The organism is Motiliproteus sp. SC1-56, assembly GCF_017309075.1.
Classification (GTDB): Bacteria; Pseudomonadota; Gammaproteobacteria; order Pseudomonadales; family Balneatricaceae; genus Motiliproteus.
Genome location: NZ_JAEMGS010000010.1, coordinates 57,672 through 114,256 on the forward strand (window position 1 = coordinate 57,672; position 56,585 = coordinate 114,256).

52 protein-coding genes and 2 riboswitches (1 of these 54 only partly in view) are annotated in these 56,585 nt (G+C 63.6%); of the genes, 25 read left to right on the forward strand and 27 right to left on the reverse strand.

Features of this window, described 5'->3' with window-relative positions; all coding sequences use genetic code 11:
* Positions 1 to 79: 79 nt before the first annotated feature.
* Positions 80 to 1,438, reverse strand: a complete 1,359-nt coding sequence (locus JGZ97_RS12295; protein WP_207062928.1) for a DUF1329 domain-containing protein — start codon at positions 1,436 to 1,438, stop codon at positions 80 to 82.
* Between the two features lie 29 nt (positions 1,439 to 1,467).
* Positions 1,468 to 3,408, reverse strand: coding sequence for a DUF1302 domain-containing protein (locus tag JGZ97_RS12300; RefSeq protein ID WP_207062929.1), 1,941 nt, complete (start codon positions 3,406 to 3,408; stop codon positions 1,468 to 1,470).
* 410 nt (positions 3,409 to 3,818) lie between these two features.
* Here JGZ97_RS12300 and JGZ97_RS12305 point away from each other — a divergent pair, with 410 nt between their 5' ends.
* The 6 genes from JGZ97_RS12305 (at position 3,819) to JGZ97_RS12330 (ending at position 11,793) form a co-directional block, all read left to right on the forward strand.
* Positions 3,819 to 5,639 (forward strand): SLC13 family permease, encoded by a 1,821-nt coding sequence (locus JGZ97_RS12305; protein WP_207062930.1) that lies wholly within the window; start codon positions 3,819 to 3,821, stop codon positions 5,637 to 5,639.
* A 151-nt stretch (positions 5,640 to 5,790) separates the two neighbouring features.
* A complete protein-coding gene (locus JGZ97_RS12310) occupies positions 5,791 to 6,675 on the forward strand; it encodes a cobalamin-binding protein (protein WP_207062931.1) in 885 nt (294 codons plus the stop codon).
* Positions 6,672 to 7,661, forward strand: coding sequence for an iron ABC transporter permease (locus tag JGZ97_RS12315; protein WP_207062932.1), 990 nt, complete (start codon positions 6,672 to 6,674; stop codon positions 7,659 to 7,661). The genes JGZ97_RS12310 and JGZ97_RS12315 overlap by 4 nt, the downstream gene beginning before the upstream one ends.
* Positions 7,658 to 8,425, forward strand: a complete 768-nt coding sequence (locus tag JGZ97_RS12320; RefSeq protein WP_207062933.1) for an ABC transporter ATP-binding protein — start codon at positions 7,658 to 7,660, stop codon at positions 8,423 to 8,425. The genes JGZ97_RS12315 and JGZ97_RS12320 overlap by 4 nt, the downstream gene beginning before the upstream one ends.
* Positions 8,426 to 8,487: 62 nt before the next feature.
* Positions 8,488 to 8,698: riboswitch (cobalamin riboswitch) on the forward strand.
* 108 nt (positions 8,699 to 8,806) lie between these two features.
* Positions 8,807 to 9,012: riboswitch (cobalamin riboswitch) on the forward strand.
* A gap of 94 nt (positions 9,013 to 9,106) precedes the next feature.
* On the forward strand, positions 9,107 to 10,936 hold the full coding sequence (locus JGZ97_RS12325) for a TonB-dependent receptor domain-containing protein (protein WP_207062934.1): 1,830 nt from the start codon (positions 9,107 to 9,109) through the stop codon (positions 10,934 to 10,936).
* Between the two features lie 2 nt (positions 10,937 to 10,938).
* On the forward strand, positions 10,939 to 11,793 hold the full coding sequence (locus tag JGZ97_RS12330) for an energy transducer TonB (RefSeq protein WP_207062935.1): 855 nt from the start codon (positions 10,939 to 10,941) through the stop codon (positions 11,791 to 11,793).
* Positions 11,794 to 11,875: 82 nt separating this feature from the next.
* Here JGZ97_RS12330 and JGZ97_RS12335 read toward each other — a convergent pair whose 3' ends face one another.
* Both JGZ97_RS12335 and JGZ97_RS12340 read right to left on the reverse strand, forming a co-directional pair.
* Positions 11,876 to 12,802, reverse strand: a complete 927-nt coding sequence (locus JGZ97_RS12335; RefSeq protein WP_207062936.1) for a GGDEF domain-containing protein — start codon at positions 12,800 to 12,802, stop codon at positions 11,876 to 11,878.
* Positions 12,803 to 13,016: 214 nt separating this feature from the next.
* A complete protein-coding gene (locus JGZ97_RS12340; protein ID WP_370584052.1) occupies positions 13,017 to 13,718 on the reverse strand; it encodes a dienelactone hydrolase family protein in 702 nt (233 codons plus the stop codon).
* Positions 13,719 to 13,905: 187 nt separating this feature from the next.
* On the opposite strand from JGZ97_RS12340, the gene JGZ97_RS12345 reads away from it, so the two are divergent.
* Entirely contained in the window at positions 13,906 to 15,162 is a 1,257-nt protein-coding gene (locus JGZ97_RS12345; protein ID WP_207062938.1) for an MFS transporter, read from the forward strand.
* Between the two features lie 93 nt (positions 15,163 to 15,255).
* Here JGZ97_RS12345 and JGZ97_RS12350 read toward each other — a convergent pair whose 3' ends face one another.
* Both JGZ97_RS12350 and JGZ97_RS12355 read right to left on the reverse strand, forming a co-directional pair.
* The gene (locus JGZ97_RS12350) at positions 15,256 to 15,714 is read right to left on the reverse strand and encodes a DUF2750 domain-containing protein (RefSeq protein WP_207062939.1); all 459 of its coding nucleotides are present in this window, start codon (positions 15,712 to 15,714) and stop codon (positions 15,256 to 15,258) included.
* Positions 15,715 to 15,867: 153 nt separating this feature from the next.
* Positions 15,868 to 16,320, reverse strand: coding sequence for a MaoC family dehydratase (locus tag JGZ97_RS12355; protein ID WP_207062940.1), 453 nt, complete (start codon positions 16,318 to 16,320; stop codon positions 15,868 to 15,870).
* A gap of 173 nt (positions 16,321 to 16,493) precedes the next feature.
* On the opposite strand from JGZ97_RS12355, the gene JGZ97_RS12360 reads away from it, so the two are divergent.
* From JGZ97_RS12360 to JGZ97_RS12370, 3 genes are read left to right on the forward strand one after another with little or no spacing between them, the layout of a single operon-like run.
* Entirely contained in the window at positions 16,494 to 19,790 is a 3,297-nt protein-coding gene (locus JGZ97_RS12360; protein ID WP_207062941.1) for a mechanosensitive ion channel domain-containing protein, read from the forward strand.
* 25 nt (positions 19,791 to 19,815) lie between these two features.
* On the forward strand, positions 19,816 to 20,295 hold the full coding sequence (locus JGZ97_RS12365) for a hypothetical protein (RefSeq protein ID WP_207062942.1): 480 nt from the start codon (positions 19,816 to 19,818) through the stop codon (positions 20,293 to 20,295).
* Positions 20,295 to 20,693 carry a 3D domain-containing protein gene (locus tag JGZ97_RS12370; protein ID WP_207063026.1) on the forward strand — a complete coding sequence of 133 codons (399 nt, stop codon included), beginning with the start codon at positions 20,295 to 20,297 and terminating at the stop codon, positions 20,691 to 20,693. The genes JGZ97_RS12365 and JGZ97_RS12370 overlap by 1 nt, the downstream gene beginning before the upstream one ends.
* Before the next feature lie 19 nt (positions 20,694 to 20,712).
* Here the strand turns inward: JGZ97_RS12370 and JGZ97_RS12375 are convergent, their stop codons facing one another.
* The 4 genes from JGZ97_RS12375 to JGZ97_RS12390 form a co-directional block, all read right to left on the reverse strand.
* Entirely contained in the window at positions 20,713 to 21,177 is a 465-nt protein-coding gene (locus JGZ97_RS12375) for a hypothetical protein (protein ID WP_207062943.1), read from the reverse strand.
* Positions 21,178 to 21,272: 95 nt separating this feature from the next.
* Positions 21,273 to 22,067: a cytochrome c3 family protein gene (locus JGZ97_RS12380; protein ID WP_207062944.1), complete on the reverse strand. Its 795-nt coding sequence runs from the start codon at positions 22,065 to 22,067 to the stop codon at positions 21,273 to 21,275.
* On the reverse strand, positions 22,048 to 22,587 hold the full coding sequence (locus JGZ97_RS12385; RefSeq protein WP_207062945.1) for a hypothetical protein: 540 nt from the start codon (positions 22,585 to 22,587) through the stop codon (positions 22,048 to 22,050). The genes JGZ97_RS12380 and JGZ97_RS12385 overlap by 20 nt, the downstream gene beginning before the upstream one ends.
* A 70-nt stretch (positions 22,588 to 22,657) precedes the next feature.
* Entirely contained in the window at positions 22,658 to 23,473 is an 816-nt protein-coding gene (locus JGZ97_RS12390) for a helix-turn-helix domain-containing protein (RefSeq protein ID WP_207062946.1), read from the reverse strand.
* A gap of 191 nt (positions 23,474 to 23,664) precedes the next feature.
* On the opposite strand from JGZ97_RS12390, the gene ansA reads away from it, so the two are divergent.
* Positions 23,665 to 24,681: an asparaginase gene (gene ansA, locus JGZ97_RS12395; RefSeq protein WP_207062947.1), complete on the forward strand. Its 1,017-nt coding sequence runs from the start codon at positions 23,665 to 23,667 to the stop codon at positions 24,679 to 24,681.
* 29 nt (positions 24,682 to 24,710) lie between these two features.
* Here the strand turns inward: ansA and JGZ97_RS12400 are convergent, their stop codons facing one another.
* A complete protein-coding gene (locus JGZ97_RS12400) occupies positions 24,711 to 25,742 on the reverse strand; it encodes a ChaN family lipoprotein (protein WP_207062948.1) in 1,032 nt (343 codons plus the stop codon).
* A gap of 65 nt (positions 25,743 to 25,807) precedes the next feature.
* Here JGZ97_RS12400 and JGZ97_RS12405 point away from each other — a divergent pair, with 65 nt between their 5' ends.
* The 3 genes from JGZ97_RS12405 (at position 25,808) to JGZ97_RS12415 (ending at position 28,400) form a co-directional block, all read left to right on the forward strand.
* Positions 25,808 to 26,320 (forward strand): DUF523 domain-containing protein, encoded by a 513-nt coding sequence (locus JGZ97_RS12405; protein WP_207062949.1) that lies wholly within the window; start codon positions 25,808 to 25,810, stop codon positions 26,318 to 26,320.
* A gap of 60 nt (positions 26,321 to 26,380) precedes the next feature.
* Complete coding sequence (locus JGZ97_RS12410) at positions 26,381 to 28,099, forward strand: proline--tRNA ligase (RefSeq protein WP_207062950.1); 1,719 nt, start codon at positions 26,381 to 26,383, stop codon at positions 28,097 to 28,099.
* 73 nt (positions 28,100 to 28,172) lie between these two features.
* The gene (locus JGZ97_RS12415; protein WP_207062951.1) at positions 28,173 to 28,400 is read left to right on the forward strand and encodes a hypothetical protein; all 228 of its coding nucleotides are present in this window, start codon (positions 28,173 to 28,175) and stop codon (positions 28,398 to 28,400) included.
* A 6-nt stretch (positions 28,401 to 28,406) separates the two neighbouring features.
* On the opposite strand, the gene rlmB is transcribed toward JGZ97_RS12415, so the two are convergent.
* The 3 genes from rlmB to adk all read right to left on the reverse strand — a co-directional run bounded on the left by rlmB (position 28,407) and on the right by adk (position 31,036).
* Positions 28,407 to 29,147: a 23S rRNA (guanosine(2251)-2'-O)-methyltransferase RlmB gene (gene rlmB / locus JGZ97_RS12420; RefSeq protein ID WP_207062952.1), complete on the reverse strand. Its 741-nt coding sequence runs from the start codon at positions 29,145 to 29,147 to the stop codon at positions 28,407 to 28,409.
* Positions 29,140 to 30,168: a ferrochelatase gene (gene hemH / locus JGZ97_RS12425; RefSeq protein WP_207062953.1), complete on the reverse strand. Its 1,029-nt coding sequence runs from the start codon at positions 30,166 to 30,168 to the stop codon at positions 29,140 to 29,142. Before hemH ends, rlmB begins: the two co-directional genes overlap by 8 nt.
* A 214-nt stretch (positions 30,169 to 30,382) precedes the next feature.
* Positions 30,383 to 31,036, reverse strand: a complete 654-nt coding sequence (gene adk, locus JGZ97_RS12430; RefSeq protein WP_207062954.1) for an adenylate kinase — start codon at positions 31,034 to 31,036, stop codon at positions 30,383 to 30,385.
* Positions 31,037 to 31,319: 283 nt separating this feature from the next.
* On the opposite strand from adk, the gene JGZ97_RS12435 reads away from it, so the two are divergent.
* From JGZ97_RS12435 to JGZ97_RS12450, 4 genes are all read left to right on the forward strand, one after another.
* Positions 31,320 to 32,651 carry an MFS transporter gene (locus JGZ97_RS12435; protein ID WP_207062955.1) on the forward strand — a complete coding sequence of 444 codons (1,332 nt, stop codon included), beginning with the start codon at positions 31,320 to 31,322 and terminating at the stop codon, positions 32,649 to 32,651.
* A 2-nt stretch (positions 32,652 to 32,653) separates the two neighbouring features.
* Positions 32,654 to 33,247: a tRNA-uridine aminocarboxypropyltransferase gene (locus tag JGZ97_RS12440; RefSeq protein ID WP_207062956.1), complete on the forward strand. Its 594-nt coding sequence runs from the start codon at positions 32,654 to 32,656 to the stop codon at positions 33,245 to 33,247.
* A 143-nt stretch (positions 33,248 to 33,390) separates the two neighbouring features.
* Complete coding sequence (locus JGZ97_RS12445; RefSeq protein ID WP_207062957.1) at positions 33,391 to 36,396, forward strand: EAL domain-containing protein; 3,006 nt, start codon at positions 33,391 to 33,393, stop codon at positions 36,394 to 36,396.
* Positions 36,397 to 36,482: 86 nt separating this feature from the next.
* Complete coding sequence (locus tag JGZ97_RS12450; RefSeq protein WP_207062958.1) at positions 36,483 to 36,896, forward strand: globin; 414 nt, start codon at positions 36,483 to 36,485, stop codon at positions 36,894 to 36,896.
* Between the two features lie 6 nt (positions 36,897 to 36,902).
* Here JGZ97_RS12450 and JGZ97_RS12455 read toward each other — a convergent pair whose 3' ends face one another.
* On the reverse strand, positions 36,903 to 37,085 hold the full coding sequence (locus JGZ97_RS12455; protein WP_207062959.1) for a hypothetical protein: 183 nt from the start codon (positions 37,083 to 37,085) through the stop codon (positions 36,903 to 36,905).
* Between the two features lie 222 nt (positions 37,086 to 37,307).
* Between JGZ97_RS12455 and hrpB the strand changes: the two genes are divergently transcribed.
* The gene (hrpB, locus tag JGZ97_RS12460; RefSeq protein WP_207062960.1) at positions 37,308 to 39,782 is read left to right on the forward strand and encodes an ATP-dependent helicase HrpB; all 2,475 of its coding nucleotides are present in this window, start codon (positions 37,308 to 37,310) and stop codon (positions 39,780 to 39,782) included.
* A 358-nt stretch (positions 39,783 to 40,140) separates the two neighbouring features.
* Positions 40,141 to 41,067 carry a sensor domain-containing diguanylate cyclase gene (locus JGZ97_RS12465; RefSeq protein ID WP_207062961.1) on the forward strand — a complete coding sequence of 309 codons (927 nt, stop codon included), beginning with the start codon at positions 40,141 to 40,143 and terminating at the stop codon, positions 41,065 to 41,067.
* Positions 41,068 to 41,151: 84 nt separating this feature from the next.
* Here JGZ97_RS12465 and JGZ97_RS12470 read toward each other — a convergent pair whose 3' ends face one another.
* From JGZ97_RS12470 to JGZ97_RS12520, 11 genes are read right to left on the reverse strand one after another with little or no spacing between them, the layout of a single operon-like run.
* The gene (locus JGZ97_RS12470) at positions 41,152 to 42,846 is read right to left on the reverse strand and encodes a Na(+)/H(+) antiporter subunit D (protein ID WP_207062962.1); all 1,695 of its coding nucleotides are present in this window, start codon (positions 42,844 to 42,846) and stop codon (positions 41,152 to 41,154) included.
* The gene (locus tag JGZ97_RS12475) at positions 42,839 to 43,138 is read right to left on the reverse strand and encodes a hypothetical protein (protein WP_207062963.1); all 300 of its coding nucleotides are present in this window, start codon (positions 43,136 to 43,138) and stop codon (positions 42,839 to 42,841) included. Before JGZ97_RS12475 ends, JGZ97_RS12470 begins: the two co-directional genes overlap by 8 nt.
* Complete coding sequence (locus tag JGZ97_RS12480; RefSeq protein WP_207062964.1) at positions 43,139 to 44,584, reverse strand: proton-conducting transporter membrane subunit; 1,446 nt, start codon at positions 44,582 to 44,584, stop codon at positions 43,139 to 43,141. It abuts the gene before it with no gap.
* On the reverse strand, positions 44,581 to 46,065 hold the full coding sequence (locus tag JGZ97_RS12485) for a monovalent cation/H+ antiporter subunit D family protein (RefSeq protein WP_207062965.1): 1,485 nt from the start codon (positions 46,063 to 46,065) through the stop codon (positions 44,581 to 44,583). Before JGZ97_RS12485 ends, JGZ97_RS12480 begins: the two co-directional genes overlap by 4 nt.
* Positions 46,066 to 46,089: 24 nt before the next feature.
* On the reverse strand, positions 46,090 to 46,455 hold the full coding sequence (locus JGZ97_RS12490; protein ID WP_207062966.1) for a cation:proton antiporter subunit C: 366 nt from the start codon (positions 46,453 to 46,455) through the stop codon (positions 46,090 to 46,092).
* On the reverse strand, positions 46,452 to 47,381 hold the full coding sequence (locus JGZ97_RS12495) for a DUF4040 domain-containing protein (protein ID WP_242521736.1): 930 nt from the start codon (positions 47,379 to 47,381) through the stop codon (positions 46,452 to 46,454). The genes JGZ97_RS12490 and JGZ97_RS12495 overlap by 4 nt, the downstream gene beginning before the upstream one ends.
* 29 nt (positions 47,382 to 47,410) lie before the next feature.
* Positions 47,411 to 47,821 (reverse strand): monovalent cation/H(+) antiporter subunit G, encoded by a 411-nt coding sequence (mnhG, locus tag JGZ97_RS12500; RefSeq protein ID WP_370584053.1) that lies wholly within the window; start codon positions 47,819 to 47,821, stop codon positions 47,411 to 47,413.
* The gene (locus JGZ97_RS12505) at positions 47,818 to 48,120 is read right to left on the reverse strand and encodes a monovalent cation/H+ antiporter complex subunit F (protein WP_207062967.1); all 303 of its coding nucleotides are present in this window, start codon (positions 48,118 to 48,120) and stop codon (positions 47,818 to 47,820) included. The genes mnhG and JGZ97_RS12505 overlap by 4 nt, the downstream gene beginning before the upstream one ends.
* A 3-nt stretch (positions 48,121 to 48,123) precedes the next feature.
* A complete protein-coding gene (locus JGZ97_RS12510) occupies positions 48,124 to 48,591 on the reverse strand; it encodes a Na+/H+ antiporter subunit E (RefSeq protein WP_207062968.1) in 468 nt (155 codons plus the stop codon).
* A 58-nt stretch (positions 48,592 to 48,649) separates the two neighbouring features.
* Positions 48,650 to 49,510, reverse strand: coding sequence for a sulfurtransferase (locus JGZ97_RS12515; RefSeq protein ID WP_207062969.1), 861 nt, complete (start codon positions 49,508 to 49,510; stop codon positions 48,650 to 48,652).
* 26 nt (positions 49,511 to 49,536) lie between these two features.
* Complete coding sequence (locus tag JGZ97_RS12520; protein WP_207062970.1) at positions 49,537 to 50,820, reverse strand: tryptophan--tRNA ligase; 1,284 nt, start codon at positions 50,818 to 50,820, stop codon at positions 49,537 to 49,539.
* 155 nt (positions 50,821 to 50,975) lie between these two features.
* On the opposite strand from JGZ97_RS12520, the gene JGZ97_RS12525 reads away from it, so the two are divergent.
* From JGZ97_RS12525 to yaaA, 3 genes are all read left to right on the forward strand, one after another.
* Positions 50,976 to 51,260: a hypothetical protein gene (locus JGZ97_RS12525; protein WP_207062971.1), complete on the forward strand. Its 285-nt coding sequence runs from the start codon at positions 50,976 to 50,978 to the stop codon at positions 51,258 to 51,260.
* Positions 51,261 to 51,336: 76 nt separating this feature from the next.
* A complete protein-coding gene (locus JGZ97_RS12530) occupies positions 51,337 to 51,570 on the forward strand; it encodes a DUF2789 domain-containing protein (protein WP_207062972.1) in 234 nt (77 codons plus the stop codon).
* Positions 51,571 to 51,664: 94 nt separating this feature from the next.
* Positions 51,665 to 52,441 carry a peroxide stress protein YaaA gene (yaaA, locus tag JGZ97_RS12535; protein ID WP_207062973.1) on the forward strand — a complete coding sequence of 259 codons (777 nt, stop codon included), beginning with the start codon at positions 51,665 to 51,667 and terminating at the stop codon, positions 52,439 to 52,441.
* A 180-nt stretch (positions 52,442 to 52,621) separates the two neighbouring features.
* Here the strand turns inward: yaaA and JGZ97_RS12540 are convergent, their stop codons facing one another.
* Positions 52,622 to 53,974 (reverse strand): sodium:alanine symporter family protein, encoded by a 1,353-nt coding sequence (locus tag JGZ97_RS12540; protein ID WP_207062974.1) that lies wholly within the window; start codon positions 53,972 to 53,974, stop codon positions 52,622 to 52,624.
* Between the two features lie 545 nt (positions 53,975 to 54,519).
* On the opposite strand from JGZ97_RS12540, the gene JGZ97_RS12545 reads away from it, so the two are divergent.
* Positions 54,520 to 56,088, forward strand: coding sequence for a Re/Si-specific NAD(P)(+) transhydrogenase subunit alpha (locus JGZ97_RS12545; protein ID WP_207062975.1), 1,569 nt, complete (start codon positions 54,520 to 54,522; stop codon positions 56,086 to 56,088).
* Positions 56,089 to 56,099: 11 nt separating this feature from the next.
* On the forward strand, positions 56,100 to 56,585 hold the beginning of the coding sequence (gene pntB, locus JGZ97_RS12550) for a Re/Si-specific NAD(P)(+) transhydrogenase subunit beta (RefSeq protein ID WP_207062976.1). 918 nt of this gene lie beyond the right edge of the window; only the first 486 of its 1,404 coding nucleotides appear in the window; the start codon lies at positions 56,100 to 56,102; the stop codon falls past the right edge of the window.

Below are 56,585 nucleotides of genomic sequence, written 5' to 3' on the forward strand. Positions count from 1 at the left end.
CTAAAGACCTACCGGCAACATACTCCCGCTCTCCAGCGGGGTCAAGACGCCGGCCACCGGCCGGCGTCTTGGTGGCGCCTCAGCGGCGTCCGGAACGACGGATGGCCGCAGCAGTGAACTGGCCCCGGTCAAAGGGCTGACCGAAGGTGAAGCCCTCCTCCTCGTTGGTCAGGCTGCCCACCAGGTAACGCCCGGCCTGGAGGTCATGCAGCACCTCCGCCGCCAGCCAGGGCACCTTGGCGTCCCGGTACTGGAATTCGTGAGCCTCGCCCACCCGCCACAGCTCGCCGCGCGCATCGTAGTGATCGGCGACGGCGATCTGCCAAGTGTCCTCATCCACGTAGAAGCGACGTTTGTGGTAGATATGACGCTCACCCTCCTTAAGCGTAGCCTCCACCACCCAGACCCGGTGCAGCTCATAGCGCAAATGGTCGGGGTTGAGGTGCCCGGGCTGCAGAATATCACCGTAGCTGAGGTCCCGGGAATTGAGGGCAAAGCTGTTATAGGGAATAAACAACTCCTTTTTGCCCACCAGATTCCACTCGTAACGGTCGGGCGCGCCGTTGTACATATCCAGGTTGTCGGCGGTCCGCAGCCCTTCAGAGGCGGTACCGGGGGCGTCGTAGGCGATCTGGGGCGCGCGGCGCACCCGGCGCTGGCCGGCATTGTATTGCCAGGCCAGGCGCGCCTGCTTCACCTGGTTAAGGGTCTCGTGGATCAGCAGCACGTTGCCGGTCAAACGCGCCGGCGCCAGCACCTGCTGGGTAAAGTAGCTGAGGATGTTGTCATCCTTTTCCGCGTCCCGCCCCCCCTTGAGGTAGTCGGGCCAGCTTACCCGCTCGAGAAACTGCACCGGGGTGTAGTCGCCGTTGCGGTGCACCGGGACCTGCACCAGGGTGCGCTCCACTGATCCCCCGCGATAACGGGTGATGTGATTCCACACCACTTCCAGGCCGCTGCTAGGCATGGGGAAAGGCACCGCTTCCTGGTAACTGGAGATGCCGTTACCGCTATCCACCAGCTCAGAGGTGGTGGCGTTGGCACGGGCGGCGTCATAGACCTTTTGCGGGTAGGCAGCCGTGCGGTGAGTGGGGTAGACCGGAATCCGGTAGGTATCGGGGTAACGCTTGAGCAGCGCCACCTGGCCGGGACTCAGGTTGTCGGCGTACTGGTCCACGTTGGCGGCGGTAATCACAAAACGCGGTTTCTCATCCGCATAGGGATTCTGGTAGCGGTCACCGGTGTAGTCAGCGCTCATTCCTCCCTCCCAGGAAGGAATGGTGCCCTCGGCGTTACCGGCCTGGGTGGCGCCCACCGGGGTCAAGGTTGTCCCCAGGGCCTGGGCCTCCTGTTCGGAGACCGCGGCCTGTACGGCGCCGGTGGCGAGCAGCCCGGCCAGCAGCAGCGGAAGCGGGGCGCGAAGGGTTTTTAAACTCATATTCTGCTTATCCTCTTGGCCTGCGGGCGTTAAAACGAGACGCCCAGGGAGGCGGAAAGAAAGTCCCGGTCACGAATGGGATTAAAGTCGCCGCCGCTGAAACGGGTGTAGGAGATTCCGGCGGTGTAGGTGTTGAGATAGCTGGCATCCAGCGCCAGGCTCAGGGCCTTGCTGCCTTCGTTGAACCCGGTGGAAGCGGGCGAATACCCGTCCACGTCGTGGGACCAGCCGATGCTGGGCTTGAGGTTAATGCCGGCAAAGACGTCGTTGTAATTGAACACGGCGCGGGCCCGGTAGCCCCAGGAGTTGGCGGTAACAAAGCCGTCGCTTCCTGCCTGCCCGAATTCACTGGCACGACCGTAACGAATGGCGCCCGCTTCATCTGCCTCGTCAAAACTGTGCACATGATTGAACGCGACCTCGCCCACCAGTGCCAGGCGACTGGCTCCCAGTACCCGGTCGATAAAGTGAATCGCCGTCACCTGGGCCTGGGTCACGTCAAAGCGATCATAGCCGCGGACGACTGTGCCATTGGCGTCGCCACTAGCCAAAGTCTGGGCATTAGCGGCCTGCACTCTGCCATTGACTGGGTTACCGGTCTGGGTTCCTGCAGTCAAGATGGCGCCTACTAAGTCCGCACCGTTGATCTGGAAAGGCACGTCCCGATGGTGACTGACCTCACCGGAAACCGCCACCACGCCAACGTTGGTCGAGAAACTGAGCCCCAGCGCCTGAACATCCTCCGGATACTCGGTGAAATAGACCGGATTCTGACCCAGCAAATTGTTCGGGACAAAAGGCGCCGGGCTGGACTCGGGAACGCCGTTGAAGTCGAAGTCTCCCGCCAGCTGGTTAAAGCCGGTAGAAATACCGCTCGCCACCGGGGTGCGGCTGTGATAGTTCAGGAAGTAAAAGCCAAACTCGGTAAAGTTGAGCTCCTCGGCGAAGTAGCGGAACGCAAGGCCATACTGACCCTCGTCATCGGCTTCGCGAATTCCGTCCTCGGCGCGATCGACAAAGAAGCCGCTTCCGAGAGCCCCGGCATCACTGGTAGCCGCCAACAGGGCGGGGATCTGCGGGTTGGTAGGATCCACTGCCGCCAGCTGCGCGGCCGTTTGGGCCGCCACCGCCCCCAGGGTCAAGCGATCGCACCCCTCGGGCACGTAATCGAGGGTAGAAAAGTAAGTGCCGCAGCCATCCAGCACGGTTTTCTCAAACTGCAGTTGGTAGAAGGCCTCAACGCTCAGGGAGTCGGTGATCCCCAGGTTGCCGAACAGCATGTTGGAGGGCAGCAACCCTTCCTTGATCTCGGCGCCGGGGCGGCGAAACGCGGCCACATCGACTGGGTTGAGGGAGCTGATACCGCCGCGAACAAAGGTACTTTCACCCCAGTTCACCACCTGGCGCCCCAGACGCACGCTCAGGGGTTTTTCGGCAACCTCGAAATCACCGTAGACGAAGGCATCCAGGATTTCCGCGCCTGAGAACTTGGCGTAATCGTTGAAGGTGTCGTCGTCCAGGGACGCACCGCGGTCGTAGCCGTTGGCGACATGCCCCCAGGGACGGTCGCCGTCCTTGAGTTCAAAGTCGTACCAGTACTTGCCGCGCCCGAAGAAGCCGAGGTTACGGTAGGTCAGTTCCAGATCGTGAACGCCTTTAAAGACCTTGGTAAAGGCATCCCCGTCATCGAAATTCAGATTGCCGTCATCGTTGACGCCGTTGCTTAGCAGGTTGCCGTCGTTGAAGGCGGATATCAGGTCAGGGTCACGATCCTCCATCCGCCAGCTGGCGCCGATCGAAAGCTGCGAGTCCAGCCGTCCCTCTACCTCGCCAAGATTGAATTCCAAGGCCTGCACGGGGCCGCAAGAGAGGGTGACGACCATGCCTGCAACGGGCAGCGCAGGCTTTTTCAGCTTGCGCAATACCGAACCGCTGCAAGGACCAGCCGCACGATTTGTAATTATCGCCATGCTTATCCTCAATTTTCTTATTGTTCCAAGCGCCAACAAGGCGCTCGTTAACTGCAAACATCGGCTTTATAAAGCCTTTTGACCGGAAACCAGACCGACGCCGCTGCGTTGACTTTAACGACCGCCTCAGCAGCAATACCCGACTCTGACTTCGATAAAAGCCACTTGTTCAAGGCACATCTTTCATCCAGCCCCGACATTGTTCAATAACAAATTTTAACCAAAAAGGGTGACAAATACGTTCAGCCGAGCGCAAAGTACAGGCTTTCTTGCCAAAGATCAAAGGGAAGCGAGTGCACGGGAAAAGGGCCGGGTTCCGACTACCATTTTAGCGTTGAATATGCGATAAACCGCGCCTTTTGTTCCTGCGCTTCAAGGCAAAGCGCCACCAGCCGATCAGGGAGTCCGCCGTGACCGCAGAGATCCTTTTTGTTTTTGGCCTGCTGGCCGTCACCATTATCCTTTTCATCTCCGACAAGATCCGCATGGATATCGTTGCCCTGATGGTGGTGGTCTCCCTGGCGCTCTCCGGCGTGATCACACCGGCCGAGACGGTTTCGGGCTTTGGCCAGTCGATTGTGGTGATGATTGCCGGCCTCTTTATCGTCGGTGAGGCCCTGTTCAGAACCGGCGTGGCCGCCGCCGTGGGTAACTGGATGCTGCGGGTCGGCGGCACCGGTGAAACCCGGCTGTTGATGTTCCTGATTCCAGTCGTCGCCGGTCTCTCCGCGTTTATGAGCTCCACCGGTGCGGTGGCGCTCTTCATTCCCATTATCCTCAGCATGTCCCGCAAGTCGGGCCTGCACCCCTCGCGGCTGCTGATGCCCCTGGCCTTCGCATCGCTCATCGGCGGTATGCTGACACTGATCGGCACGCCGCCCAACATCGTGGTCAGCGAACAGATGCAGCGCGCCGGTTTTGGCCCCTTTGCCTTTTTCGATTTCACCCTGATCGGCGGCGCGATCCTGGTGGTCGGAACCCTGTACCTGATATTCGTTGCCCGGCACCTCTTGCCCAAAGGCGAAGCCCGGGACCCGGACAACCCCCACCCCCACCTGCGCGATTTCGCCGAGCGCTACGGCAACGCGGACCGTCTGCACAAGCTGGAAATTTCCCTGGGTTCAGGGCTGATCGGCAAGACCGTTGCCGAGGCCGGACTGCGCACCCATTATGAAGTCACAGTCTTCGGCATCCAGCGCAAGGGGCGCCTTATCTCCTCGCTGATGCCGGTGCTGGCGGAGACCCGCATGCAGCTCGGAGATGTGCTGCTGGCCTACGGGGAAAACGACGATATCGAGCGCCTGCGCAGCGAACAGCGGGTACGCAAACTGGGTTTCCCGGAACAGGAGATCAGCGATTTGGAGCAGGAGTTCGGCGTGGCAGAGGTCATGCTGAGGCGCAACTCCGGGCTGATCGGCCAGACACTTAAAGAGGGACGTTTTCGCGAGCGCTTCAACCTCAGCGTCATCGGCGTCAGGCGCAACAATGAACCCCTGCAGACCGAATTCAACGGCACCCCCCTGGCCTTCGGCGACACCCTGCTGCTGGCCGGCGGTTGGCGCTACCTGGAAGAGCTGGATAAAAAGCGCGACTTCGTGGTACTGGAAACCCCTGCCGAGATGAGCGACATCCCCTCCCGGCGCGAACGGGCCCCCGTCGCCCTGGCCATTATGGCCCTGATGCTGGTGGCGATGGTGTCTGGGGTACTCAGCAGCCTCAGCGCCATCCTGCTGGCGGCGCTGGCGATGATCCTGACCCGCTGCGTGACCATGGAAGAGTCCTATCGCTCCCTCAACGGGCCCAGCCTGATCCTGATTGCCGGCATGCTCCCCCTGGCCCTGGCGATGAAAAAGAGCGGCGCCTTGGAGCTGATCGTCGATGGCTTGATCGGCGGCCTGGGGGACAGCGGCCCGCTGCTGCTGTGCGCAAGCCTTTTCGTGTTCACATCGGTGTTCAGCCAGTTTATTTCCAACACGGCCACCACCGTGCTGGTGGCCCCAATCGCCCTCGCTGCCGCCCAAGGCCTGGGGCTGAACCCGCAGCCCTTTATGATGACCGTGGCGCTCGCGGCGTCTACGGCCTTCTCCACCCCCATCGCCAGCCCCGTCAACACCCTGGTGCTGGCCCCGGGCAACTACCGCTTTATCGACTTCGTCAAAGTCGGCCTGCCCCTGCAGCTGCTGGCCATGGTGATTACCCTGACCCTGGTACCCTGGGTTTTCCCGTTCTAAGACCGAGGGCCAAGGTCGCTGTTTCGAATACGCGACGCCGGGCAGGCCTGACCCCGAGGCAAGCCACGAACAAGGTTGCAGCCTCTCGAGGGGTTGCAACCTGGCGGTGCTATGTGAAGATAGGCGCGACCTGAACCCCGGAGTAACCGACTTGGCACCGCCCTACCTGCTAGCTTTCTTTCTCCTGTTAGGGAGCGCATTTACCCACGCCGAACCGGTCTCGACCATCGATGACCTGGGCAGAACGATTACCCTGCCGGCACCGGCCCAACGCATCGTCAGCCTCGCTCCCAATATCACCGAGCTGCTGTTCAGCGCGGGCGCAGGCGAGCGGCTGGTAGGCACCGTCAGTTACAGCAATTACCCACCCGCCGCGCAGGACATCCCCCGGGTGGGTGGGCCTTCGCAGGTCGACCTGGAGGCACTCCTGGCCACCCGCCCCGACCTGGTGGTGGCTTGGAAGACGGGGAACCCCGCCCGCGCGCTTGCGCAGATTGAGCGGCTGGGGCTGCCGCTGTACCTTGCCGAGCCCGCCACCCTGGAGCAGATAGCCAGCAATGTGGAACGCCTCGGTTCCCTGGCCGGCACCGCCCCGACGGCTGCCCGCGAAGCCGCGCGTTTTCGCGCCAGGCTGCGAACACTCACCCGCCCGCCCGGCTCACGAGCCCCGGTGCGGGTCTTCTACCAGATCTGGCACGAACCGCTGATGACGATCAACGGCGACCACCTGATCAGCCACCTGATCGAGAGGTGCGGCGGCATCAACGTATTCGCCGGGCTGGAGCAGATCTCCCCGACCCTGACCCTTGAGGCGGTACTCACGGCCAACCCGGAACTGATCATCGCCAGCGGCGGCGCGAAAGAGCGCCCGGAGTGGCTGGACAACTGGCGCCGCTGGCCGCACCTCAGCGCGGTTGCCAACGACGCCCTGCACGTTGTGCCGGCAGACCTTCTGGAACGTCAGAGCCTGCGAGTAGTGGAGGGGGCGGAGCGATTGTGCCGGCACATCGACGCCGTCCGCCCCGACGTCCGATGAAAACGCCACAACGCCTGCTGTTTCTGACCGCACTGCTGTGCCTGTGCCTGCTGAGTTTGGTGGCTGCGCTGGCGTTGGGTAGCTTCAACATCCCCCTTGAGCAGGTGCTTTCGGTGCTCGGCGGCAAGAGCCCGGGGCTCGCCGGCGACGTGATTCTGGAACTGCGCCTGCCGCGGGCACTCAGCGCCCTGGTGGTGGGCGCGGAACTGGGACTTGCCGGCTGTCTGATGCAGGTACTGCTGCGCAACCCCCTGGCCGACCCTTACGTGCTCGGGGTTTCCGGCGGCGCGTCCGTCGGCGCCCTGCTGGCCATGAGCGCAGGACTGGGTAGTTGGGCGATGTCGGGAAGCGCACTGCTCGGCGCTTTGGTTAACCTGCTGCTGGTGTTTGGCCTCGCCCGGGGGCGCGGCAGCTGGTCCCCCACCCGCCTGCTGCTCACCGGCGTGGTCTGCGCCTCCGGCTGGGGGGCGATGATCAGCTTTTTGCTGGCGACCAGCGAAGACAGCAGCCTGCGGGGCATGCTGTTCTGGTTGATGGGGGATTTGAGCCATGCCGGCATGCCCGGCTGGGAGCTGCCGTTACTGGGCATCGCCCTGGCCCTGGCATGGATCCTGGCCCGACCCCTGAACCTGATGCTGCGGGGAGAGCAGCAGGCCCTGGCCCTTGGTGTGCCGATCTACCCCCTGCAACTGCTGCTCTACCTGCTGGCGTCCGTACTGACCGCCGCCGCCGTCACCCGGGCCGGGAGCATCGGTTTCCTGGGGCTGGTGGTGCCGCACATTCTGCGCCTGGTGGCCGGTTCCGACCACCGCCTGCTCCTGCCCGCCTCTGCCCTGGCCGGGGGCGCCCTGCTGCTGCTGGCCGACACCCTGGCCCGCACGCTGCTGGCGCCCCAGCAACTGCCGGTGGGGGTGGTCACCGCCCTGCTGGGCGTACCCCTGTTTCTGCTGGTTCTGCATCGCAGTACCCGGGGCGGTGCCCTGTGAGCCTGCTTAGCACCCGGGGGCTGAACATCGCCATCGGCGGGCGCTCCCTGTGCCGCGACCTCAACCTGGAACTGAAACCCGGGGAAGTCTGGGGACTGCTGGGCGCCAACGGCAGCGGCAAGAGCACCCTGCTCCATACGCTGGCGGGACTGCGCCCGGCAAGCGCGGGCTCAGTGACACTCAGCTCCAGCAGGCTCGATCGCCTCAGCCGACGCCGCTGTGCCCAGCAGCTGGGGCTACTGCTGCAGGACGAGACCGGCGGTTTTCCCGCCACGGTCATGGAAACCGTGCTCCAGGGGCGCCACCCCCACCTGAATCTCTGGCAATGGGAGGGCGAGGAGGACCTCGCCCTGGCCCGGCAGGCGTTGCAACAGGTCGGACTCACTGCGTGCGCCGAGCGGCGCCTGGATCAACTCTCCGGCGGCGAGCGTCAACGCTTACGCATCGCCACCCTGCTGGTGCAGGCCCCCCGGGTATGGCTGCTGGACGAGCCCACCAATCACCTGGACCTGCATCACCAGATTCAGATGCTCGAGCTGCTGGTGGCACAAGCCCGGGAAACCGATGGCACCCTGATGATGAGCCTGCACGATCTGAACCTCGCCGCCCGCTTTTGCGACCGCTTGATCCTGCTCTTTCCCGGCGCTGAGCCGAAGCAAGGGCGGGCTGAAGAACTGCTGGTTCCCGAGACGTTGAGCGCGCTCTACAGCCACCCGATCCGCCGCCTTGAGACCGGTGCAGGCCCGGTTTTTATCCCCGCCTGAACCCGCCAGTCGCCCGGCACACGCTTGACATCCATCCTGTTGAGGATTAGCTTTGCGGCCTCAATCAAGATTCACCTGCTGGTGCTCCCTCGGGAGATAATCGGGAAGTTGGTGCGGCCCACGCCAAGTCCAACACTGCCCCCGCAACGGTAAACGAGCGAAGGTCATCCCTTCGCGGTTCGACTCGGCCACTGTGCAAGAACATGGGAAGGCGTCGAACCGGGTATCAACCACTCGTAAGTCCGGAGACCGGCCCGCAGGCAGACGTCCGCAAGGACGCAGCTCCAGACATGCGGGCGGCATGTTAAGGTGCAGCTACGTGCCCCGGCACAGACCTCGCCTTACCCTCCCCCTCTTTCTGCGCTGCTCCACGCCTGTCTTGAGCGAAATGGCCATGCTGGTGCTCCCTCGGGAGATAATCGGGAAGCCGGTGCGCATTTGCTGCAATCCCGGCGCTGCCCCCGCAACGGTAAACGAGCACGACGATCTGATCGTCAGTTGAAACGACGCCACTGAGACACTCGGGAAGGCCCGTTTCGCAGTTACGCTCGTGAGCCCGGAGACCGGCCCGCATGACCACCAGGCGCCCAAGCGCCTGATCGTCGCGCGCCGGCCGGGCCAGCCCCGCCGTCGCCCTATGCAATCCAACGTGCGCGGGTGTGCACACGGGAGAAATTCAAGATGTCACCGATTCGTTACGGCCTGCCCCTGGCCGCTTTTTTTGCCCTGCCTTTGCCGCTCAAAGCGGCCGAAGAGCTCTCCTCCACCAAAGTTCAGCCGGTCGTTGTCACGGCCACCCGCCTGGCCCAGACCATTGACCAGGCACTGGCCCCGGTCACCGTGATCGATCGTCAGCAGATCGAACAGAGCCCGGCGCGGGATCTGCCCGCCCTGCTGCACCTGCAGCCCGGCATCGACCTTTCGCGCAGCGGTGGCCTCGGATCCAACGCCAGCGTCTTTGTCCGCGGCGCCAACGCCAACCAGGTGCTGGTGCTGGTGGACGGGGTCCGGGTAGGATCGGCGACCTTGGGCCAGGCAGCCTTCAACGACATCCCCCTGGACCAGATTGAGCGGGTGGAGATCGTCCGTGGACCACGCTCCAGCCTGTACGGCTCCGACGCCATTGGCGGCGTTATACAGATCTTCACCCGCCGCGGGCAAACAGGGTTCCAGCAGCACGCTGGCATCGCCTACGGAACCCACGACACCCAGCGCCTGCGGGCAGGGCTGAGCGGCGGTGACAGCTTCCAGCGCTTCAGCCTCGACCTGGGCCACTTAGAGACCGACGGCATCGACGCCCAGGTCGGCAGCAACCCCGATAAGGACGGTTATCGCAACACCAATGTTTCGGCCTCCTACCAGCACTCGCTCACCCAGGATCTGGAGCTGGACCTGAGCCTGCTGCGAACCGACAGTGAAGTCGAAGTCGATAGCTTCATCGCCACCGACGCGGTAACCAACGAGGGCCAGCAGCAGGTGCTCAACGGCGTCCTGCGCTACGCCGCCAACGCCGAGCTGGACATCAAGCTCAGCGCCAGCGAAAGCCGGGACGAAATGCGCGAACTGACCAACGGCACCGGCACGGGACGCTTCGATACCCGCACCCGCCAGTACGAGCTGACCGCCGACCACTACCTGGACGACAGCCAGATCATCACCCTGGGCGCAGCCCATACCGACCAGCAGATCGACAGCAGCAGCGACTACGCCGAGGATGAACGCGATATCAACGCAGTTTTCGGTCAATGGCAAAACCGCTGGGACAGACTTGAGCTGCTGCTGGGACTGCGCTCCGACGACCATGACAGCTTTGGCCGGGAAAACACCGGCAATATCAACGCCGCCTACCACCTTGGCGACCACCGCAAGCTGCTGGCCTCGTACGGAACCGCCTTCCACGCCCCGACGTTCAACGATCTCTACTTTCCCAGCTCCGCTTTCGGGGCGGGCAACCCGGCCCTGGCGCCGGAGGAGTCCGACTCTTGGGAGCTGGGCTATGAATACAACGCCCAGGGACAGCGTTACGCGGCACGCGCCTTCCGTACCCGTATCGACAACCTGATCATCTGGCAGGACCAGGGCGGTTTCTTCTTCATGCCCGAAAATGTCGGCCAAGCCAAGATCGACGGCCTCGAGCTGGAGTGGGACAAGCGTTTCCAGAACTGGTCAGTGCGCGCCAGCGCCACCTTGCTGGATGCTCGCGATGGTGCCACCGACAAGGTGCTGCCCAACCGCGCCGAACGCACCCTGAGCGTAGGGGTCGGCCACCAGCGGGACCGGCTCTCTGCCGAACTGAACCTGCTCGCCCAAGGCCACCGTTACAGTGACGCGGCCAACAGCAACCGACTGGCCGGCTACGGGATTACCAACCTGCGGCTGGGTTATGATCTGGGGCAGCAGTGGCGTCTCTCGGCGCAGGTCAACAATCTCTTCGACAAGGACTACACCACCAACAGCGGCTTTAATAACCTGGGTCGCACCCTGCTGGTGGGTATCGATTACGGGATCTGAGGATGGAAAAGGCCACGGCCCGGAGCCTGCCTTCTGCCACCATGGGGCCAGCGCTGCTGTTGTCGCTGGCCGCCCATGCGTTGCTGCTGGGCTGGCTGTTCGTCCCCGAGCCCCCGCCCCCGGGCAAGGGCCGGGGGACGCTGCAGCTTGAGCTCGTGGCCCGACCCAAACCTGCCACCCCCACTGCCACGGACCAGACGCTGGCGCCGCTGGAGCCCGGCCATACCGAGCAACGAAGGCCGAGCCCGACGAGGCCTGCGCCGGCCCCGACGATGACCGACAGCGCCAGGGCGAACACCGTAGCGCGCAAGCCCCGCCCCGTTGTCGACGACCGTCCAAGCCCTGCCCAGCGGCCCCGGGTCTCACGCCCGCCGGCCCGTGAAATCACAGCAGTGGCGCCAATCCAACAACCGCTTAAGAGCCCTATCAAGTCGCCGGCTGAAGCGCCCCCCCCCCGGTCGCCAACGCTGCCTCCGGCAGCGGCTCAAACTGCGCAGCACGCCTCACCTGCGGCGAGCGCTCCGCAATTGGCTGCACCGAAAGCCGCGCCCCAGCCCCGGGAGAACTCGACACAGGCCGTGCACCAGGCACGACAGAAGCTCGCGCAAGCCCTGGCCGGTCATTTCAGCTACCCCATCAAGGCCCGGCGTAAGCACTGGGAAGGCGAGGTGATCCTGCGAGTCACCCTGGCCCGGAACGGTCGCATCGGTGCGGCGCGGGTGGATCGAAGCTCCGGGTATCCGCTGCTGGACCAGGCGGCACTGGCCAGCCTGCAGAAGGTCGAACATTTAACCGGGCTGACCCTGGCCCGGGACATTGAGCTGTTGCTCCCGGTGGTTTACCGCCTCAAGGGCTGACGCACTGAGAGCACTGAGAGCACTGAAAAACGCAGGCAACGCCGCTGCAGAGTTCCCCTGACCGCCCGATCCCCGCACACCGTTAACCGCAGGCGCTGGCCGGCAGATCACGCACGCAGTCTTCCTCCCGCCGCAGAACCACATCCAGCGCCGACTCGGCGCCAGCAAGCAAGCGTGCCCCGCGACAACCCGGCCCCGCCACCACCAACACCCCCACGGTGGCAGTAAGACCAAGCACCTCGCCGGCCGCCAGGGTCAGGTCGAAGTTGCCAACCAGGCGATGCAGCGCTTCCCCTTCAGCTCGAGCCCGATCAGCCGCAGCCCCCGGCAGGATCAGGGCAAAACGGCCATCTCGAATGCGGGCCAGACGGTCCGGCGGCGCATAACGCTCCCTGATGCGCTCAACCAAGGCGACCACCAGCGCATCAGCGGCCGCCCGTCCCTGCTGCTCAGCCAACGAGGCCAGATGATCAAGTTCGATCAGCAGTAGACTGAATGGCTCATCAAAGCGCGCGTGCCTAGCCAACTGGTCATCCAGCCACTCCAGGAACCGGGCCCGGCCCATCAGGCCGCTCAGGCGATCCTGACTGCTGAGGTGTTCAAGCTCCTCTTCCAGCCGGGGGCGCTCGGATACGTCGCGAATCAGCGCGGTCATCTCGCACCCCTCGGGGGTCGGGATCTTGGCGATGGATATTTCACAGGGAAACTCAGAACCATCCGAGCGCGCGCCCATCACCGGAGCACGGGCATACATCGGACGGGCTGGAATTTCTGAATCGAGAAAGGATCGCACGTAACCCGGGTGCAAATCGCAAAACCGGGACGGCAACAGGGTATGCAGGGAGTTGCCGACCAGGTCCGCCGTTGAGTAGCGGAACATGGTCAACAGGGCCTGGTTGACCCAGAGGATCTCCTGCCGCTCGTTGATCACCACCACCGCCTCGTCGACATTGTTGACGATGGTTTCAAAGCGGCCGCCCTGTGGGTAACTAGGTAGGTCAACGGACATGGCCGAACTCCGTAATCGTACTGTCACAATACCCGACAACAGGACTAAGAATAGGCCAGGGCGAACGCCGGGACCACTCCCCGTCGAAAACCCAGCCGGATGGGCACCGGGGGGATGCCCCGTTCCAACACCCGGCTGAGGTTAGGCCGAACGCGACTACGGGGCGGGGCGCTGCGAGCGCCGCCCCACCCCACTTTTTAAGGTCACTGTCCGGCTATTGCGAGAGCTGCTGGGCGAGGAAACGGGAAAAACTGGCCCAGGAGCGCTGATCCGCGTCTTCGCGATAGCGATCTGAACCGAAGACCGTAAACGCATGAGGAGCGCCGCCGTAGGTGATCATCTCGTGAGAAATCCCGGCGGCCTCCAGTTCCTTGGCCAGGGTAACGTAGTCGTCGAGCGTGATGGCGGTATCAGCCGAGCCGTGCATCACCAGAAGCGGCGCCTTGGTGGCGCTGTAGTCCTGCCCTTCGGGGGTTTTCAAGCCGCCGTGGAAGGTGGCAAAGCCTTTCAGCGGGGCTCCTGCCCGGGCCCACTCCAGAACGGCGGCACCGCCAAAACAGTAACCGGCGGCCAGTGCATTATCGATGTTCGCACCCTGCTCCTTGGCGGTTTGCAGGGCGCCGTCCATCAACGCCCGCATCTTCTCGCGGTCCTTGTAGAGCTCGCCGGTGTGCTGACGCTTATCGGCCACTTCCGTGGGACGCACACCGGCGCCGAACAGGTCGGCGGCGAAAACGGCGTAGCCCATATCCGCGAGCATCTCCGCCCGCTTGACTTCATAGTCGGTCAAGCCGTCCCAGTCGTGAATCAGGATTACCAGGGGCGCACTGCTGCCGGGGCTGGTGTAGTAGCCCTGGTAATCTTCCCCATCGACCTGGTAAAGCACGTCACTGCCCGCCCAAACCGAAGCAGCCACACTTAATCCGATAACAGCACTGATTAATCTCAACATTTGCCATTCCTCTGTTTGCCTGTGCTGTTTCAGTCTAGCCCCCAGAATTCGAGCCGCCGCAAGAAAAACGCCAATTTCACGCCAGGAAAGAGTCCATTCCCGGTCTGTGATATCCTCGGCCCCATTCAACAGCCAGCCGGTAGCCCGCTTCATGCAACAGCCCCCCCGCGCCGTTCACTACGCCTGGATCATGGTACTGGCCGGCGTACTCACCCTGTTTGCCTGCCTGGGGCTGGGCCGCTTCGCGCTGGGCATGCTGTTGCCGGCCATGGGCAGCGACCTTTCACTGAGCTACGCCGAGATGGGTTTTATCAGCACCGGCAACTTTACCGGCTACCTGATCGCAGTGGTGATCAGCGGCCACCTGAGCCGTCGCCTGGGCGCCCGCGCCACTATTTTCTGGGCCCTGCTGACGGTAGGCCTCTCCATGCTGATGGTTAGCCTCAGCACTCACTTTGCCGCCCTCCTGCTGCTCTACACCCTTACCGGCATCGGCTCGGGCGCGGCCAACATTCCGGTAATGGGGCTCGTCGCCCACTGGTTTGCCCCCCGCTACCGGGGACGGGCAGCGGGCAGCATGATCATGGGCAACGGCTTGGGGATCGCTGCCAGCGGCGGGCTGATTCCGGAATTAGCCCCGGTCGCCGGATTCGAGGCTTGGCGCCTGGGGTGGGGGCTGTTCGGCTTGGCGGTGGTGGCCATCAGTTTTGTCTGCCTGCTGTTACTGCGCAACCACCCCCGGGAGCTGGGGCTCGAACCTCTGGGGGTGGATGAACACACCCCGCCATCCCCTGCCCAGGATGACACCAAGCCCATCGACCGCCGTTTTGTCGTCCACCTGGGCAGCATCTACTTCCTGTTCGGATTCACCTACGTGATCTACCTGACCTTTATCGTCACCGCCCTGATCAACGACTACGGTTTTGAACCACGTGAAGCGGGCCGGTTCTGGGTGCTGGTCGGCCTGATCAGCCTGATCTCGGGGCCGCTGTTCGGCACCCTCTCCGACAAACTGGGGCGACGCTGGGGCATGGGACTGGTGTTTGGCTGTCAGACGATCGCCTACCTGCTCGCCGCTACCGGACTGGGCAGTACCGGGCTGCTCCTGTCGATCGGCCTCTTCGGGATCTCGGCCTTTGCCATCCCCGCCATCATGGCCGCGACGCTGAGCGACCGCCTGCCGGCGGCACAGGCGGCGATCTGGTTCGGTTACATCACCCTGTTCTTCGCCGTCGGCCAGTTGTCGGGGCCCAGCCTCGCCGGCCTGCTGGCCGAGTGGACCGGGGGCTTTGAGGGCAGTTTTCTGCTGGCGGCAGGCCTGACCTGCACAGCCATCCTCCTGACGGCGACACTCGCCCTGCACGGGAACAGGCCCGGCGCCTCGACCCCGGCCAGCGCTGGGCGCTAAGCGCCTATCGGCCCATAACCGGGCCGCAGGTCAACCGGCTTGGCGGTTTTCCCCCGCCGATCACCGGACGGTTCAACACAAGCGCCGGCCTTTTCAGGGAGCCTCCTGTTCCGCGGTGGCCTCCGGGAACAGCCGCTTGCCAAGCTCCACGGGTTCGATCTCCAGCCCCTCCAGCTCCTTTGTCCAGCCGGGTCCTGCCAGGGTCCCATCCTCGGCCATCTCCACCAGCCACTGGTCGAGGAAAGTCTCGAGGTCAATCGCCACCGGCTCGTTGTCGGCCCAGGCATCACAACACTGCTGGCGCGCCTCGGCCTCCTCCGCCCAAAAAGGAATCACATCCGTGTCCTCGAACTCTTCGGAGTCGCAGACCACCCAGCCTACCTCGGATTTCAATCCCCAGACCCGGCCACTGGCGCGAACAGCCGTGACAAAGTCTTCGTAGTTTTGTTGCAGTTGCTCAAGGGTCGGGCTCATGGACGCGGTCTCCGGAGTCGGTATCAAGGCCGAGCGATAGGCGCCCCCGCAGGCCAAGGTGACGAAGGGCGTCGGCATTTTAACGATGCTTGGCTGATAAAATAGCAGCCTTGGTTCTACCCGGCCCGCGAGTTCTTACTGGCCGGCGCCCCTTGTCTTCGTCGCATGACCCTGTGCGCGCTAGCGGTGAGCCCCCCCCTATCTGCAGAAGCCGCACAAACTATGGCCGCGCTAGGCGGGACGGCGACTGAGGAGGTGGTTGATGATGTAGCTCAGCACCGGATCGCCGTGCTGGTTGACGGCCTCATAGCGCAGCCGCAGGATACCCCGCTCGGGCTTGGAGCGCGAGGGGTTCACTTCCAACACCTCCACCCGAGTGTGCAGCGTATCCCCGGGGCGCACCGGCGCCAGCCAACGCAACTCGTCAATGCCCGGTGACCCCAGGCTGCACTTAGCCAGAAGACCACTCTGGATGAAGAGTCGAAAGCTCAGGGAGAGAGTCTGGAAACCACTGGCAATCAGGCCACCGTAGAGGGACTCGCCGGCAGCGTTGACATCCAGGTGAAAAGCCTGGGGGTCGTACTTCATGGCAAAGTCGATCACTTCACTCTCGGTCAAGGTGATGCCGGGCGTCGTAAAGCGCTCGCCCACGGAAAAATCGTCCAGGTAACGGTTTTCACTCATGCGCTAACTCCTTAGGCGATGTCACCGGCCCGTAAACCAGGGCCTCAGCGCTCCATTTAGACAGCCCGGCGCTAAAAACTCAACTGGACGATCACCGGTATCAGCAGGCCGGCCCGCAGGAGGGCGCCTATACTCAAGCCGTTTGCAGCGACCGGGCGGCGATTATTTTGCGCATGCTTCAGAGACATTTGCTGGTGCCCTTCACATACAAAGCGCTGTTTATCCGGGCTGTGTTTCTTCTGTTTTTAACAAGCCCATCCCTCGGCGCCGAGGGGTTCTATGATCGCTCTTCCATCAACGCCCTTACCGATGCAGTTCGCGAGTCACCTGATTTGGCTGAGGACGAGCGGGCAGAACTGCAGGTCAAATTGAAAGAAGCAACCTCCTTCCTGCAAGCCGCGGAAAGTTATACCCGGGAGGCTCAGGACTATCGAGACGCGCTCGAAAACGGAAAATCGGAAGTAGCGGAGCTGGAGGCGAAAACCCAGGCGGAAAACGCAGCCCCCACAGATCTGGAGTCACTCGTGGGCTCCTCCCCTTCCTTGCAAGCGCTCGAAGCAGAGATAAAAATTCTGGAATCTGAGCAGCGCGCTGTCGCCGAGCAGCGGGACCAGTTACTCGCCACTATTTCCGAGGTAGGCCGGCCAACCAGTGGCGCGCAGGCAGAACTGACCGAGGTGAAGCAGACGCTGGCTAACCTGCCACCGGCCACCCAGTCCCCGAGCCTTGCCGACAAGGTCACCAGCGCGGTAACCGATACCCACCGCCAGGCCCTTGTGGCAAAACAGAAATTGCTCGAGCTGAGGCTGCGCGCTTCCCCGGATTTGGAAGCGGTTCGCAATGCCCGCTTGACCTACCTGGAAGCGGCGTTTCTGCGCTTACAAGGGCAACTCGCCGTGCTGAGAGACGCGGCAACGGCAGCGCGTGTTGAGCGCATCGAGGAAGAGGCGGCCAGTACCCGTCAACTCGCTCAAGGCCTTGGACAGCGGCATTCGGAGCTGACCGTGTATGCCGAACGCAATATCGACCTGGCCAAGGAGCAGCGTCGGCTCACCGGCCAAATCGCCAGCGTTCGCGAGAACCTCTCCTTTACGCGGGAGGGGTTACGTGCGCTGGAAGAGGACCGTGCCCTCACCCAGCGGCGGCTCGAGGTGGCGGGCCTGGAGGCAGAGCTCGGCGACGTGATGCAACAGCGCCTCTCCAGCCTGCCCAGCCCACAGCGAATGACCAACGCCACCGAATCCCGTAATCGCCTGATCGTGGAGATCTCGGTTGCGTCGATTCAACACGATGAGGAGCTCCACGCGATGGCGGCCCATGACCGCTACCGGGAACAGGCGTTCCCCGGCTATCAAGACTGGGAACCGGATGCACGCACCGCCATGGAGACACTGATCAACCAGCGCCGCGGTCTTCTGACAGCCACCACGCGGGCGGAAAATACCCTGCTGCGGATGCTGGTCGACAGCAACGAAGCCGCCGAGGCGCTACAGAAGTCCATTCGCGACTATGAGAAGTTCCTCACCGGCAACCTGCTCTGGATCAGCAACTACAACTACCTGAGCCCGACCCAGCTCGTGGCGCAGCTGCGAGAATTGTTGAGCCTTCGTACTCGCCCCCCTCTGTTACTGGAAATACCGGCTGCGCTCGCCACGCCAAAATCCATCGTGCTTATCCTTTTCCTTGCGCTGTGCGTTGCCATCCGGCCCCGGGTGGCAACGATGCACCACCAGCTCTTTGGCGGCCCGCTTAGGCCCCGGGACGAGCACGTACGGCTTATCTTCAAAGGTCTTTTGCTGAGCGCGATACTCTCCGTTCCCTTGGCGCTGACTCTCTATCTCGCGGGTGACACCTTGCTTAACGCCGCCGGGACTTCTCCCCAGGGGGCCGCCATCGGTCATGGTCTCAAGATGGCAGCGGTGCTGATTTTTCTGTTCACCCTGCTGCGCAAACTCTCTTCGCGACTGGGGCTGGGGCGCCGGTTGCTGAAGTGGAACAGCAGCAAGCTTAATGCGCTGCGCCACGACCTGAGATGGGCCGACCCCCTGATCGTATTGGCGGTGTTTTTTTCAGCATCCGCAACGCACCTCTCCGCCACCGACCAGGGCAACGCCCTGGGTGCGGCCGCGACGCTGATCGTGGCGCTGAGCCTGCACTTCTACTTCGTCCGTGCGCTGAAAACCGGGTTGTACACCAGCGACCGCCTGGCACGGGTTTTATTTCAGGTGGGGGTGGCGCTGTCCCTGGCCATTGTCGTCATGCATTTAACCGGGCACCTGTTCGCCGCTCACCTCTACTTGCGCACCCTCGGCATCTCGATCGTTGCCGTGCTGGCGGTCTTGCTGAGTACAAGCATCCTGAAGCGGGTGCTGGTCATCTACCGGGCCCGGCTCCAGCGCAAGGCCCAAAAAGAGCTGCGTAACGCCGAGCAGCCCGAAGAGGCCCAGGCGGATGAGGTCGAGGACCTTGAGACCCTCGCCTCCCTCTCGGATGCCCACCGCCAGCTCCTGAGCCTGTCGAGGATCCTGGGACTCGGCCTGGTCCTTTGGTTCATTTGGGAAGAGACCCTGCCCGCGCTGCGCCTGCTCTACGAAGTCAAACTCTGGTCGGTGACCGACAGCAGCCTGCCGGAGGGGCAGCTGCGTGACATCTCACTGGCGACGCTCATCATCGCCGGGACGATAATCGCCATCACCTTCCTGGTGACCAAACATCTACCGCCTCTGGTCAAGGTGCTTTTAATGGAATGGAGCAACGTCAGCATTGGCGGACGTTACGCGACCGGGGTGATTCTGCAGTACATCACCATCGGCATCGGCGCCACGCTGAGCCTGTCCCTGCTGGGCTGGGAGTGGTCGAAACTACAGTGGCTGGTGGCGGCCCTGGGCGTGGGAATAGGCTTTGGCCTGCAGGAGATCGTCGCGAACTTTATCAGCGGGCTGATTCTGCTGTTCGAACGACCCATACGCCCCGGGGACATCATCACGGTTTCCGGTCACGACGGGACCGTTTCCGAAATCAACCCCCGCGCCACCATCATCGAGTCGTTTGAAGGCAAGGAGCTGATGATCCCCAACAAGGAGCTCATCACCGGAACGGTCATCAACTGGTCGCTGTCGAGCTCCCGCTTGCGGGTCGTCATCGCCGTCGGGGTCGCCTACGGCAGCGACGTGAAAAAGGCCATGGAGATCCTGGTGGCGGTGGCCCGGGACCACCCCTCGGTGGTTGCAGATCCGGCCCCCATGGCTACGTTCGAAGAGTTCGGGGATAACGCGCTCACCCTCTGGCTGCGCTGCTTCGCCGAACAGGATTACCTGCGCATCTGGAGCGAGCTGAGAACGGAAATCAACGAGCGCTTTAATGCGGCGGGAATCACGATGGCCTTCCCGCAGCGGGACGTGCACCTGGACGCCAACGCCCCGATTCCCGTCACCCTGGTAGACCGGCAGGTTCAGAAAAACCCGGACTGACTGACCATGCAAAAGGAGAATAGCAATGGTTTACAGAAGGATACTGACCATTATCCCAACCGCATTACTGGCCGCGGGGCTGGTGTTGGGGCTGGCAACCCAGGCATCCGACAGTGCCGCCCCGTCGGCCTCCTTCGAGAAGGTCGCACAAGATACCGAAGCGCTCCTGGAAACCCTTGCCGCCTACGGCGCCGAAAAGCAGGCGCAGGCGCTGACCGAGAGCCGTAAAGCCCTCGAGGCGCTGGATGCCAGCATCGACGCCCTGGAACGCCAGCTGGACCGCAACTGGGGCCAGATGAGCCAGGCCTCCCGTCGGGAGGCGCGCGATGCCCTGCAGGCATTGCGTCGGCAACGGGTGCGGGTAGCCGAGTATTACGGCGGCCTCAAAAACAGCTCTGCCGATACCTGGGAAGAGGTGAAACAGGGCTTCTCCGGTGCCTATGAAACGCTCTACCGGGCCTGGTCTGAGGCAACTCACGAACTTGCCGGACCCGCCAACCGGTGATGACGCTGCGGCGGCGCCAGGGCCTCTTGCTGGCCTTTCTGTTAGCCTCAGGCGCTTTGGGTTGCGCGGAGACCACCCAGAGCCTGGAGGTGACGGCCACGGCGTATACATCAACCGCCGGGGAAACCGACGCCGAGCCTGCCCTAGCCGCCTGGGGGGACACGCTGCAACCGGGTATGAAAGCAATCGCCGTCTCTCGCGACCTGATTGAGCTGGGGCTGGACCACGGAACCGAGGTCACTATCGAGGGGCTCGAAGGGCGCTACCGGGTGCTGGACAAAATGCATCGCCGCTGGCTCCGCAAAATCGACATTTACATGGGTGAGGACAAGGCCCGGGCCTTAAAGTGGGGCAAGCGCCAGGTCCGAATTCACTGGCGTAAACAGCCCGCGGACTGAGCAGCCCGCCACCGTCGCCTCAATCCTCCTCCAGCAACTGCTTACACCGTCGCAATCGGCGCAGCAGTTGCGACCGACTCTCGGCGTCCGGTCCCGGCGCTTCAAGGCGACCTATTTCAACACCGAGCGCCGCCACCCTTGCCGCTTCGCGCTGGCGCCACTGCTCGGCGGTTGCCACCAAAGGGTGCCGAAACCGAATTTTGTCGTGATGAGGCCTCAGGTCGAGCGCGGTAACCAGGCTCAGGCGCCCGCAGAAGTCTCCGAGCACCCGACGAAGGTGAATCCTCCACAGGTAGTGCGCAACCAGCAGCGCCGCCGTATTGGCCAGGGACATCACCAGGATGACCAGCCCCAGCTCTTTGAGAAACGCCGGCAACAGCCCCGGGCGATCCGCCCCGTGAATACGGAACAGGTTGGCCTCGGTAATGGCGCTGAAGCGGGAGTAAAGATAGGTAAGGGCCAGCGCCAGGATAGTGATTTCCATGATCACCAGGGCCCCGAGCATCACGCTTTGGAGGCGGTGGTCTATCAGCAGGCGGCGGCGCCGCTCGCTTTTTCCCGGTGACCGGGAGGGTCCGGCTAAAGTAGGTGGCACTGAAAGCATAGCTGGGAGCCTCGCATGGGAGTAGAGACAGCGCCGTGGTCGCTGCTGTAGCCGCGGTGGCAGGAGACGCAACTGACCATGCCCTGGGGAAGCTCGATATCGGCCGTCAGCTCAGCAACGGGCTGGTAATCCGCCGCTCCCTCGGGGTAGGCCACGCCGACTGGGTGGTTGGTGGCGCCGTGTCGCGCCACCCGGTTGGCGCCGACGCTGACCCGCTGGCGGGGGTCCTCCGACTTGTCCCCGTGACAGCCCATACACTGGATCGAGAACGGGTCCAGCCCCAGCTGATCCGGCTCCAGTGTAGCCGCGAGGTGGCCGGAGATAATCACCGAACCGCCGCCGTCGGCCATGTGATCGAAAAAGGTCGAAGCGTGACAGGCGGTGCAGAAGGGCTCGCCCCGCTTGGTGCTGCGCAGCCGACCGTGGCGGGCATTGTGAACCTGGTGGCAGGTGCTGCAGGTCAGGTCGCCCTTCCAGTCCAGGGGAAAGGCGGATGGAACCTCCATGGACGGCTGCACGCCACTGGGATGGCTTGCGGTGAGCGCCCCCTGGTGGCAGCCGATGCATAACTGCTCCTCGGTGCCCCGCAGCAGCTCGGCATTGCCGGCGCGGACCTGTTGCCCCGCCAGGTGGCAGGAGCCGCAGCCAACCGTGGCCAGGGGCTCGCCCGGCTCAAAGGCGGCCGTCGCGAACGTCGCCAGCTTGAACACCGCCAGGACCGCCAGGACCAGTAAAGCGGCGTACTTCCAGCTAGGAGCTATAGCGGGCACGCCCATGGATCACCTTGAGTTGCCTAAGCTGCGCCAGCAGGTTATCGCTGTCCGGCGTCACCGGCCCATCCTCGAGCTGGGCGATCAGCGCATCCAGTTCACTGCCCAATTGCTCCCGGTAAGATGCGTAGGAGGCAAGGGCAACGCGCAGCGCTTCACTCTCCGGCTGCAGGCAGTCATCGTCACGCAGGCCCCGGGACGGCGACCTGGAAGCGGCCGTCCCCTGCTCCAGGATCACGGCGAAACGGCGCATGGGGCCGGCGACGCGAAAGGTGCTGTAGAGGGTGATAAGCCAGGTGATGACGCCCGTGCTGAGGGCCAGGATCAGGCCGCCCACCAGCATGACCCAGGGGAGCTGGCGGCGGGTGTAAGCCAGCGACTGGACGGTTTCGATATAGCTGCCCGGGGCACTGGCCGTCAGCAGCACCACGGCACCCAGCCCGATGGCAGCGACCAGGCTGAACCAGAGCGAGATTTTCCCTACCAGACGGATCTGGCCAAATTGCGCGTCATCATCCATTGAGACGTCCTTTCGAGGTTGGATCCTCGAGTTCACAGCGCCGACCCCGCCCGGGGCCCCGGGGCACCCCCTAGAGAGCCACTGCCAAAAACAGATCCTGCTGGGGCTGGACCCGGTTGTCAATTCGGCGTTTTACGCGAGCATCAATGCCGGGGGTGTCGGGCGAGTATAGACCGCATAGACGCAGCGCCTTGCGCAGGTCTACCCGCTCACCAAGGTATTCGTAAATCACCCGCACGCAGGCGGGCTCGCGACGGTCGCTGGCCGACACCCCCAGCTTAAGCCCGGAGAGGCGGTTAACACGGCTTTTGAAGGTCGGATACAGAATCGTCTGGGTCACTTCGTTGCCGGTCAGGGATTCGTAATCCACCATGAAGATACGGTCACTGAGGTAAAACGCGGCGCCCTGGTACTTGCTGTGAATGATTTTTTCGCCCGGATTCTCCGGGGGCATGCGCTCGATCCGCTGATAGTAGACCTGCCCGTCTTCCTGGCGAATCTGGACCAGGTTGCGCAGGATGTTGCCCGGCGCCGCCATGGAGTAGTAGATCTCGAAGTAGTACCCGAGGTACTTGTCAAAGCGCCCCTCGGCCTGCTCCTGCAGCTTGTTGATGTGGCTGACAAAGGGGCGCTCCACAGCGCTTTTGCCGGCACTTGGGCGAACTTGCACGATCTGGGCGAACTGCGAGTGGGGAAGAAAAATTTCATACTCCTCGACCCCGAAGAAGTCGCAGAGGTTACGCAGAATATACTTGGACGGCAGGCTGCTGCCGCTGAGGTACTTGTTGAACTGGGAGCGGTTGATCGGGATCTTGCGGCAGACTTCGGCAATGGACTTGTAGTAACTGCTGAGCAAGCGCAGGTTCTGGGCAAAATCTTCACGCATCGCGGAAATACTCTGTGGAATTCGGGTTAGGGCTGCGCCGGTAGACGCGAGATTAACACCAACTAGCACCAATGTGTATCAGCTAGCGTAATTGTTGTCCCGACGGCGCTTTGCTCTGATGGAGAGTCCACAGGAGCGCCCCTTCGGAAGGGCCGAGGAAACACCCAGAAGGGGCAATTAGAAGAGCGATGATGAGCAAGCGGGTCTACATACTCTACACAGGCGGTACCATCGGCATGCAGCGTTCAGAGGCGGGGTACGTCCCCACCCCCGGACTCGCCGACCTGATCGCTCAGAAAATGCCTCTGCACCTGTCCGCCAACATGCCCCAGTACGTGCTGGAAGAGCTCGATACTCTGATCGACAGCACCAACGCGACCCCGCGCGACTGGTGGACAATCGCCGACCGTATACGACAGCAGTACCACCACTACGACGGTTTTATCATCCTTCACGGTACCGACACCCTGGCCTACACCGCATCGGCCCTCTCCTTCATGCTGCAGGGGCTGCGCAAGCCGGTCATCGTCACCGGTTCTCAGATCCCCCTCTGCGAGCTGCGCAATGACGCCCAGGATAACCTGATCACAGCCCTGCTGCTGGCCTGCCAGTACCCGATCAACGAGGTCTGCCTCTATTTCAATGGCCGCCTGCTTAGGGGAAACCGGGCCAAGAAGATCAAGGCCAGCGGGTTCGACGCCTTTGACAGTCCCAACTACCCCTGGCTGGGGCAGGTGGGCATTCATATCGAGATTCACCAGGGGGCGCTGGCTGCGCCCTCCCCCAAGGCCGAGGCCTTTGAATTCCCCGAGTACGGGCAGCCCCGAATTCTGCCGTTACGGGTGTTTCCGGGGATCGACACCAGCTTTCTCAAGCACGTGCTGAAGCAACCCTGGGACGGATTGCTGCTGGAGTCCTACGGGGTCGGCAACGCCCCGGACCGGGATCCGGCGTTTCTGGATACCCTGGCCCGGGCAATCGACAACGGCACGGTAGTGGTCAACCTCTCGCAATGCCTGTACGGTCGGGTGGAACCTGGCAGTTACGCTACCGGTGCCGCCTTGATGCGCACCGGGGTGGTCAACGGTTACGATCTGACCCTGGAAGCGGCCTTTACCAAGCTTCACCACCTCTGCGCCCTGGGGCTGGACCCGGCCATGATCGGCAGCCGCATGGAGCAACCCCTTTGCGGCGAGCTGACCCGCTAAGGATCGCCCGCCGCACCGCGGCCCTACTCCTAATCTCCTTGTGCCGGCTTGTTTAACGCCGCACAGGGATCATCGTAATCCTGGCGCTGACTGAACCAGAGCACCTGGTGCGGCGGCGCAAACACCTTGCCCTCCACCTCCAGGGACTCCATGTAGTCCGCCAGCGGCGTCGGCTCGATGCGAATCTCCTGCATCCCGATATTGAGTTGCGTCAGGGGTTCTTTGGCAAGAAACTGCGCCCGCTCCGGCACCCCCTGGTCCCGCCTCACGTGGCCGCTCCCCACGATCAGCACCACCGGCGCCTCCGGGCGGGCACGGTGCATGGCCACCACGGAGGCCGCCATGCGGTCATTGCGCGCAAGCCAGGTCTCGTAGAGCCGGGTCAGCAGCGGTTCCATACCCCAGCCGCAGTGTCCGGCCTTGAACTGCTCATACATCAGCGCCCGGTAAGCGGGGTCATCAAGCCCGGTGCGCACCAGCTGCTGACGTTCGATGGCATTAAGCCCCTCCAGCCCCGAGCGGGAAATCCGCAGCTTGATGCCCGCGGGAAGGTCGGCACCGAAAATCGGCAGCCGGTGCTCCCTGGCAAGCTCAATCAGCTGAAAATAAAAACCCCAGTACTCGTCCTCCTGGTCCTGCCAGCCCAACTGCTCGCGCAGCCACTGCTCCGGGGTCTTGCCGGATTTGCCGTGCCCCAACTGCATGCCCGAACGCTGGCCAGAGACGTACTGGGCCAGAAACCCGGTCTGACCAACGTCGAAAAACTCGAACCCCAGCGCCGGCTGGACACCGGCTTCGATCATTGAGGAGAGCAGCCGCAATTGCCGCGCGTGATGCTCGACATTGTCATGCCGCTCGCCCAGGTAGACCACATCTGCCTCCAGGGCCCGGGCCAGCAGCGCCTCGTAAGTCATCGGCTGACCGCTCCGAGTGTCAATGATCTGGTCGATCAGGGGATCATCCCGCGTTGGCGGGGCGGCTCCGTTGCCGGCGCAGCCGGCCAGAAGCAAGATAAAGAACAGGGCGGTGACTGACCGCCAGGCGGGCGCTGCTGTGCTCACGCGCATACTCCCTGTTGTGAATGGTTGCAGCTATCATAGGTCCACAGTCAGGGGAACCACAAACCATGGAAAAAATTCTTGTCAGTCGCTGCCTGCTGGGCGAACCCGTCCGCTACGACGGCCGGGGGGCGCCTTGCCGTGCCCCGCAGCTGGAGCAATGGCGCCGTGAAGGACGCCTGATCGCCGTCTGTCCGGAGCTGGCCGGGGGCCTTGCATGCCCGCGCCCGCCGGCCGAAGTCCAGGGAGCAGACGGGGGGGCGGTACTGACCGGAGAGGCCCGGGTGCTCACCCAAAGTGGACAGAACCTGACCGACGCGTTCTTGCGCGGCGCCAATGCCGCGCTGGACCTCTGCCGACAGCACGGCATCCGGCTGGCACTACTGAAGGCGCGCAGCCCCTCCTGTGGTGCCACCGACACCTACGATGGATCCTTCAGCGGCCGACTGCTCCCAGGAGTCGGGGTCACTGCCGCCCGCTTACGGCGCGCTGGCATCCAGGTCTTCGATGAGCAGCAGTTGCCAAACCTCGCAGCAGCGCTGCAGGCCCTTGAACCCGGATCGACGATGCGGCCTTGTTAGCGCCCGGAAGGCCCCGTAAAATGGGGCCTTTTCCCTGTCTGTAGCCAGAGCCGAAACCTCATGAGAGCCAGCCAATACCTGATCGCCACCCAGAAAAAGACTCCCAGCGATGCCGTCGTCATCAGCCACCAGCTGATGCTGCGTGCAGGCATGATCCGTAAACTGGCCTCGGGCCTCTACACCTGGCTGCCCATGGGGTTGCGCACCCTGCGCAAGGTTGAGCGCATCGTGCGCGAGGAGATGGACCGGTCCGGGGCTCAGGAAGTCCTGATGCCCGCCGTGCAGCCCGCCGAGCTCTGGGAGGAATCGGGCCGCTGGGGCGAGTACGGCCCCGAGCTGCTGCGCCTGAAGGACCGCCACAACCGCGAATTCTGCGTCGGCCCCACCCACGAGGAGGTGATCACCGACCTGATCCGCAACGAGATCCAGAGCTACAAGCAGCTGCCCGCCAACTTCTACCAGGTGCAGACCAAGTTCCGGGACGAGATCCGTCCCCGTTTCGGCGTCATGCGAGCCCGGGAGTTCCTGATGAAGGACGCCTACTCCTTCCACCTCAACCAGCCCTCTCTGCAACAGACTTATGAGCTGATGCACGCCACCTACACCCGTATCTTCGAGCGCCTTGGGCTGGATTTCCGCCCGGTGCAGGCCGACTCCGGTGCCATCGGCGGCAACTGGTCCCACGAGTTTCACGTGCTGGCCGACTCCGGCGAGGATGACATCGCCTTCAGCGACAGCAGCGATTACGCCGCCAACGTCGAGACCGCCGAAGCCCTGGCCCCGGCCGGTGAGCGCCCGGCGCCCGCGGAAGCCATGTCCCTGGTGGATACGCCCGATACCAAGACCATCGCCGCCCTGGTGGAAGGCTACGGACTGCCTATCGAAAAAACCGTCAAAACACTGATCGTCGCCGCCTCCGAGGCCGTGGATGCGGACTTCGTCGCCCTGATGGTGCGCGGCGACCACGAGCTCAACGAGATCAAGGCGGAGAAACTTGCCGAAGTGGCCGCGCCCCTGCGCTTTGCCACCGAGGCGGAGATCCGTCAGGCGGTGGGCGCAGGCCCTGGCTCACTGGGCCCCGTGAACCTCTCCCTGCCGCTGATCGTTGATCGCACCGTGGCCAAAATGGCCGACTTCGGCGCCGGCGCCAACATCGACGACAAGCACTACTTCGGCATCAACTGGGAGCGGGACGTTCCCCTGCCCCAGGTGGCGGACCTGCGCAACGTTCAGGCCGGCGATCCCAGCCCCGACGGCCAGGGCCGGCTGGAGATCAAGCGCGGCATCGAGGTCGGCCACATCTTCCAGCTGGGCAACAAGTACAGCAAGGCGATGAACGCCACGGTGCAGAACGAAAACGGCGACGACAGCGTGCTGGAGATGGGCTGTTACGGCATCGGCGTCAGCCGCGTGGTGGCCGCTGCTATCGAGCAGAATCACGATGAGCATGGCATCATCTGGCCCGATGCCATCGCCCCCTTCCAGGTGGCCATCGTCGCCCTGTTCCCCAACAAGTCACAAGCGGTGCGCGAGGCCAGCGAACAGCTCTACCGCGAGCTGCAGGACGCTGGTATCGACGTGCTGCTGGATGACCGCGACGCCCGTCCCGGCTCCAAGTTCGCCGACATGGAGCTGATCGGTATTCCCCACCGGGTAGTCATCGGTGACCGCGGCCTGGAAAACGGACTGCTGGAATACAAGGGACGGCGGGACGCCGACAAGCAGGACATTGGCGCCGACCAGGTCGTTGCGCTGCTTAAAGCCAAGCTGGGACTGTAACCCAGCCACAGCCATCAAAAACGGGGCTTGAACAGCCCCGTTTTTCTTCGCGCAGATCAAGACAACCAACCCGATGAAAAAGAAATTCACCCTTCACCTGGATGCCATCCTGGTAATCGCACTGCTATTTGCAGTCTCGCTGGGCTTGAATGCCTACCAGTACTATCAGTACAAGAGCCTGCTAAACGAGAACTACCGCCTTCAGCTCCAGGGCCTGGAAGACAACCTCAACCTCGACTCCCTGCGCCGCGCCCTTGAGCGCGAGCAGCAGAAAGCCGGCCAGGAGAAAGCCGACGAATAGTCCGGTTCAACGACTGCGCTGGCGCACGGCCTCGAACAGGCAGACCCCCGCCGCCACGGAGACGTTCAGGCTGCTGACGCTGCCGGCCATGGGAATTTTTACCAACTGGTCGCAGCACTCGCGGGTCAGCCGGCGCATGCCCCGCCCTTCGGCGCCCATCACCAGGGCCATGGGGCCCGCAAGGTTGGCGTCGCTGATCTCCTGGGTTGCCTCACCCGCCGTACCGGTGATCCAGACTCCCGCCGCCTGCAGCTGTTTGAGGGTGCGGGCCAGGTTGGTCACGGTCACGTAAGGCACCGTCTCCGCCGCCCCGCAGGCCACCTTGATGGCCGTGCCGTTGAGCGGCGCCGATTTATCACGGGGAGCAATAACCGCCTGCACCCCCGCCGCGTCCGCCGTGCGCAGGCAGGCGCCGAGATTGTGCGGATCGGTCACCCCATCCAGCACCAGCAGGAAGGGCGTTTCTTCCATCTGCTCCAGCAGCTTTTCCAGAAAGCGCTCGTTCTGGGCCTGGGCCGGCACCACTTCTGCCACCACGCCCTGGTGAACCCCCTCCACCAGCCGGTCCAGGGTCTGCCGGTCCCGCTCCTGCACCGGTATGCGCCGGGCCTCGGCCAGTTCCAGCAGCTTCTGCATCCGCTGGTCACCGCGCCCCTGCTGCACCCACAGCCCCTTCACCCGCTTGGGCTGACGCTCCAGCAGGCTGTAGACCGCGTGAAGCCCGAAACTGAAACTGGGCTTAGCCATGATCAAGCTCCTCGGACTTCAGCCAGTGTCCCGCCTGCTCCTCCACCAGGTGTGCCAGCAGTCGGATATGCGCAGGATCTGCGTTGAGCGCCGGAATGTAACGGTATTGCTCCCCACCCTTTTCCATAAACACGTCCCGGTTCTCCACCGCGATCTCCTCCAGGGTTTCCAGGCAGTCGGCGGAAAAGGCCGGGCTGATCACGTCCACCGACTTAACCCCGGTGCCCGGGTAGCCGGCCAGGGTTTCGTCCGTGTAGGGTTTGACCCATTCAGCAGGGCCGAAACGGGACTGAAAGGTAGCCTGGTACTGATCGCTGTTGAGACCGAGCTTGGCCGCCAGAAGATCGGCGGTGTGCAGGCACTGCTGCGGGTAGGGGTCCCCCTTGTCGGCATAAGCCTTGGGAATGCCATGAAAGCTCAGCAGCAGCTTCTGTCCGGGCGAGTCGGCCTGCCAAGCCCGCTGCACCGACTCGGCCAGCGCCTCGATGTAGAGGGGATGATCGTGATAATCCCGCAGAACGCGAATATCCAGCACCTCGCGCTGTTCCTGCTGAAAGCGCGCCACCTTGTCGTAAATGGGGGCGGTGGAGGTCGCCGAGTACTGGGGATACAGCGGCATCACCAGCACCCGTCGATAACCTGCCCGGTGCAGCTCCTTCAGGCAGTGGTCAAGCCCGGGCTGACCGTAGGTCATGGCAGCAAAAACATCGGGACTGTGGCCCGGAAAACGCTGCTGCAACGCCAGCTGAAGGTCCGCCACCTGCTGGTTGAGGATCTTACGCATGGGGGAATCCTGGTCCCAGATGGAGGCATAAAGCTTGGCCACCTTGCGCGGACGCAGTCGCAGGATGATGCCGTTAAGCACCAGCCACCAGAGCCAACGGCGTGGCCCGCGCCCCTCGATCACCCGGCGGTCCCAGAGGAACTCCTTGAGGTAGCGGCGCACGGCCTCAGGCGTGGGTTGATCCGGCGTTCCCAGGTTGACCAGGACCACCGCTGTTTTCTGTGCTTTCAGGCTCACGTTGGGTTGCATTCCAGGCTATTGAAAAGGCGTTATTATTCCCCAGATAACGGGGAAAATATACTCCACCGGGGGGATCTCGCCACTCCGGCACCTCGGTTGCCGGCCGGGGCGCCACCCGGTCGCGCCACCTCCGCTCGGCGTGAAACGGACACCCCCGCTGCATAAAAAAAGAGAGCCGAAGCTCTCTTTTAAGTTTCCAAACCGCTGAAAATCAATCCAGGCCGGCAAAAACCTTGTCACGAATATCCGCCACCGAGCCAACCCCGGCCACGTAGACGTAGCGAGGTGCGCTGGCGGGATCCTGCTCGCCCCAGGACTTGTAGTAGTCGATCAGCGGCGCAGTCTGTTCGTGATAGACGCCGAGGCGGTCACGGACGGTCTCTTCATTGTCGTCGGCGCGCTGAACCAGCTCCTCGCCGGTGACGTCGTCCTTGCCCTCTTCCTTGGGGGGATTGAAAATTACGTGGTAGGTCCGGCCGGAGCCGGGGTGCACCCGCCGACCCGACATACGCTTGACGATCTCCTCGTCGGCAACATCGATTTCAACCACGGCGTCGATCTTCACACCGGCATCCTTGAGGGCGTCCGCCTGCGGCAGGGTACGGGGAAAGCCGTCGAACAGAAAACCCTTGGCGCAATCCGGCTCGGCAATACGTTCTTTGACCAAACCGATGATAATGTCATCAGAAACCAGCTGGCCCGCGTCCATCACCTCCTTGGCCTGCTTGCCCAGCGGAGTGCCGGCTTTCACCGCGGCACGCAGCATGTCACCGGTAGAAATCTGGGGAATCCCGTAACGCTCGGTGATATATTGGGCCTGGGTGCCTTTTCCGGCGCCCGGGGCGCCCAGCAAGATGATACGCATAAGTGCATTACTCCATGTCTGAAAAAAACGAATCCGGTGGTGCGCTGCTCCGGGTTTCCGGGGCGCGATCATGGCGGCTGCGATGGACCGATGTTGACCGCAAATTAATCAGTCCGGGGAGCTAGCTCAATAAGACGTTAGCACTAGCGGCGCGCCTGGCAGCGAAAGCAAAACAGGCTATCCTAACAACCGCGGGAACTCAATGGGCTGAATTCACGCCCCGGGCCTGTTCACCGAACCGGGGCGCAGCCCCCCCCCCCCTCGGCAGCAAACCAGAGGATTAATGGACCCAAACCGCAGCGCCTCCGTGAGCCCATGGCAGTTACTGACCAGCGTGCGCTTTGCGCCTTTTTTCAGCACTCAGTTCCTCGGCGCCCTCAACGACAACCTGTTTAAGAACACCCTGATCCTGCTGCTGGTATTCGAGTCTGCCCAGCAGGGCGGCGAAATCGACAAGCTGACCAACCTGGCCGCCGCGCTCTTCATCCTTCCCTACCTGCTGTTTTCCGCCCTTGCCGGCCAGCTGGCCGACCGGCACGAAAAGTCGGCTCTGGTCCGACTCCTGAAAATAGGCGAGCTGGGGTTGATGCTGCTGGCCTCGGTGGCCCTGCTCAGCCACAACCTGAGCATGCTCTACCTGTTGTTGTTTCTAATGGCCACCCAGTCGGCGTTTTTTAGCCCCATCAAGTACTCGCTCATTCCCCAACACCTCGAGCCCAGCCAATGGGTGGCGGGCAACGGCCTGGTGGAAGCCGGCACCTTCATCGCCATTCTCCTCGGCACCCTGATCGCCGGCGTCCTTTTCCGCTACCCGCAAGGCGAGCTGATGATCGCGGCGTTGCTGTGCCTGCAGGCTTTCCTTGGCTGGTGGGCCTGCCGGCGCATCCCCCTGGCCCCCTCAGCCATCGCTGAACAACAACCGCTGCGCAATCCCGCCAGGCTCACCGTCCGGCTGCTGGCACAATCCTGGAAGCAACCCCGGATCCGGTTCCTGATCCTGGCCATTTCCTGGTTCTGGTTTCTGGGCGCCGCCTACCTGACCCAGGTTCCCCACTACGCTCAAGCCGTTCTGGGCGGTGATACCCTCACCGTCAGCGCGCTGCTTTGCTGTTTCACCGTCGGCATAGGGGCCGGCTCCCTGGCCTGCAACCGCCTCACTCGGGACCGGCTGGGACGGGATATGGTGCTCATCGGTCTTGCGGGGCTGATCCTGGCCGGAAGCGATCTGTTTTTCGCCTCGCCGCAAAGCCCCCTGCCCGCCGATAGCGGCCTCGGCGCTCTGCTGGCGGCCAACCTGCGGGTGGCCCTGGATATTGTTCTCATAGGCGCCTTTGGCGGCTGTTACATCGTTCCCCTCTATACCCAGTTGCAGGCCCGCACCGATATCGGAAATCGCGCCCAGACCATCGCCGCCAACAATATCGTCAACGCCCTCTACATGGTTCTTTCCGCCGCGATGGGGTTTGTACTGCTCGGGCTATGGCACTGGCCCCTGGAGACCTTCTTCCTGACCCTGGCGCTTTTAAACCTGCCCATGGCGGCGTACGTCGTCTGGTCGCGCCCCGGCTGGCTCGGGGCCAGTTTTCAGCGCCTGCGGCCAAAGCGGCAGCTTTAACCGTGTCCTGCCGTCAATGCTCGCTTCCCCCCAGTCACTGCGCCTGCGCAGAACGGCCCCGCATTTCCAGCCGTTGTGAATTCGCACTGTTGCTGCACCCCAAAGAGCAAGCGCGCCCCACCAACACGGGCCGGTTTCTGGCCCAGAGCCTGGCCGGCACGCCCTGTTTTAGCTGGCACCGAACCGAACCTGACCCGGCGCTTGCGGCTTGGCTGGCAGAAAGGCCGGGACAGACCTTTATCCTGTTTCCCGTCGACCGTCCCGAGCTCGAGAACCGGCGCGCCCCGCGGTCGCAATTCACGGCCCTGCGCGCCCCCCGGCTCCTGCTGCTCGACGGCACCTGGAAGGAGGTGCGCAAGATGTTGCGCAAGAGTCCCGGACTGGCCCCCTTTCCCCTGCTTTCCCTGGAGGAACAGACGCCCAGCCGCTACAGCCTCAGACGCGGGGCCGGTGCCGACCAGTTGTGTACGCTGGAGAGCGCCGCCCAGGTGCTTAGAATGCTGGGCGAAGAGCCCGAAGCCCAGGCCCTGGAAGCCTTCACGGCGCACTTTTGCCGTCGCTACCGGGCGTTCAAATCGAGCCACCCGCCACCCTAGGCGCAGGCCCGGGTTCAGCCCGACCCTTCCTTGACATTAGGCAATTGTAATAAACAATCCCCTGCCTTAAGATGAGCCCGCTCAGGGAGGCCCTACTGCCAGGAACAGGCAAAACCCATGTGAGCCTTAGACACCACCGCGCAATGAAACCCTCTTACCGTTACTGGCTCGCCCCCCTCACCTTTATTCTGGTACTGAGCGCCGCGCTCAGTTGGTCCTGGGCCCAGGAGAGTGCCTGGCGCAGTGAGCAGCAAAGACACCTCAACGAGGTTGCCCAGTCCGTTGCGACGAGCATCGAACGCCACCTCAGCCACGCCGCATCAGCCGCCTACATACTCGGCTCGCTGGTTCGCCATAACGATGGCGCACTGGAAAACTTCGCCGGTCACGCCAGGGACATCCTCACCTCCGTGGACGGGATTTCCAACCTGCAACTGGCACCCGCGGGCATTATCGACCAGATCTATCCCCTCCCTGGTCACGAAGCGGCCCTTGGCCACAACATTCTGCGCGACGACCAACGACGCAACGAGGCCTGGGTTGCCCTGAACAGCAAACGCATGACCCTGGCCGGCCCCTTCACACTGCGGCAAGGCGGCGAGGGGCTGATCGTAAGGCAACCGGTTTTCCTGCCCAAGCCCGACGGGGCTGAACAGTTCTGGGGCTTCGCCTCGGCCCTGGTCCTGGTCGATGACCTGCTCGCCGCCACCGAGCTCCCCTCGCTCGAGGCCCGGGGCCTGCGCTACACCCTCGCCCGCCCCGCATCAAGCAGCGATGAGATGCTGCGCTTTGCCGGCGCCCCCCAAGAGGCGCTGGAAAATCCGGTACAGGTGCAAATTCCGGTACCCAACCAGCACTGGTTGCTGGAGGTGGCGGCCAGTTCCCCGCTGGCGTCAGCCCCCTATTTCGCCATCCAAGTCTTTTTCAGTTTTGTCGTGGCACTTAGCTGCGCTCTGCTGATCTATGCACTGCTGCGCCAGCCCGACCTGCTGAAGCAACGGGTAGCGCATAAGACCCGCGAATCCCGGCACCTGCAACAGGCACTCGAGCAGGAACGAAGTCGTGCGGAGCGCTACCTGGATATGGCCAATGCCATGTTGCTGGTGCTTGATGCCGAAGGCCGGGTCGTGATGCTCAATCAACGGGGCCACCAGATTCTGGGCCACCCACCCGGCTCCCTGATCGGCCAAAGCTGGCCTCAACGCTGCCTTCCCGAAACAGAGCGCGAGGCCGTTCACAGCCACCTGTCAGAATGCCTCGCGGCGGGGCTTACCGAGGATTATTACGAAAACCATGTTGTCACCGCCGAAGGCGATACTCGACTTATCGCCTGGCACAACGTGGTCGCCTGGGACGCCGAGCGCAACGCCCCTCAGCTGATCTGCGCCGGACAGGACATCACCGCCCAGCGCCGGGACCAGGCAACCCTGCACACGCTCTCCTGCGCCGTCGAACAAAGCTCCGCTTGCGTGATGATTCTGGACCGGCAGGGGCGGATCGAGTACGTAAATCCCTACTTCACCCGGCTGACCGGCTTTGAAAGCGACGAAGTGCGGGGCAAGAAACCTCGCTTTCTGGAATCCGAGGACACCAGTCGCAGCGACCTGATCGCCCTGCGTCGGCGCATCAGCCGCGGCCGGGAATGGCACGGGGAGATCTGTTACCAGAAGAAGAACCGCGAGCTGTTCTGGGCGCGGGAGACCATCTCCCCGATCAAGAACAACCAGGGCGTGGTGACCCACTTTGTCAGTGTCAGCGAAGATATCACCCGCCTGCGGCTGCACCAGGAGCAAATCGAGCGCCTGGCGTACTGGGACCAACTCACCGGCCTGGCCAACCGGCGCCTGTTCAGAAAGGAGCTGGCGCAGGCCTTGAGCGAGCGCCACGGGCGGCGGCAACACCTGACCCTTTTTTACCTCAACCTCGACCAGTTCAAGCGGGTCAACGACAGCCTCGGCCATGAAGCCGGCGACGAACTGCTGCGCCTGGTTGCAGACAAGTTGCGCCAGGAGTTAGGCAGCGACAGCCTCCTGGGCCGCCTCGGCGGCGACGAGTTTGCCTTTGCCCTGGCGGATATCGACGAAGAGGCGGCGGCGCGGCTGGCCGGGCGTATCAGTGCCCTGGTGCGAAAGCCCACCCGGCTCTCCGCCGGGATCAGCCGGGCCCAGGAGATGTTCGTCACCACCAGTATCGGCATCGCCGTCGCCCCCGGCGATTCGCAGGACGCCGCCGAGTTGATGAAGTTTGCCGACATGGCCATGCACCAGGCGAAAAAGCACGGCAGAAACACCCACCGATTTTTCAGCCCGGCGCTGACCGAGCGCGCAGAAGCCAACCTGTTTCTGGAGCAGGAGCTGCGCCAGGCCATTCGTAATCGGGAATTTGTGTTGTTTTACCAGCCCCAGATCGACCTCAAGTCCGGCGAGGTGGTCGGCCTGGAAGCTCTGGTTCGCTGGCAGCACCCCCGCCGGGGGATGATATTCCCCAACCACTTCATTCCCCTCGCCGAAGAGACAGGGTTGATCGTCGGCATCGGTCAACAAGTCATCATGATGGCTTGCGAAGCGTACCAGCGCCTGCAGACCCTCGGGTTAGGGCAACTGCGCGTCGCGGTCAACCTCTCGGCGCTGCAGTTTCACGACCCGCTCTTTATCAGCACCTTCAAGCACATACTGGACGAGTCGCGGGTGCCCGCCGCCCAGATCGAGCTCGAGCTGACCGAAAGCATGCTGATGGAAAACGTTGAAGAAGCGATCAAAATTCTCAAGCAGCTCAAGACGTTGGGGGCAACCCTGGCCATTGACGACTTCGGTACCGGCTACTCTTCGCTGAGTTACCTGAAACGCCTGCCGGTGGACATCCTCAAGGTCGACCGCACCTTCGTCAAGGATATCCCCCAGGACCAGAACGACATGGAGATCACCGCGGCCGTCATCGCCATGGCCCACAAGCTGAAACTGGAGGTGGTCGGCGAAGGGGTGGAAACCGACGAGCAGGAGCGCTTTTTGCGGGATAACGGCTGCGAACTGGCCCAGGGCTACCTCTACAGCCCGCCGGTCCCCGAAGGGCAACTGGTGGCGCTGGTCACCCGCCTCAACCAGCGTGCGAAACGCAACCAGAGCCGCGTCATTCCCCTGGAACAACCCTGACCCCGGCACCGCCCCGCGGCCCGAGCTAAGCTATTGGCATCGAGTTAAAATTGCCGAGGCCTGCGGGCCGGGGAGTGCAGGGCCAGATGGATTTTGAACGGGTTTTCGATGAGAGCTACGAGCGGGTACTGAAAAGGCAGCTCGACGGGGAAACCTTTTTCCAGGCGTTTTACCGCCGCTTTACGGCTTCCGATCCGGGGGTGGCAGTGCTGTTCCACCATACCGATATGCAACGCCAGCAGCAGCTGCTGGAAAAGTCCTTCTACCGCCTGGTGGTTTTTTATGCCACCAACTATGCCGACGACTACCTGGAGAAGATCGCCCAGCGCCACAGCAAACGGGAGCTGAACATAGCGCCGCATTATTACGACCTGTGGCTCGATTGCCTGATCGACACCCTCGCCGACTTCGACCCGCTGTTCGATGCCAACATCGAACTTTCATGGCGGCTGGTGCTCTCCACCGGGATCACCTACATGAAGTTCAAGTACGACCACTGAGCCCCGTTACCAGCCCTTCGGGTCGGTTTTTTTCTTTTTACGGCGCCGCCCCCAGGGCAGCGGCTTTTTCTTGGGTTCCATACCCAGCGCCCGCTCAAAACGGTCTTTCATCGACGCCAGCCGCTCTTCCTTGCGGGCATGTTCCTTACTCTCGCGGGCATTGGCGATGTCTACAATTTTGTCGGCCATTGAGGACCCTCATACTGGCGCCGCGGGCGGTACACCCCGGCGACTCTACTGACTGAGGCAACGTTCAGCGCCGTCCGTTCCCGGGCCCGGCGTCGGTTGTTTCCTAGCTTAGCCCAGCATGCTAGGGTGTGGAACCTCTTTAGCACACACCTCGTTTAGCACACACCTCGTTTAGCACAGGTCCCATTTGGCAAACATCCCGTTTAGTAAAGATCCCAGGCCATGACCACGCTGCCCATCGACCCGGTATTTCCGCAACTGCTCGCCAGCCTCGAAGGACACACCCGCTGCCTGCTGCAGGCCGCCCCCGGCGCCGGCAAAACCACCCGGGTGCCGCTTACCCTTCTGGAGGCCCCCTGGCTTGAGGGGCAGAAGATACTGATGCTGGAACCGCGCCGTATCGCCGCCCGCAGTGCCGCCCGCTACATGGCCGGTCAGCGCAACGAGCCCCCGGGTGAGACCGTCGGCTACCGCTTGCGGCTGGACCGTTGCGTCACGCCCCGCACCCGCCTTGAAGTAGTGACCGAAGGCATCCTGACCCGAATGATTCAGGACGACCCGGCCCTGGAAGGAGTGGGCTGTGTCATCCTGGACGAATTTCACGAACGCAACCTACAGGGCGATCTCGCCCTGGCCTTGCTGCTTCAGGCCCAGAGCCTGCTGCGCGAGGACCTTCGAATTCTGGTGATGTCGGCCACCCTCGACAGCGAGCCCCTGCTGCAGTTACTGGGGCCAGAGACGCCGGTGATCCATAGCGAAGGACGCAGCTACCCGGTTCAGACCCGCTACCTCGGTGGCCGCCCCCTACCGTTCGACCCGGGGCGGATCGCCACGGCGCTGAGCCAGGCCGCCGCCGAAACGACAGGTGACCTGCTCTGCTTTCTGCCCGGCCAGGGAGAGATTCGCCGCGTCCAACAGCGACTCGGCGCAGCCACGTTGCCCGCCGATGTCGAGGTACGCCCCCTTTACGGCGGTCTCAGCGTCGACCACCAGGATGCGGCGATCGCTCCCAGCCCGTCGGGCAGACGCAAGCTGGTACTCGCCACTGCCATTGCTGAAACCAGCCTGACCATTGAAGGGGTCACCACCGTTGTCGACGCAGGGCTGATGCGCCTGCCCCGCTTCGCCCCCCGCAGCGGCATGACCCGCCTGGAAACCCGCCCGGTGAGTCAGGCCTCGGCCACCCAGCGGCAGGGACGCGCGGGACGGCTGCAGGCCGGGCACTGCTACCGGCTCTGGTCCGAGGAATACCAGCTCCAGCTTGAGGCCCACACGCCACCAGAGATTCAGCAGGCCGACCTCGCCCCGCTGGCGCTGGAGCTTGCGCTTTGGGGCTGCGATGCCGATGAGCTGGCCTGGATCGACCCGCCGCCCGCGGTCCACCTGGCCCAGGCCCGGGAGCTGCTGCAGGGCCTGGAGGCCTTGGACGACCAGGGTCGCATCACTGACCATGGTCGTGCGCTGGCGACCCTGGGCACCCACCCGCGCCTGGCACACATGATGCTCAAGGCCCGGACAATTGGCCTTGGCGGCCTGGCCTGCGATCTCGCGGCGCTACTCAGCGAGCGCAGCCCAAGCGCTGGCCAGGGTTGTGACCTGCGCCAGCAGTTGGAGCAACTCTGGCACTCGTCCGGTGACCGGGCGCTCAACGCCGCACGGCAGATGGCAAAACGCTGGCGCGGGCGACTTAACGTTGCCAGCGCCGGCAGCGATTCCGAGCCCGCCGGGCTGCTCCTGGCCTTTGCCTTTCCCGACCGGATTGGCCGGCAGCGCCGTTCCGGTAGCCGTCAGTACCTGCTGAGCAACGGCCGTGGCGCGGAATTCAGGGAGCCGGATCCTCTCTGTACGGCGGAGTTTCTGGTCGCCGCGGACCTCGACGGCCAGGGCCGCAATGCGCGGATTTATCAGGCCGCCCCCCTGTCCAAACACGCCCTGGAGCAGCACTTCGCCGCTCAGATGGAGCGGCGTTGTGAAATCGGCTGGGATGACGCGCAAGGCACCGTCCGCGGCCGCTCCCGTCTCTACCTCAAGCACCTCTTGGTGGAAGAGCGCCCGTTGCCGGAGCTGACGCCGGAACAGCGGGTGGCCGGGCTGTTGCAGGGCATCCGGGTCCGCGGCCTGGCCTCCCTGCCCTGGGACCGGGAAAGCCGCACCCTGCAGGCCCGGGTTGAGCTGCTAAGGCGCCACGATGCAGCGGGCTGGCCGGACTTCAGCGACATGGCCCTGGTGGCAGACCTTGAGCAATGGCTGGCCCCCTACCTGGGTGACCAGCGCCGGTTGGAGGGTATCAAGCGATTACCCCTGAAATCGATCCTGCTCGACCGCCTCTCCTGGGAGCAGCAGCAGACCCTGGCCCAGGCGGTGCCGACCCATATCCGGGTGCCCAGCGGCTCGAACCTGGCCATCGACTACCTCGATGCCCCCGAACCGACGCTCGCTGCCCGGATTCAGGAACTGTTCGGCTGGCAGCAAAGCCCAACCATCCTCAACGGCCGGCTCCCCCTCACCTTGCACCTGCTCTCGCCGGCACGTCGCCCCATCCAGGTCACCCGTGACCTTGCCAGCTTCTGGGCCAATACCTACGCAGAGGTGTGCAAAGACCTCAAGGGGCGCTACCCCAAGCACTACTGGCCAAGCGACCCGTTCACCGCCACTGCCACCGCCGGCACCAAAAAACAGATGGATAAAGCCCGTTAAACACCCCCGCCTGTGCGGCGCCCGTACCCAGGGAAACGGAGCAACCGACACCGCCCCCGCCCCCCCCTGGACAGGCTGCGCCGCTTAAGATGCCAGCCTAGGGTGTTGTTAGACGGCGAGTGACGGCCTGCCCCCGCGAATAGGCAGCGGTATTTTATGCACACAAGTCAAAAAAGGGTTGAAGTCACTTCGACTTTATGGGCAAAGTTAGGTTGACTGGATTACGTTATAGTCCCCGCAGCGAGGAGCCCGCCCGAACGAAGGCGCCCGTTTCTGCTACCAGGAGGCAAGGATGTCGGTACCCGCGGACAAACAGCCAGAGCCTGCCCCACGTTCTGAAGCGGACCTGCGGGCACCTGTGACTCAGGCCACGCAGGCGCTGCTTCTGGAGGCGATGGAAAAAACCGCCGACGGGATCGGCATCTACGACCCGAACGATCGAATCATCTACGCCAACCGGTCCTGCGCCGAATTCTTCGGCATGTCCCCGGATCAGATCCTGGGACAGAGCTTCGCCGCCAGCATCCGCCACGCCTATACCACTGGCAAGGGCGTCAACGTTGAAACCGACGACATCGACGCCTGGCTGGCCATGGCGTTTCAGAAGCGCCGCCGCCAGCGCTACCGCTCCTTCCAGACCGATACGCGAGACGGCCGCTGGGTGCAGCTCACCGAACAGATGACCGACGGCGACTACCTGTTCATGTTCTTCACCGACATTACCGAGCAGAAGCGGATCGAGGCCAAGCTGCAGCGCTTGTCCGCCAAACTGCGCTTTCAAGCCGATACCGATGACCTCACCGGCATCAACAACCGCCGCAATTTTCTGCGCCTCGCGCACAAGGCCCAGCAGCGCTGCCGGCACGCCGGCAAGGACTGCACCTTGCTGCTGATGGACCTGGACTTCTTTAAGCGGATTAACGATGCGTACGGCCACCAGATGGGCGACCGGGTACTGGTTAATATCAGCTCGGCCCTGAGCGCCGAATTAAGGCCCTACGACGTGCTCGGGCGGCTCGGGGGCGAAGAGTTCGCCGCCCTGATACCCGAGGCGGGCCTCGAGCGGGCACATGAAGTGGCGGAGCGCCTGCGCCGGGCCGTAGAGGCCACGGTACATAGCAACGAATGGCCCGACCTCCGGGTCACCTTGTCGGTCGGCATTGCATTCAACGCCGGCGCCAAGAGAGAGCTGGACGCCCTGATCTCCCAGGCGGACCAGGCGCTATACAAGGCCAAGCACGAAGGGCGCAACCGCTGCAAAATCGGCGGAGCCTCCCCCGAATAAGTAACAGGAGGGTTCCCTGAACGATTAGGCTTGCCGAGCGCCGCTTCGGGTCATACGTAGTTTCAAATCAGGCGTAGTTTCGAATCAGACGTAGTAAAGCAGCAACGAGGTCCCCAGCAACACCGAGACCCAGAGCACCATACTCCCGGTCGGCCAGCTTCGCGCCAGCACACCGTGGACCCCGTGATGGCGCGCCAGCAGGGCGATCGCCCGTGCCACCAGGGACCGCCCCAGACCACGCAACCGGCGGTCCCAAGGCCCAAAAACGGCCTGCAGCCGCTCCACCCCGATCCCAAGGCCGCGTCGGTAAACCCACTCCGCATCGATATTCACCGAGCGCAGCTCCGGTGGGTAGATCCCCGATAGTTTCAGCCAGGTAAAGGCCAGCGCCGAAAACACCAGCAGTTGCAGCTGGGCCAGCACGTGCCCGGCATCGTAGGGCGAATAATCCAGCGGATATGGCAGCGCGCCGTAGAGCCACCCGGGGAAGGTGCCGATCAGCACGCACAGCCCCGCCGCCAGCGCCATCGCCAGCTGCATGTTGACGGGAGGTTCCCTGGCAGTCGCCACAAAGTGCGAATCGTGGGCGAAGAAGGCAAAAAAGGGAATTTTGATACCCGCGTGGTGAAAGACCCCGGCAGAGGCAAACAGCAACGCCAGCCATACGCCGAAGTAGCCCTCACCGACCACCGCGCTCATCACCATGGATTTGCTCACGAAACCGCTGAACAGGGGCACGGCGGAGATCGATGCTGCGCCGATCAGGCAGAAAAAGGTGGTTCGCGGCATCCGCTTGTAAAGCCCGCCCAGCTCAGAGCCCCGCATCTCGCCGGTGACCTGGAGCACGGCCCCCATCGTCATCAGCAACAGCCCTTTGAAAATGACATCGTTAAAGGCATGGGCCACAGCGCCATTGAGGGCCAACTCGGTACCGATCCCGATCCCCACCACCATGAAGCCGATCTGGTTGATCAGGCTGTAGGCCAGCACCCGGCGCAGGTCATTTTCGATCACCGCGTAGAAGATCGGAAAGCAGGTCATCACCGCCCCGATATAGACCAACGCCTCGGTGCCGGCGAAGCCCCGCGCCAGGCAATAGACCGCCACCTTGGTGGTAAAGGCACTTAGAAACACGGTCCCGGTGGGGGTGGCCTCGGGGTAGGCGTCGGTCAGCCAGCCGTGCAGCAGCGGAAAGGCGCTCTTGATCCCAAAGGCGAGAAAGATCAGTACGCCTCCCGACGCCCCGAGACCAATATGCTCGAACGCGAGCCCCCTGCCCTCTCCCGCATAGAGCAGAACCCCCACCATCAGCAGCACCCCGGAGCCGACCTGCACCAGCAGGTAGCGCAAACCGCTGCGCAAGGCGCGGGGCGTTCGCCGGGCCAGAATCAAACCGCAGGAGGTCACCGCCAGCAGCTCCCAGAAAATAAACAGGGTCGCAAGGTCACCGGCAAAGACCGCCCCCACCGCACTGGCCGCGTAGCTCAGCGCCGCCATGTCCTGCAGGCGATCCCGCAGGTGCAGGGCATAAATCACCCCGAGGAAGGCGGCCAGGTGAAAGAGGTAGCCAAACAGCAGGGCCAGGCGATCCACCCGCACCAGGCTCAGAGAAAGTCCCAGCACTTCCCAGTTCACCCGGTCACCGGAACTGAGCTGGGTCAGCAACAGCGCCCCCAGCAGGGGCGCTGCCAGCAGAACCACCGCCCGCGAGCGACCCGAGGTCACCCCCCCCAGGAGCGCGCCGGCAAAGAGCGGCAGGGCCGGGTGGAGCTCAATCACCGGAGCGCCCCCTGTCGGGAGCCTGCTGGGTCGGCGGCCCTTCGCCGTAGTAGTCCTCGCGGCGCATCAGCAGACGGCGCATCTCCCGCGCCAGGAGCACCAGCAGAACGCAGGCGACAAAGCCGTAGCCGGCGTAAAACCCGAACACCGACTCCCAGGGGTGCTCGGCATGGCGGTGAATCACCGCGTCCAGCCCAAACAGCACTACGCCGACGGCGACCAGCAGGCGCACCAGCCGCCGCACGTTACGCGGATGATCAAACAGGTGCCGGGGAGGCTCGCGATCGTTCATTCAGAGTATCGCCTCGCTCAATCGGTAGAAGGGACCGGGAAGGAAAAACAGCAACACACACACAGTTGCGGTCAACAGCAGCGCCAGCAGACAGGCCCCGGGCGCCTCCCTGACACCGACCGCCGCAGGTTCGGCGGGCGCGCAGAAAAAGGCCCGTACCGGGATCACCACCAGGTAGCCGATATTCAGCAGCGAACTGACCCAGAGCACCGCCGTCAGCACCCAGAGCCCGCTGTCCAGGGTGCCCTGCAGCAACAGCCACTTGCTCCAGGTTCCACCGAAGGGGGGCAGGCCGACGATGGACAGCGCGCCGACCAGAAAGGCTCCCATGGTCAGGGGCATCTGCCGGCCCAGCCCGTCCAGTTCGCTGACGCGGCGGCGGCGGGTCGCCACCAGCACGGCGCCGGCACAGAAGAACAGGGTGATTTTTGCAAAGGCGTGCATAGCCACGTGCAAACTCGCCCCCGCCACCCCGGCGCTCACCCCCAGCATGGCCCCCATGACGATGTAGCCCAGCTGACTCACGGTGGAGTAAGCCAGGCGTGCCTTGAGGTTGTCGCAGGTTATGGCGACCAAGGACGCGGCGAGAATGCTGAATCCCGCCAGGTAGGCGAGCAGCTCCGCGGCCAACAGCCCGCCCAGGCGCTCGAGGCCAAAAATATACACCGCCACTTTCAGTACCGTGAACACTCCCGCCTTGACCACCGCCACCGCATGCAGCAGCGCCGACACCGGAGTCGGCGCCACCATGGCGGCCGGCAGCCAACGGTGCAGGGGCATCAGCGCCGCCTTGGCGGTGCCCAGCACGTACAGCAGCAACAGCAGGCTCAACACCCCATCACCAATCCCGGGAGGAAAGATTCCTCCCTTGGTGAAGGTAAGCGTCCCCGTCAGGTGCCAGGTCCAGATAAGGGCCAGCAGCAGCAGGCCGATGGAGGAGCTCATCAGCATGCCCAGGTAAAGGCGCCCGGCGCGCCGGGCCTCGTCGCTGCCGCTGTGGGTCACCAAGGGATAGGTGGAGAGCGTGAGCAATTCGTAAAACACAAACAGGGTAAAGAGGTTACCTGCCAGGGCGATGCCCAGGGTCGCCGCGATCGCCAGGGCAAAGGCGCAGTAAAAGCGGGTCTGGTGACCTTCCCCGTGGCTGCGCATATAGCCGATGGCATAAAGCGTGGTGACCGGCCAGAGAAAGCTGGCCACCAGGGCAAAAAGCGCCCCCAGCGGCTCTACCGTCAGCGTCAGCGCAAGACCCGGCACCGGTTCTGCCAGCACCAGGGTGGGCGGTGCCTCGACGGAGGTGATCAACAGCACCAGGCCAAAGAGCACCGCGCCGGCAACCAGGGTCAAGGCTTCGCGGCGATTGGGGTAACGGGCAAGCAACAGCACCCCCAGCGCCGCCGCCAGGGGCACCCCCAGCGCCCCGCCGAGCAGCAGCCCGCCGCTCATGGCCCGGCTCCCGTGAGCTGGGCAGCAGCCCGCTGGGCGATGCCGACGGTAAGAGAGGTGTTCAGGCCAAAATAGAGATTGGCCAGCACCAGCGCCCATACCGGTAACAGCAGCGTGAGGGGGGCCTCACTCACCTCCGTGGGCCCTGGCAGCGGACGGGCGAAATAAGCGGCCTCCACCAGCCGCCAGACGTAGACCAGCGCCAGCAGAGAGCCCGCGAGGATCAGCAGCGCCAGGGGCCACCACCCTGATTCCAGGGCCCCCAGAATCAGGTACCACTTGCTGATAAAGCCCGCCGTGGGAGGCACCCCCACCAGGCTCAGCCCACCGATCACCAGCGCAGCGCTGCTCCAGGGCATGCGCCGGCCCAGCCCCGCCAGGCTGCCGATCCGCAAGGTGCCGACCCGGTAGCTGAGCGCCCCCAGGGCCAGAAAGAGGGCGCCCTTCATCAGCGCGTGGTTGAACAGGTGCAACAGCGCGGCGGTCACCCCGGTGCGGTTGGCCAGCCCCATCGCCAGCGCCATATAACCGAGCTGGGCCACGCTGGAGTAGGCCAGCATCCGCTTGACGTTATCCTGAAACACCGCCACCAGCGACGCAGAAACAATGCCCACCGCCCCCAGCAGCATCAGAATGCTTCCCAGGGGCATCCTGACGAACGCAAATTCCTGCCCGAAGACGTCGTAGGTGAAACGCAGCATCACGTACACCGCCACCTTGGTGGAGGTCGCTGCCAGCAACGCACTGACCACCGCCGGGGCAAAGGCATAGGCGTTGGGAAGCCAGAGATGCAGCGGAAAGATCGCCAGCTTGAGCCCGATGCCCACGGTCAGAAAGGCAAAGCCGGCCCGGACCGTGCGGGTGTCAAACACCGCCGGCAGGCGCTGGGCCAGGTCCTGCATGTTAAGGGTGCCGGTCATCATGTAGAGAAAGCCGATGCCGATCAGGATAAAGGTCGCCCCGATGGTCCCCATCATCAGGTAGCGGAAGGAGGCGTAGAGCGCGCGGCGGTCATAGCCCTGGCTGATCAGGGCGTAGGAGGCCAGGGACGAGATCTCCAGAAAGACGAACAGGTTGAAGGCGTCTCCGGTGACGACGATGCCGTTGAGCCCCGCCGCGGCCAACAACAGTGCGCTGTAGAACGGGATCTGCCGCCCCTCGGGGATTTCCCGGTCGACGCTGCGCGGGGCGAAACTGAATACCAGAGCCGTAATCAGGGTGACGATCAGGAGCACGTAGCTTCCCAGCCGGTCGAGGCGGTATTCGATCCCCCAGGGCGGCGCCCAGTCTCCCAGGGCGTAGCTGAGCGGTCCGTTGGCTTCCACCACCGCCAACAGGGTCAGCGCCATCGCCGCCGAGGCCCAGCCGACCAGCAGTGCCAGCCAGCGGGCCACGGCGATGCGGCCGATAAGCACGCACAGGGGCGCGGCCAGCAATGGCATGATCACCACCAGAACCGCCAGCGGCCCCGGCGCGTTCATGCCCCTTCCAACCGCAGCCCGGCGCTAGTCACTGTCCGCCTCGTTATCGTGTGCCTGAATGTCATCCTCCTCGACGGAGCCGTAGGCATCCTGGATGCGCACGATCAGCGCCAGCCCCACCGCCAGGGTCGCGACCCCCACCACGATCGCCGTCAGAATCAGCACATGGGGCAGCGGGTTGGAGTAGACCCGGTTGAAAGCATCGATAATCGGCGCGTGACCGCCCTCGACCTTGCCCATGGAGATGTAGAGGAGAAACACCGAGGCCTGGAACAGTCCCAGCCCCACCAGTTTCTTAACGAGGTTGCCCTGGGCGATCACCACGTAAAAACCGGTCATCATCAGAAAGATGACAATCCAGTAATTAAACAGGCCGAGAATGCTGTTCAAGGCTCCCCCCTCCTGCTGGAAAAGGCGAAAAAGATCAGCATGACCACCGCAAACACATTCAACCCCACCCCCAGCTCCACCAGGAAAATGCCCAGGTGCTGGCCGGCGATCGGATCAGTGGCCAGCTGGTCGTAGTCCAAGAAGGCGCCGCCGCGGAACAGGCTTACCAGGCCCACACCACCGTAAAGCAGCACCCCGCAGGCTGCCAGCCGACGCAGTCCATGCGGGGGAAGCACCCGCTGCACATTGCCATCGCCAAACACCAGGCCGTACAGAACGAAGCCGGTGGCGAAAATGACGCCGGCCTGGAATCCGCCTCCGGCGCCGTAGTCACCGTGGAACTGCACGTAGAGGCCGTAGAGCAGAACCAGGGGAATCAGCACTTTGACCACCAGTTTCAGCACCGCCTGATCGTCGAGGGGCTCTGCCTGGGGACGCTGCGACACGCAGGGAGTAACCCCCAGCAACAGCAGCACCGCCAGCCCCGCGGTGAATATCACCAGGGTCTCCCCCAGGGTGTCATAGCCCCGGTAACTGGCCAGTACCGCGGTCACCAGGTTGGGCGTTCCCACCTCCTTCAAGCCCGACTCGATATAGCGCGGCGCAACGTGCTGGTGGGCGGGTGCGCCGGGGTCACCCAGCAAGGGCGCGTCCAGGGTTCCATAGACCAGTGCCGCACCGGTCACCGTCACCACCAGCAGGGGAAGGAGCGGAGAGTGGCTGGAGCGCCGCTGGTAACGACCGGTCAGACGCAAGGTGGAGAGCATCAGCACGGTGGTGGTCCCCGCCCCCACGGCCGCCTCGGTGAAGGCCACGTCCACCGCATCCAGGTTCATGAAGAGCCCCGCGGTAAGCAGGCTGTAGATACCGAACAACATCACCACCGCGAACAGGTCGCGCTGGCGAATGGCGGCAATGGCGGTCATGACCAGGAAGGCCAGCAGGACGATGTCGATCAGCGTAGCGATGACGATCCCTCCCCTTCCCCTGCATCTCTGCGGCCTTGCTCCCCGTTTCCTTGTTCCCCGTTTCCTTGTTCCCCGTTGCCTTCTTCCCCGGCGGCGCCCAACCAGGGCTTCAGCCCCCCCTGCAACGCAGCCCGCGCCATGGCATGGGCCGCGGTGGGGTTAGTGGCCAACAGAAAGATAATCACCAGCAGCAGCTTGGCGGTGTCCAGGGACCAGCCGGTGCGGCACATCACCCCGCCCAGCAGCAGGGGCGCGGCCAGGGTCTCGGTGACCCCGGACGCGTGAATCCGGGTAAAGAAGTCGGGAAAGCGCAGCAGCCCGACACCGCCGGTAACGCAGAGAAAGCCTCCGGCAATAAAGAAAAGGTCACTCACCAGCTCGACCACCAGCGGCGTCACGGGTGTTCCTCCCCGGGCGGGTGCTCCGCTGCCGGGGCCTGGGGTTGAGGTTGAGGCTGCGCCTGGAAAAAACGCATCACCGCCAGGGTGCCGACGAAGTTGATCATGGCATAGAGCAGTGCCACATCCACGAAGCTGGGCCAGTCGAGGGCGTGCCCGCCCACCGCAATAAGAAGAACGGTCTTGGTGCCGAACAGGTTGGATGCCAGCATGCGATCATAAGCGGTGGGACCGAGCAGCGCCCGGATCAGCGCCAGCACCATGGTGACCAGAATCGCCAGCACCGCCGCCAGTAGCATCGTCTAGCGCCCCAGCCGGCGAATTCGGCGTTCCATCTCACCCTCCTCCAGCTCCTCCATGGCCGCTTCACTCAGGCAATGAATATTGAAGTGCCCGGGGTGCACGTCCGTGGTCAACGTGCCCGGTGTCAGGGTAATGGAGTTGGCATAAAGGGCACGGCCGAACGGCTTGGTGAGGGCTACCTTGAGCGGTCGCCACTGGGGATCGATGGGCAGAGAAGGATCCCAGATGCGGCGGGCCACATCGATATTGGAGCGCACCACGCTCCAGAGCAGCCAGGCGCCGTAAGCGAACAGTCCCGGGGCGGGAGGCACAAAGCCAGGGGAGCGGTCCACCCGGTCCATTCGCCTCAGGCAGAACAGCACCAGCAGCGAGGAGATGGCCCCCAGCAACAAAAAGAACCCGGAGAAGTGCCCCGAGAGTACCAGCCAGAAGAGGTAGAGTGTGACCGCGATTGCCGGGTAATACATCCCTTCACCTCCCTTGGATTGAGAGTGTTCAGGGAATAAGCGTAGTCGTTAAAAGAGGTTAGGGCTCCTTGCGGGCATCGCCGGTAGCCACCGGGCGCGCCCTATCCCGAATCCATTCGCTCCAGGAGCCGGGGTAGAGCTGCGCCCCGCCGAGCCCGGCCACCTCCAGTGCCAGCAGGTGGTGACAGGCCGTCACACCGGAGCCGCACATCATGACCATGGCCTCGGGCGCCTGCCCATCCAGCAGGGCCTGCCACTCTTGGCGCAGGGTCGCGGCGGGTTTGAAATACCCGCCGTCCAGATTGTCCTGGAACGGGCGGTTCAGGGCGCCGGGAACGTGGCCGGCCACCGGATCGATAGGCTCCTGCTCGCCGCGAAAACGCGCCGCCGCCCGCGCATCCACCAGCCGCCCGGCAAAGGCCGACAGCTGCGAGGCCAGGGCCTGGGTATCGACTGTTTCGCAGCGTCCCGGTTCGGCGTCGAACCGCGCAGGCGCAACCGCCGGCGCTTCCTGACCGAGCGCCCCGCCCGCCCGTTGCCAGGCCATCAATCCCCCGTCCAGCAGCGCCACCCGCTCGTGACCCAGCCAGCGCAGCAACCACCAGGCACGGGCGGCCATGGCCCCGCCGACATCGTCATAGACCACCACCTGGCTGACACGATCGATCCCCCAAGCTCCCAGCCGGCGGGCCAGTACAGCGGGCGCCGGCAGCGGGTGGCGCCCGGTGTCTCCGGCGACGGGACCGCTCAGGTCCGTCTCCAGGTGGGCGTAGCGGGCTCCGGGAATATGTCCCGCCCGGTAAGCCTGAAAGCCGGCATCCGGATCGCCCAGGGTGAAACGGCAGTCCAGCACCACCCAGCCGGGTTGGCCGAGTTGCCGTTGCAGGGTGGCGGCATCGATCAGCGTGCGGTAGTCCATCCCGGGCTCCTTCGCTCGCGCGCGGCTCAGCCCAGGTAGCGGGCCAGCTCCTCGCGCAGGAGGTTAAGTTCGTTTTCGGCTTTTTGCCGGGCCTTCTTCTTCAGGCCCTGCAGCCGCTCGGTGCGCTCCTCGATCACCTGCCGGGCCACGGCCGCCTGGTCCTCGGCCGCCTCCACCTGCTCCAGCACCGGCTTGATGATGAACATCAGCGCCGAGCGCCGCTTACGCTCCACCTCGGCGGCCACCTCCTCGGCACTCTTCTCCTTTTTCGGGGCGGCCGTCTGGCGGGACGCGGCCCCGGCGTTCAGGCTGCGAATACCCACGGCCCCGCGAATTTCCTCCATGAAGGGCGCGGCGTGGGCGCGGGCCTTTTCGGCCCCCTTCTGCAGCAGCGTCTCCACCTCATCGAGGTTGTTCATCAGGGCGTGGTAGCGCTCTCGCGGCTCCTTGAGGTAGGCGTTGAGGTACTCGAAGAGCTCGGCCTTGGCCTCGCCCCAGGCAATGCCCTCGAGAAAGCGCTTACGGAACAGCTCGGTTTCATGCTCGCTGGCGAACAGGGCGTACAGCTCGAAAATGGTGCTGCTGTAGGGGTCTTTGGGCTCCCCCGGTTCCCGGGAATCGGTAACGATTTGGTTGATCAGCCGGCGCAGCTCCTGCTCGCTGCAAAACAGCGGAATGGTGTTGTCGTAGCTCTTACTCATCTTGCGGCCATCCAGGCCGGAGATGGTCAGGGGGTTCTTCTCCACCATGGGCTCTGGCAGCACAAAGAGGTCAGCGTAAAGGTGGTTGAAGCGCCCGGCCATGTCCCGGGCCATCTCGATGTGCTGAATCTGGTCCTTGCCTACCGGAATGTGGCGAGCGTTGAACATCAGGATGTCGGCGGCCATCAGCACCGGGTAGCTGAACAGGCCCATGGTGACGCCGTCGTCCAGGTCCTCCTTGCCGGCATTGCGGTTTTCATCCACCGCCGCCTTGTAGGCGTGGGCGCGGTTCATCAGCCCCTTGGAGCAGAGGCAGCTCAGGATCCAGTTGAGCTCGGCAATCTCGGGAATATCCGACTGGCGGTAGAAGGTGGCGTTGTCGGTATCCAGCCCCAGCGCCAGCCAGGTGGCGGCGATTTCGCGGGTGGAGCGGGCGACCCGCTCGGGATCCTGGCACTTGATCAGGGCATGAAAGTCCGCCAGGAAAAAAAAGGAGGTCAGGTCCGGATCCTGACTGGCCCGCACGGCTGGTTTGATTGCACCCAGGTAGTTGCCCAGGTGGGGAGTTCCGGTGGTGGTGATCCCGGTCAGTACACGCTTATTGCTCATCGCTCTCGCTGTCGTCCGTCGCTGTAAAATTGAAATGGCGCCTATGATACAGCAATTGTCGGCACGACAAAGGCACTCGACATTGGTCGAGTTTACCCCCTCCCGGGCAGACTCTACTGTTAAGCCTCCAACAACAATAAAAAGACGGAGGGCACGTGAGTGCTCATGATATGGGATCTTGGACGATTGCCTTAACCTACCTGGCCACCAGCGCCTACCTGATCTACGAGCTGCGGCCCAACAAAGCCCTGTCCATCCTGGCCTGCTTCACCACGGCGATGCTGGCGTGCTTCGTCGGTCTGTTGTTTACCGGTCTGACCACCCACGCCCTCGCCCAGCTGCAGGTGCCCCTGAGCAATGAAATTCTTCTGGGCGTACTGGTCGCCTTTGGAACCGGTCTGGCCATGCTCGTGCGACACCTCTGGAATCGCAGCCGCTAGCAGGCTACAACCTTTGTCTATACTGTCGGGTGCGCCCCTTCGGGGGATGAGTTACGACCGTTTGATGGAGGTTTATATGGACACCAGTGCCCATAACCTAAACACCCTTTTCCAGCAGCTGGGCCTGCCCAGCAGTGATCAAGACATTCAACGCTTTATCCGCAAGCACCGGACCGAGACCGGCCTCGACCCGCTGGAAGGAGCCCCCTTCTGGTCCCCGGCGCAGGCGCGGTTTATTCAGGAAGCCTGGGAGCAAGACTCCGACTGGTGCGAGGCGGTGGACGAGCTGAACATGCGCCTGCACTCCTGATAAATCCCTCTAAAACCGTGCTTAGCGGTTCAAGCCTGCGGGCTTGATCCGCTATACTGGCGGCACATCTCACTGATTATTCACCATTATTTTCATGCTGATATTGATATCGCCCGCCAAGACCCTGGATTTCGACACCCCCGCCAGCACCCAGCAGCACTCCCAGCCCGGCTTCGAACAGGAGTCACTGACGCTGGTGCAGACGCTGCGCGAGCTGGCGCCCCAGGACCTGGCCAAGCTGATGAAGCTGAGCGACAAGCTGGCCAGCCTCAATGCGGCCCGCTTCCAGGCCTGGTCACAGCCCTTCACGCCCGATAACGCCAAGCAGGCCCTGCTGGCGTTCAAGGGCGACGTCTACACGGGCCTGGACGCGGAATCCCTCGACGAGTCCGCGCTGGCCTACGCCCAGGATCACCTGCGCATGCTTTCAGGCCTCTACGGCGTGCTGCGCCCCCTGGACCTGATGCAACCTTACCGGCTGGAGATGGGCACCAGGCTGGCCAACCCCGGCGGCAAAGACCTGTACCAGTTCTGGGGCGACAAGATCACCGAGCGCCTCAATCAGGATCTGCGTGCCAGCGGCTCGGCGACGGTGGTCAACCTGGCCTCCAACGAGTACTTCAAGGCCGTCAAACCCACCAAGCTGGATGCTGAGCTGATCACCCCGGTGTTCAAGGACCTGAAAAACGGCCAGTACAAGATCATCAGCTTCTACGCCAAAAAGGCCCGGGGGATGATGGCCCGCTATGCCATCGACCAACGGCTGGAGGACCCGGAACAGCTCAAGGGGTTCGACAGCGCCGGCTACTACTTCAGCCCGGAGCAATCCGGCGACCGCGAGTGGGTCTTCCTTCGGGACAGCGCCGAGTAAGGGACCTGTCACGCGCATGCCCATAACGCGCGAGGATCACCCGCTCCACATCATAGTCATCCACCCGTTGCAACAGCCGTGCAACCTCTCCTCCGCGAGCAGCACGGGCAACGGGCGGACAGAGTAGATTCCGAGGGGTTCTTCCCGCTCAGGTCCTGATCCGCGAGCGGGAAGAGCCCCTTAAGCCTGGCGAGCAAAATAGTCACGGGCCAGTTTGAACACCACCGGGCTCAGGAGCGCCAAGGCCACCAGGTTGGGGATCGCCATCATCGCGTTCAAGGTGTCGGCCAGCAGCCAGACGAAGTCTAGGCTGATGACGGCGCCCGCGGGCACGGCCAGAATCCAGGCGACCCGAAACGGCTTGATAACCTTGACCCCGAACAGGTATTCGGCGCAGCGTTCGCTGTACACGCTCCAACCCAGGATGGTGGTGAAGGCGAAGATCGCCAGGGATACCGCCACCACGTAGTTCCCCAGGCCCGGCAGGGCGGCGGCAAAGGCGGACGAGGTCAATGCCGCGCCGGATTCGCCGCTGGTCCAGGCGCCGGAGGTAATGATCACCAGGCCGGTAATCGAGCAGATGATCAGGGTGTCGATAAAGGTCCCCAGCATGGCGATCAATCCCTGCCGCACCGGGTCCTTGGTTTGGGCGGATGCGTGGGCGATCGGGGCGGACCCCAGGCCGGCCTCATTGGAGAAGATGCCACGGGCGACGCCAAAACGGATCGCGGCCCAAACCGCGGCACCGGCGAAGCCGCCCTCAGCGGCGGCCGGGGAGAAGGCGTGGGTGAACACCAGGTCCAGGGCGGTGGGAATCGCGGCGGCGTTGATGCTCAGAACGGTCAGGCCGGCCAACAGGTAGGCAAGGGCCATAAAAGGTACCAGGACGCCGGCCACGTGACCGATCCGCCGGATCCCTCCGAGCAGCACGGCACCGGTGAGGACCATCAGGATAACGCCGGTGACCCACAGGGGCAGGCCGAAATTGGTTTCGATCACCGAAGCCACCGAGTTGGACTGCACCGTGTTGCCGATACCGAAGCCTGCGATCATGCCAAAGATGGCGAACAGGGTCCCCATCCAGGCCCACTTGTGGCCCAACCCGTTCTTGATGTAGTACATGGGGCCACCGACGTGGTTACCCGCCTCGTCCACTTCACGGAAGTTCACCGCCAGCACAGCCTCGGAAAACTTGGTGGCCATGCCCACCAGGGCGGTACACCACATCCAGAACAGGGCGCCGGGGCCACCGAGGAAGACGGCGGTGGCGACGCCGGCGATGTTACCGGTCCCCACGGTGGCGGACAGAGCCGTCATCAGGGCGTTGAACGGCGAGATCTCCCCCTCGGCGTCTTCGCCTGCACGCGCGGCCCGGCCGCCCCACATGAGCCTGAAGCCCGTGCCCAGTTTCCTGATCGGCATCAGACGCAGCCCCAGCTGCAGGAACAGGCCGACGCCGAGGATGAGTACCAGCATCATCGGGCCCCAGACAATTCCGTTGACGGCACTGATCAGGCCAGTGAGCGATTCCATGATGTTAACCCTCAGAAGGTTTGGTTTCTCTCCCGCGCGCTGCGGAAGCTTGACGCGGCGGTCAGCTTACCGCCCTGCAACACCGCTTCGGGATAGCGGACGCGGCATTTGCCCGGCCACCGGGGTTGCAACCAATCACCCGGCCAATGCAGTCTTGCGCTCCCGACACTTTTGCGTCTTCTTAGTGTAGAGCCCGAGATGGATAAGGCCCCCTGCGGGCGACTCCAGCGGTAGACATTTCAGCCCGGCGAAGCATAGGCCCCGGGAGTCAATGGTTTCCCTGCCTGCAAAAAAGGCCGACGGCGAGCCTTTAAAGCCCCGTTGACCGGGGATCACCGTCTAACCGCGGTCACCACGGGCCGGACGAGCCCTCCACTTCTCAGCGCCCCAAGATCCCAAACGATTCCCCATCGAGCAGGATTGCACCGATTCCACCGTCTATTATCAATCACATGGTTAAAAGCTGGCTGCCGCCCCGGGGCCAGCAACGGCAACAGGAACGGAGAGCGTTTAAGCAGCGGCCACGAAGCCCAAGGAGCGTCGAGATGCGTATCGGTGTGCCCAAAGAGATCGAGGTGGGAGAGAAGCGCGTTGCCCTCACCCCCGAGGTCGCCACCCAACTCAAGAAACTGGGCTTTACCCTGGCGATTGAAACCAAGGCCGGCGCCGCCGCCAGTTACAGCGACGAAGAGTACAGCCGGGTGGGCGTCGAGATCATCGAAGACCCGCGTACCCTCTGGCACACCTCCGATATCATCCTCAAGGTGCGACCGCCCAAAGGGCACCCGGAACTTGGCTTTTACGGCATCGAGCTGCTCAAGCCCGGCCAGGTTCTGATCAGCTTTCTCTACCCCGCGCAGAACCCGGAAATGCTGCAGGATCTCGCCAACCACGGGGTAACCGCCCTGGCGATGGACTCGGTACCGCGCATCTCCCGGGCCCAGAAGATGGACGCCCTCAGCTCCATGGCCAACATCGCCGGCTATCGCGCCGTGGTGGAAGCGGCGCAGCACTTCGGGCGCTTCTTTACCGGCCAGATCACCGCCGCCGGCAAGATTCCTCCCGCCAAGGTGCTGGTGATCGGCGCAGGGGTAGCGGGCCTTGCCGCGATCGGCGCCGCCAAGAGCATGGGGGCCATCGTCCGCGCCTTCGATACCCGCCCGGAGGTGAAGGAGCAGGTGGAGAGCATGGACGCCGAATTCCTGATGCTGGAGTTCGAGGACGAGGACGGCTCGGGCGAGGGGGGCTACGCCAAGACCATGAGCCCGGAGTTCATCAAGGCCGAGATGGACCTGTTTGCCTCCCAGGCCGCCGAGGTGGACATCATCATCACCACCGCCCTGATTCCGGGCAAGCCCGCCCCCGAGCTGATCACCGAGCGGATGGTGGCGAACATGAAGCCCGGCAGCGTGATCGTCGACCTGGCCGCCGAAGCCGGCGGCAACTGCCGACTGACGGTGGCCAACCAGGTGGTGGTCCGTCACGGCGTCACCCTGATCGGCTACACCAACCTGCCCAGCCGGCTGGCGGCCCAGGCCAGCCAGCTCTACGCCACCAACCTGAGGCACCTTCTGACCGAGCTCTGCCCCGAGAAGAACGGCGAGATCGTGGTGAACATGGAGGACGAGGTGATACGCGGCGCCACCGTGGTCAAGGACGGCGAGATCACCTGGCCCCCGCCCGCACCGCGGCTGACCCTGGCCCCCAAGGAAGACGTCGGGCTCAAGGCCAAAAGCGCGCTGGAGAAGGCCGAGGCCGAGGCCAAGCCCAGCCACCCGCTGGCGTTCCTGGTGCCCCTGGTGCTGGCGGGTATCGCCCTGCTCGGGCTCGGGGCGGTCGCGCCACCGGCCTTTATCGGCCACATGACCGTTTTCGTGCTCTCCTGCTTTATCGGTTACATGGTGATCTGGGGTGTTTCCCACTCGCTGCATACGCCGCTGATGAGCGTCACCAACGCCATCAGCAGCATCATCGTGATCGGCGCTTTGATCCAGATCTCCAGCAGCAACCCCCTGGTGTTGATACTGGCCACCCTGGCGGTGCTGATCACCAGCATCAACATTGTCGGCGGCTTTGCCGTCACCCAGCGCATGCTGCGAATGTTCCGCAAGTAGAGGGCTTTGAGATGAACACAGGTTTGGTCACGGCATCCTATATCGCAGCCAGCGCCCTCTTTATCCTGGCCCTGGGCGGGCTCAGCCACCAGGAGAGCGCACGCCGCGGAAACTTCTACGGCATGCTGGGCATGGGCCTGGCACTGCTGGTCACCATCATCGGTGTGGTGACCGACAACCAGCTCTTCCTCATCGGCGGCATGCTGGTGGGAGGCGCCATCGGCTGGGTCCTGGCCAAGCGGGTGGAGATGACCCAGATGCCGGAGCTGGTGGCGATTCTCCACAGCCTGGTGGGTCTGGCGGCGGTCTTTGTCGGCTACGCCAACGTGCTCGAACACGACAGCAGTATCACCGGTGTGGAGCAGACCATCCACAGCGTTGAAACCTACGTCGGCATCCTGATCGGCGCCCTCACCTTCTCCGGCTCCGTGGCGGCCTACCTCAAGCTCAGCGCCAAGATCAGCGGTAAACCGCTGCACCTGCCGGGGCGGCACTTT

What these genes read in the sequence shown, in the direction of transcription:
- JGZ97_RS12295 (WP_207062928.1), bottom strand. Translation starts at nt 1,438, where the DNA reads ATGAGTTTAAAAACCCTTCGCGCCCCGCTTCCGCTGCTGCTGGCCGGG.
- JGZ97_RS12300 (WP_207062929.1), bottom strand. Translation starts at nt 3,408, where the DNA reads ATGGCGATAATTACAAATCGTGCGGCTGGTCCTTGCAGCGGTTCGGTA.
- JGZ97_RS12315 (WP_207062932.1), top strand. Translation starts at nt 6,672, where the DNA reads ATGAAAACGCCACAACGCCTGCTGTTTCTGACCGCACTGCTGTGCCTG.
- JGZ97_RS12325 (WP_207062934.1), top strand. Translation starts at nt 9,107, where the DNA reads ATGTCACCGATTCGTTACGGCCTGCCCCTGGCCGCTTTTTTTGCCCTG.
- JGZ97_RS12330 (WP_207062935.1), top strand. Translation starts at nt 10,939, where the DNA reads ATGGAAAAGGCCACGGCCCGGAGCCTGCCTTCTGCCACCATGGGGCCA.
- JGZ97_RS12335 (WP_207062936.1), bottom strand. Translation starts at nt 12,802, where the DNA reads ATGTCCGTTGACCTACCTAGTTACCCACAGGGCGGCCGCTTTGAAACC.
- JGZ97_RS12345 (WP_207062938.1), top strand. Translation starts at nt 13,906, where the DNA reads ATGCAACAGCCCCCCCGCGCCGTTCACTACGCCTGGATCATGGTACTG.
- JGZ97_RS12350 (WP_207062939.1), bottom strand. Translation starts at nt 15,714, where the DNA reads ATGCCGACGCCCTTCGTCACCTTGGCCTGCGGGGGCGCCTATCGCTCG.
- JGZ97_RS12355 (WP_207062940.1), bottom strand. Translation starts at nt 16,320, where the DNA reads ATGAGTGAAAACCGTTACCTGGACGATTTTTCCGTGGGCGAGCGCTTT.
- JGZ97_RS12360 (WP_207062941.1), top strand. Translation starts at nt 16,494, where the DNA reads ATGCTTCAGAGACATTTGCTGGTGCCCTTCACATACAAAGCGCTGTTT.
- JGZ97_RS12365 (WP_207062942.1), top strand. Translation starts at nt 19,816, where the DNA reads ATGGTTTACAGAAGGATACTGACCATTATCCCAACCGCATTACTGGCC.
- JGZ97_RS12370 (WP_207063026.1), top strand. Translation starts at nt 20,295, where the DNA reads ATGACGCTGCGGCGGCGCCAGGGCCTCTTGCTGGCCTTTCTGTTAGCC.
- JGZ97_RS12375 (WP_207062943.1), bottom strand. Translation starts at nt 21,177, where the DNA reads ATGGAAATCACTATCCTGGCGCTGGCCCTTACCTATCTTTACTCCCGC.
- JGZ97_RS12385 (WP_207062945.1), bottom strand. Translation starts at nt 22,587, where the DNA reads ATGGATGATGACGCGCAATTTGGCCAGATCCGTCTGGTAGGGAAAATC.
- JGZ97_RS12390 (WP_207062946.1), bottom strand. Translation starts at nt 23,473, where the DNA reads ATGCGTGAAGATTTTGCCCAGAACCTGCGCTTGCTCAGCAGTTACTAC.
- ansA (WP_207062947.1), top strand. Translation starts at nt 23,665, where the DNA reads ATGAGCAAGCGGGTCTACATACTCTACACAGGCGGTACCATCGGCATG.
- JGZ97_RS12405 (WP_207062949.1), top strand. Translation starts at nt 25,808, where the DNA reads ATGGAAAAAATTCTTGTCAGTCGCTGCCTGCTGGGCGAACCCGTCCGC.
- JGZ97_RS12410 (WP_207062950.1), top strand. Translation starts at nt 26,381, where the DNA reads ATGAGAGCCAGCCAATACCTGATCGCCACCCAGAAAAAGACTCCCAGC.
- JGZ97_RS12415 (WP_207062951.1), top strand. Translation starts at nt 28,173, where the DNA reads ATGAAAAAGAAATTCACCCTTCACCTGGATGCCATCCTGGTAATCGCA.
- rlmB (WP_207062952.1), bottom strand. Translation starts at nt 29,147, where the DNA reads ATGGCTAAGCCCAGTTTCAGTTTCGGGCTTCACGCGGTCTACAGCCTG.
- adk (WP_207062954.1), bottom strand. Translation starts at nt 31,036, where the DNA reads ATGCGTATCATCTTGCTGGGCGCCCCGGGCGCCGGAAAAGGCACCCAG.
- JGZ97_RS12435 (WP_207062955.1), top strand. Translation starts at nt 31,320, where the DNA reads ATGGACCCAAACCGCAGCGCCTCCGTGAGCCCATGGCAGTTACTGACC.
- JGZ97_RS12445 (WP_207062957.1), top strand. Translation starts at nt 33,391, where the DNA reads ATGAAACCCTCTTACCGTTACTGGCTCGCCCCCCTCACCTTTATTCTG.
- JGZ97_RS12450 (WP_207062958.1), top strand. Translation starts at nt 36,483, where the DNA reads ATGGATTTTGAACGGGTTTTCGATGAGAGCTACGAGCGGGTACTGAAA.
- JGZ97_RS12455 (WP_207062959.1), bottom strand. Translation starts at nt 37,085, where the DNA reads ATGGCCGACAAAATTGTAGACATCGCCAATGCCCGCGAGAGTAAGGAA.
- hrpB (WP_207062960.1), top strand. Translation starts at nt 37,308, where the DNA reads ATGACCACGCTGCCCATCGACCCGGTATTTCCGCAACTGCTCGCCAGC.
- JGZ97_RS12475 (WP_207062963.1), bottom strand. Translation starts at nt 43,138, where the DNA reads ATGAACGATCGCGAGCCTCCCCGGCACCTGTTTGATCATCCGCGTAAC.
- JGZ97_RS12480 (WP_207062964.1), bottom strand. Translation starts at nt 44,584, where the DNA reads ATGAGCGGCGGGCTGCTGCTCGGCGGGGCGCTGGGGGTGCCCCTGGCG.
- JGZ97_RS12485 (WP_207062965.1), bottom strand. Translation starts at nt 46,065, where the DNA reads ATGAACGCGCCGGGGCCGCTGGCGGTTCTGGTGGTGATCATGCCATTG.
- JGZ97_RS12495 (WP_242521736.1), bottom strand. Translation starts at nt 47,381, where the DNA reads ATGACCGCCATTGCCGCCATTCGCCAGCGCGACCTGTTCGCGGTGGTG.
- JGZ97_RS12505 (WP_207062967.1), bottom strand. Translation starts at nt 48,120, where the DNA reads ATGCTACTGGCGGCGGTGCTGGCGATTCTGGTCACCATGGTGCTGGCG.
- JGZ97_RS12510 (WP_207062968.1), bottom strand. Translation starts at nt 48,591, where the DNA reads ATGTATTACCCGGCAATCGCGGTCACACTCTACCTCTTCTGGCTGGTA.
- JGZ97_RS12515 (WP_207062969.1), bottom strand. Translation starts at nt 49,510, where the DNA reads ATGGACTACCGCACGCTGATCGATGCCGCCACCCTGCAACGGCAACTC.
- JGZ97_RS12520 (WP_207062970.1), bottom strand. Translation starts at nt 50,820, where the DNA reads ATGAGCAATAAGCGTGTACTGACCGGGATCACCACCACCGGAACTCCC.
- JGZ97_RS12530 (WP_207062972.1), top strand. Translation starts at nt 51,337, where the DNA reads ATGGACACCAGTGCCCATAACCTAAACACCCTTTTCCAGCAGCTGGGC.
- yaaA (WP_207062973.1), top strand. Translation starts at nt 51,665, where the DNA reads ATGCTGATATTGATATCGCCCGCCAAGACCCTGGATTTCGACACCCCC.
- JGZ97_RS12540 (WP_207062974.1), bottom strand. Translation starts at nt 53,974, where the DNA reads ATGGAATCGCTCACTGGCCTGATCAGTGCCGTCAACGGAATTGTCTGG.
- JGZ97_RS12545 (WP_207062975.1), top strand. Translation starts at nt 54,520, where the DNA reads ATGCGTATCGGTGTGCCCAAAGAGATCGAGGTGGGAGAGAAGCGCGTT.